Source organism: Roseobacter sp. FCG-D35, assembly GCF_033436665.1.
Taxonomy (GTDB): Bacteria; Pseudomonadota; Alphaproteobacteria; order Rhodobacterales; family Rhodobacteraceae; genus JAWQFO01.
The window spans coordinates 1-52195 of sequence record NZ_JAWQFO010000013.1 but is presented as its reverse complement, the minus strand read 5'-3'; the positions used below and the strand labels follow the sequence as shown (position 1 = coordinate 52195).

Annotated in this window: 70 protein-coding genes, 1 tRNA gene and 1 pseudogene (1 of these 72 cut by a window edge); 17 read left to right on the top strand and 55 right to left on the bottom strand. The window is 65.0% G+C overall.

Translation table 11 applies throughout. The features are described 5' to 3' along the window. A protein-coding gene (locus tag R5H30_RS21065) for a tetratricopeptide repeat protein (RefSeq protein WP_318330726.1) crosses the window boundary here: on the top strand, positions 1–561 show its 3' portion. Its footprint begins 237 nt before the window's first position; only the last 561 of its 798 coding nucleotides appear in the window; its start codon lies off the left edge, out of view; it ends in the stop codon at positions 559–561. Here the strand turns inward: R5H30_RS21065 and R5H30_RS21060 are convergent. From R5H30_RS21060 to gspG, 7 genes are read right to left on the bottom strand one after another with little or no spacing between them, the layout of a single operon-like run. After that, positions 558–1061 (bottom strand): type II secretion system protein M, encoded by a 504-nt coding sequence (locus R5H30_RS21060; RefSeq protein WP_318330725.1) that lies wholly within the window; start codon positions 1059–1061, stop codon positions 558–560. The genes R5H30_RS21065 and R5H30_RS21060 overlap by 4 nt on opposite strands. Further along, the gene (locus R5H30_RS21055) at positions 1058–2203 is read right to left on the bottom strand and encodes a type II secretion system protein L (RefSeq protein WP_318330724.1); all 1146 of its coding nucleotides are present in this window, start codon (positions 2201–2203) and stop codon (positions 1058–1060) included. The genes R5H30_RS21060 and R5H30_RS21055 overlap by 4 nt, the downstream gene beginning before the upstream one ends. Further along, positions 2200–3108 (bottom strand): type II secretion system minor pseudopilin GspK, encoded by a 909-nt coding sequence (gspK, locus tag R5H30_RS21050; protein ID WP_318330723.1) that lies wholly within the window; start codon positions 3106–3108, stop codon positions 2200–2202. The genes R5H30_RS21055 and gspK overlap by 4 nt, the downstream gene beginning before the upstream one ends. A 26-nt stretch (positions 3109–3134) precedes the next feature. Next, positions 3135–3716, bottom strand: a complete 582-nt coding sequence (locus tag R5H30_RS21045) for a type II secretion system protein GspJ (RefSeq protein ID WP_318330722.1) — start codon at positions 3714–3716, stop codon at positions 3135–3137. Further along, the gene (locus R5H30_RS21040) at positions 3713–4081 is read right to left on the bottom strand and encodes a type II secretion system protein (RefSeq protein WP_318330721.1); all 369 of its coding nucleotides are present in this window, start codon (positions 4079–4081) and stop codon (positions 3713–3715) included. Before R5H30_RS21040 ends, R5H30_RS21045 begins: the two co-directional genes overlap by 4 nt. Beyond that, positions 4066–4506 carry a prepilin-type N-terminal cleavage/methylation domain-containing protein gene (locus tag R5H30_RS21035; RefSeq protein WP_318330720.1) on the bottom strand — a complete coding sequence of 147 codons (441 nt, stop codon included), beginning with the start codon at positions 4504–4506 and terminating at the stop codon, positions 4066–4068. Before R5H30_RS21035 ends, R5H30_RS21040 begins: the two co-directional genes overlap by 16 nt. Continuing rightward, a complete protein-coding gene (gene gspG / locus R5H30_RS21030) occupies positions 4491–4946 on the bottom strand; it encodes a type II secretion system major pseudopilin GspG (protein ID WP_318330719.1) in 456 nt (151 codons plus the stop codon). Before gspG ends, R5H30_RS21035 begins: the two co-directional genes overlap by 16 nt. Before the next feature lie 120 nt (positions 4947–5066). Here gspG and R5H30_RS21025 point away from each other — a divergent pair, with 120 nt between their 5' ends. Continuing rightward, positions 5067–5795 (top strand): prepilin peptidase, encoded by a 729-nt coding sequence (locus R5H30_RS21025; protein WP_318330718.1) that lies wholly within the window; start codon positions 5067–5069, stop codon positions 5793–5795. 1 nt (position 5796) lies between these two features. Here the strand turns inward: R5H30_RS21025 and R5H30_RS21020 are convergent, their stop codons facing one another. The 3 genes and pseudogenes from R5H30_RS21020 to R5H30_RS21010 form a co-directional block, all read right to left on the bottom strand. Next, a complete protein-coding gene (locus R5H30_RS21020; protein ID WP_318330717.1) occupies positions 5797–6423 on the bottom strand; it encodes a type II secretion system protein N in 627 nt (208 codons plus the stop codon). Between the two features lie 249 nt (positions 6424–6672). Further along, positions 6673–7502 (bottom strand): annotated as a pseudogene (locus R5H30_RS21015) (IS5 family transposase); the annotation flags it as partial. 9 nt (positions 7503–7511) lie between these two features. After that, a complete protein-coding gene (locus R5H30_RS21010) occupies positions 7512–7676 on the bottom strand; it encodes a hypothetical protein (protein ID WP_318330716.1) in 165 nt (54 codons plus the stop codon). A gap of 20 nt (positions 7677–7696) precedes the next feature. On the opposite strand from R5H30_RS21010, the gene R5H30_RS21005 reads away from it, so the two are divergent. Then, on the top strand, positions 7697–8032 hold the full coding sequence (locus R5H30_RS21005) for a hypothetical protein (RefSeq protein WP_318330715.1): 336 nt from the start codon (positions 7697–7699) through the stop codon (positions 8030–8032). A gap of 75 nt (positions 8033–8107) precedes the next feature. On the opposite strand, the gene R5H30_RS21000 is transcribed toward R5H30_RS21005, so the two are convergent. From R5H30_RS21000 to R5H30_RS20985, 4 genes are all read right to left on the bottom strand, one after another. Beyond that, a tRNA-Arg gene (locus R5H30_RS21000) sits at positions 8108–8184 on the bottom strand. Between the two features lie 68 nt (positions 8185–8252). After that, positions 8253–9653 (bottom strand): sensor histidine kinase, encoded by a 1401-nt coding sequence (locus R5H30_RS20995; RefSeq protein ID WP_318330714.1) that lies wholly within the window; start codon positions 9651–9653, stop codon positions 8253–8255. A gap of 15 nt (positions 9654–9668) precedes the next feature. Beyond that, on the bottom strand, positions 9669–11090 hold the full coding sequence (locus R5H30_RS20990; RefSeq protein WP_318330713.1) for a dihydrolipoyl dehydrogenase family protein: 1422 nt from the start codon (positions 11088–11090) through the stop codon (positions 9669–9671). Continuing rightward, positions 11087–11836 (bottom strand): TVP38/TMEM64 family protein, encoded by a 750-nt coding sequence (locus tag R5H30_RS20985; protein ID WP_318330712.1) that lies wholly within the window; start codon positions 11834–11836, stop codon positions 11087–11089. The genes R5H30_RS20990 and R5H30_RS20985 overlap by 4 nt, the downstream gene beginning before the upstream one ends. 317 nt (positions 11837–12153) lie before the next feature. Between R5H30_RS20985 and rpmH the strand changes: the two genes are divergently transcribed. The 11 genes from rpmH (at position 12154) to R5H30_RS20930 (ending at position 21487) form a co-directional block, all read left to right on the top strand. Next, positions 12154–12288, top strand: a complete 135-nt coding sequence (rpmH, locus tag R5H30_RS20980) for a 50S ribosomal protein L34 (protein WP_318330711.1) — start codon at positions 12154–12156, stop codon at positions 12286–12288. Between the two features lie 23 nt (positions 12289–12311). Continuing rightward, positions 12312–12737 carry a ribonuclease P protein component gene (gene rnpA / locus R5H30_RS20975; RefSeq protein ID WP_318330709.1) on the top strand — a complete coding sequence of 142 codons (426 nt, stop codon included), beginning with the start codon at positions 12312–12314 and terminating at the stop codon, positions 12735–12737. Further along, positions 12734–12964, top strand: a complete 231-nt coding sequence (gene yidD, locus R5H30_RS20970) for a membrane protein insertion efficiency factor YidD (RefSeq protein WP_318330708.1) — start codon at positions 12734–12736, stop codon at positions 12962–12964. Before rnpA ends, yidD begins: the two co-directional genes overlap by 4 nt. 61 nt (positions 12965–13025) lie before the next feature. Continuing rightward, positions 13026–13874, top strand: a complete 849-nt coding sequence (gene ttcA, locus R5H30_RS20965) for a tRNA 2-thiocytidine(32) synthetase TtcA (protein ID WP_318330707.1) — start codon at positions 13026–13028, stop codon at positions 13872–13874. A gap of 103 nt (positions 13875–13977) precedes the next feature. Further along, the gene (locus R5H30_RS20960) at positions 13978–15525 is read left to right on the top strand and encodes a putative bifunctional diguanylate cyclase/phosphodiesterase (RefSeq protein WP_318330706.1); all 1548 of its coding nucleotides are present in this window, start codon (positions 13978–13980) and stop codon (positions 15523–15525) included. A 576-nt stretch (positions 15526–16101) separates the two neighbouring features. Beyond that, entirely contained in the window at positions 16102–17922 is a 1821-nt protein-coding gene (gene yidC / locus R5H30_RS20955) for a membrane protein insertase YidC (RefSeq protein ID WP_318330705.1), read from the top strand. Next, on the top strand, positions 17919–18659 hold the full coding sequence (locus R5H30_RS20950; protein WP_318330704.1) for an MOSC domain-containing protein: 741 nt from the start codon (positions 17919–17921) through the stop codon (positions 18657–18659). Before yidC ends, R5H30_RS20950 begins: the two co-directional genes overlap by 4 nt. Then, the gene (gene yihA / locus R5H30_RS20945; RefSeq protein WP_318330703.1) at positions 18659–19309 is read left to right on the top strand and encodes a ribosome biogenesis GTP-binding protein YihA/YsxC; all 651 of its coding nucleotides are present in this window, start codon (positions 18659–18661) and stop codon (positions 19307–19309) included. The genes R5H30_RS20950 and yihA overlap by 1 nt, the downstream gene beginning before the upstream one ends. A gap of 69 nt (positions 19310–19378) precedes the next feature. After that, a complete protein-coding gene (gene argB, locus R5H30_RS20940) occupies positions 19379–20242 on the top strand; it encodes an acetylglutamate kinase (RefSeq protein ID WP_318330702.1) in 864 nt (287 codons plus the stop codon). A 48-nt stretch (positions 20243–20290) separates the two neighbouring features. Beyond that, entirely contained in the window at positions 20291–20977 is a 687-nt protein-coding gene (locus R5H30_RS20935) for a ferredoxin (protein WP_318330701.1), read from the top strand. 3 nt (positions 20978–20980) lie between these two features. Continuing rightward, positions 20981–21487 carry a SixA phosphatase family protein gene (locus R5H30_RS20930; RefSeq protein WP_318330700.1) on the top strand — a complete coding sequence of 169 codons (507 nt, stop codon included), beginning with the start codon at positions 20981–20983 and terminating at the stop codon, positions 21485–21487. A gap of 29 nt (positions 21488–21516) precedes the next feature. Here the strand turns inward: R5H30_RS20930 and R5H30_RS20925 are convergent, their stop codons facing one another. The 15 genes from R5H30_RS20925 to rpsM form a co-directional block, all read right to left on the bottom strand. Further along, positions 21517–22284, bottom strand: coding sequence for an amino acid ABC transporter ATP-binding protein (locus tag R5H30_RS20925; protein ID WP_318330699.1), 768 nt, complete (start codon positions 22282–22284; stop codon positions 21517–21519). Positions 22285–22302: 18 nt separating this feature from the next. After that, complete coding sequence (locus R5H30_RS20920) at positions 22303–23598, bottom strand: amino acid ABC transporter permease (protein WP_318330698.1); 1296 nt, start codon at positions 23596–23598, stop codon at positions 22303–22305. Between the two features lies 1 nt (position 23599). Further along, positions 23600–24814: an amino acid ABC transporter permease gene (locus R5H30_RS20915; RefSeq protein WP_318330697.1), complete on the bottom strand. Its 1215-nt coding sequence runs from the start codon at positions 24812–24814 to the stop codon at positions 23600–23602. Between the two features lie 130 nt (positions 24815–24944). Next, positions 24945–25961, bottom strand: coding sequence for an amino acid ABC transporter substrate-binding protein (locus R5H30_RS20910; RefSeq protein ID WP_318330696.1), 1017 nt, complete (start codon positions 25959–25961; stop codon positions 24945–24947). Between the two features lie 196 nt (positions 25962–26157). Next, the gene (locus R5H30_RS20905) at positions 26158–26871 is read right to left on the bottom strand and encodes an ATP12 family chaperone protein (protein WP_318330695.1); all 714 of its coding nucleotides are present in this window, start codon (positions 26869–26871) and stop codon (positions 26158–26160) included. Then, a complete protein-coding gene (locus tag R5H30_RS20900) occupies positions 26868–27545 on the bottom strand; it encodes an HAD-IA family hydrolase (protein ID WP_318330692.1) in 678 nt (225 codons plus the stop codon). Before R5H30_RS20900 ends, R5H30_RS20905 begins: the two co-directional genes overlap by 4 nt. Further along, on the bottom strand, positions 27542–28588 hold the full coding sequence (locus R5H30_RS20895) for an RluA family pseudouridine synthase (RefSeq protein ID WP_318330691.1): 1047 nt from the start codon (positions 28586–28588) through the stop codon (positions 27542–27544). The genes R5H30_RS20900 and R5H30_RS20895 overlap by 4 nt, the downstream gene beginning before the upstream one ends. After that, positions 28585–28965 carry a fluoride efflux transporter CrcB gene (gene crcB, locus R5H30_RS20890; RefSeq protein ID WP_318330690.1) on the bottom strand — a complete coding sequence of 127 codons (381 nt, stop codon included), beginning with the start codon at positions 28963–28965 and terminating at the stop codon, positions 28585–28587. Before crcB ends, R5H30_RS20895 begins: the two co-directional genes overlap by 4 nt. Before the next feature lie 31 nt (positions 28966–28996). Beyond that, positions 28997–30310: a replication-associated recombination protein A gene (locus R5H30_RS20885; protein WP_318330689.1), complete on the bottom strand. Its 1314-nt coding sequence runs from the start codon at positions 30308–30310 to the stop codon at positions 28997–28999. A 3-nt stretch (positions 30311–30313) separates the two neighbouring features. Next, complete coding sequence (locus R5H30_RS20880; protein ID WP_318330688.1) at positions 30314–31690, bottom strand: trypsin-like peptidase domain-containing protein; 1377 nt, start codon at positions 31688–31690, stop codon at positions 30314–30316. A 75-nt stretch (positions 31691–31765) separates the two neighbouring features. Further along, a complete protein-coding gene (locus R5H30_RS20875; RefSeq protein WP_318330687.1) occupies positions 31766–32602 on the bottom strand; it encodes a DUF4114 domain-containing protein in 837 nt (278 codons plus the stop codon). Between the two features lie 276 nt (positions 32603–32878). After that, positions 32879–33301 carry a 50S ribosomal protein L17 gene (rplQ, locus tag R5H30_RS20870; protein ID WP_318330686.1) on the bottom strand — a complete coding sequence of 141 codons (423 nt, stop codon included), beginning with the start codon at positions 33299–33301 and terminating at the stop codon, positions 32879–32881. A gap of 120 nt (positions 33302–33421) precedes the next feature. Further along, the gene (locus R5H30_RS20865; RefSeq protein WP_318330685.1) at positions 33422–34438 is read right to left on the bottom strand and encodes a DNA-directed RNA polymerase subunit alpha; all 1017 of its coding nucleotides are present in this window, start codon (positions 34436–34438) and stop codon (positions 33422–33424) included. 115 nt (positions 34439–34553) lie between these two features. Then, positions 34554–34943 carry a 30S ribosomal protein S11 gene (rpsK, locus tag R5H30_RS20860; RefSeq protein ID WP_227271748.1) on the bottom strand — a complete coding sequence of 130 codons (390 nt, stop codon included), beginning with the start codon at positions 34941–34943 and terminating at the stop codon, positions 34554–34556. Between the two features lie 12 nt (positions 34944–34955). Continuing rightward, positions 34956–35324, bottom strand: coding sequence for a 30S ribosomal protein S13 (gene rpsM / locus R5H30_RS20855; RefSeq protein ID WP_318330684.1), 369 nt, complete (start codon positions 35322–35324; stop codon positions 34956–34958). Between the two features lie 435 nt (positions 35325–35759). Between rpsM and R5H30_RS20850 the strand changes: the two genes are divergently transcribed. Beyond that, positions 35760–36434: a DUF2461 domain-containing protein gene (locus R5H30_RS20850; RefSeq protein WP_318330682.1), complete on the top strand. Its 675-nt coding sequence runs from the start codon at positions 35760–35762 to the stop codon at positions 36432–36434. Here R5H30_RS20850 and R5H30_RS20845 read toward each other — a convergent pair. The 3 genes from R5H30_RS20845 to rplO form a co-directional block, all read right to left on the bottom strand. Next, positions 36431–37075: an adenylate kinase gene (locus R5H30_RS20845; RefSeq protein WP_318330681.1), complete on the bottom strand. Its 645-nt coding sequence runs from the start codon at positions 37073–37075 to the stop codon at positions 36431–36433. The genes R5H30_RS20850 and R5H30_RS20845 overlap by 4 nt on opposite strands. Next, positions 37072–38436 (bottom strand): preprotein translocase subunit SecY, encoded by a 1365-nt coding sequence (gene secY, locus R5H30_RS20840; protein ID WP_318330680.1) that lies wholly within the window; start codon positions 38434–38436, stop codon positions 37072–37074. The genes R5H30_RS20845 and secY overlap by 4 nt, the downstream gene beginning before the upstream one ends. A gap of 118 nt (positions 38437–38554) precedes the next feature. After that, positions 38555–39037: a 50S ribosomal protein L15 gene (gene rplO / locus R5H30_RS20835; RefSeq protein WP_318330678.1), complete on the bottom strand. Its 483-nt coding sequence runs from the start codon at positions 39035–39037 to the stop codon at positions 38555–38557. 290 nt (positions 39038–39327) lie between these two features. Here rplO and R5H30_RS20830 point away from each other — a divergent pair, with 290 nt between their 5' ends. Then, entirely contained in the window at positions 39328–39717 is a 390-nt protein-coding gene (locus R5H30_RS20830) for a hypothetical protein (protein WP_318330677.1), read from the top strand. Positions 39718–39773: 56 nt separating this feature from the next. Here the strand turns inward: R5H30_RS20830 and R5H30_RS20825 are convergent, their stop codons facing one another. The 12 genes from R5H30_RS20825 to rpmC form a co-directional block, all read right to left on the bottom strand. Then, complete coding sequence (locus R5H30_RS20825; protein WP_318330676.1) at positions 39774–40211, bottom strand: GFA family protein; 438 nt, start codon at positions 40209–40211, stop codon at positions 39774–39776. 196 nt (positions 40212–40407) lie between these two features. Continuing rightward, positions 40408–40596 (bottom strand): 50S ribosomal protein L30, encoded by a 189-nt coding sequence (gene rpmD, locus R5H30_RS20820; protein WP_318330675.1) that lies wholly within the window; start codon positions 40594–40596, stop codon positions 40408–40410. Positions 40597–40601: 5 nt separating this feature from the next. Further along, positions 40602–41180 (bottom strand): 30S ribosomal protein S5, encoded by a 579-nt coding sequence (gene rpsE / locus R5H30_RS20815; RefSeq protein WP_318330674.1) that lies wholly within the window; start codon positions 41178–41180, stop codon positions 40602–40604. 143 nt (positions 41181–41323) lie between these two features. Next, positions 41324–41683, bottom strand: coding sequence for a 50S ribosomal protein L18 (rplR, locus tag R5H30_RS20810; protein WP_318330673.1), 360 nt, complete (start codon positions 41681–41683; stop codon positions 41324–41326). A gap of 11 nt (positions 41684–41694) precedes the next feature. Next, on the bottom strand, positions 41695–42228 hold the full coding sequence (gene rplF, locus R5H30_RS20805; RefSeq protein WP_318330672.1) for a 50S ribosomal protein L6: 534 nt from the start codon (positions 42226–42228) through the stop codon (positions 41695–41697). 10 nt (positions 42229–42238) lie between these two features. Continuing rightward, positions 42239–42631, bottom strand: coding sequence for a 30S ribosomal protein S8 (gene rpsH / locus R5H30_RS20800; protein WP_318330670.1), 393 nt, complete (start codon positions 42629–42631; stop codon positions 42239–42241). A 13-nt stretch (positions 42632–42644) separates the two neighbouring features. Beyond that, positions 42645–42950 (bottom strand): 30S ribosomal protein S14, encoded by a 306-nt coding sequence (rpsN, locus tag R5H30_RS20795; RefSeq protein WP_318330668.1) that lies wholly within the window; start codon positions 42948–42950, stop codon positions 42645–42647. An 18-nt stretch (positions 42951–42968) separates the two neighbouring features. Next, on the bottom strand, positions 42969–43532 hold the full coding sequence (gene rplE, locus R5H30_RS20790) for a 50S ribosomal protein L5 (protein WP_318330666.1): 564 nt from the start codon (positions 43530–43532) through the stop codon (positions 42969–42971). After that, complete coding sequence (gene rplX, locus R5H30_RS20785) at positions 43525–43836, bottom strand: 50S ribosomal protein L24 (RefSeq protein ID WP_318330664.1); 312 nt, start codon at positions 43834–43836, stop codon at positions 43525–43527. The genes rplE and rplX overlap by 8 nt, the downstream gene beginning before the upstream one ends. 2 nt (positions 43837–43838) lie before the next feature. Further along, a complete protein-coding gene (gene rplN, locus R5H30_RS20780) occupies positions 43839–44207 on the bottom strand; it encodes a 50S ribosomal protein L14 (RefSeq protein ID WP_011567679.1) in 369 nt (122 codons plus the stop codon). Positions 44208–44275: 68 nt separating this feature from the next. Continuing rightward, positions 44276–44515, bottom strand: a complete 240-nt coding sequence (rpsQ, locus tag R5H30_RS20775) for a 30S ribosomal protein S17 (RefSeq protein ID WP_318330662.1) — start codon at positions 44513–44515, stop codon at positions 44276–44278. A gap of 15 nt (positions 44516–44530) precedes the next feature. Continuing rightward, positions 44531–44734 carry a 50S ribosomal protein L29 gene (rpmC, locus tag R5H30_RS20770; protein WP_318330661.1) on the bottom strand — a complete coding sequence of 68 codons (204 nt, stop codon included), beginning with the start codon at positions 44732–44734 and terminating at the stop codon, positions 44531–44533. 280 nt (positions 44735–45014) lie between these two features. On the opposite strand from rpmC, the gene R5H30_RS20765 reads away from it, so the two are divergent. After that, positions 45015–45590 (top strand): thermonuclease family protein, encoded by a 576-nt coding sequence (locus tag R5H30_RS20765; protein ID WP_318330737.1) that lies wholly within the window; start codon positions 45015–45017, stop codon positions 45588–45590. Between the two features lie 15 nt (positions 45591–45605). Here R5H30_RS20765 and R5H30_RS20760 read toward each other — a convergent pair whose 3' ends face one another. The 11 genes from R5H30_RS20760 to rpsJ all read right to left on the bottom strand — a co-directional run bounded on the left by R5H30_RS20760 (position 45606) and on the right by rpsJ (position 51984). After that, complete coding sequence (locus tag R5H30_RS20760; RefSeq protein WP_318330660.1) at positions 45606–46109, bottom strand: superoxide dismutase family protein; 504 nt, start codon at positions 46107–46109, stop codon at positions 45606–45608. Between the two features lie 197 nt (positions 46110–46306). Then, on the bottom strand, positions 46307–46720 hold the full coding sequence (gene rplP, locus R5H30_RS20755; RefSeq protein WP_318330659.1) for a 50S ribosomal protein L16: 414 nt from the start codon (positions 46718–46720) through the stop codon (positions 46307–46309). Positions 46721–46733: 13 nt separating this feature from the next. Beyond that, a complete protein-coding gene (gene rpsC, locus R5H30_RS20750) occupies positions 46734–47441 on the bottom strand; it encodes a 30S ribosomal protein S3 (RefSeq protein ID WP_318330658.1) in 708 nt (235 codons plus the stop codon). Continuing rightward, positions 47441–47833, bottom strand: coding sequence for a 50S ribosomal protein L22 (rplV, locus tag R5H30_RS20745; RefSeq protein WP_318330657.1), 393 nt, complete (start codon positions 47831–47833; stop codon positions 47441–47443). Before rplV ends, rpsC begins: the two co-directional genes overlap by 1 nt. Before the next feature lie 3 nt (positions 47834–47836). After that, positions 47837–48115, bottom strand: coding sequence for a 30S ribosomal protein S19 (gene rpsS / locus R5H30_RS20740; RefSeq protein ID WP_085818455.1), 279 nt, complete (start codon positions 48113–48115; stop codon positions 47837–47839). 3 nt (positions 48116–48118) lie between these two features. Further along, positions 48119–48961 carry a 50S ribosomal protein L2 gene (gene rplB, locus R5H30_RS20735; RefSeq protein WP_318330655.1) on the bottom strand — a complete coding sequence of 281 codons (843 nt, stop codon included), beginning with the start codon at positions 48959–48961 and terminating at the stop codon, positions 48119–48121. 263 nt (positions 48962–49224) lie between these two features. Next, a complete protein-coding gene (locus R5H30_RS20730) occupies positions 49225–49626 on the bottom strand; it encodes a hypothetical protein (protein ID WP_318330654.1) in 402 nt (133 codons plus the stop codon). Between the two features lie 237 nt (positions 49627–49863). Then, complete coding sequence (locus tag R5H30_RS20725; protein ID WP_318330653.1) at positions 49864–50160, bottom strand: 50S ribosomal protein L23; 297 nt, start codon at positions 50158–50160, stop codon at positions 49864–49866. Continuing rightward, positions 50157–50774 carry a 50S ribosomal protein L4 gene (gene rplD, locus R5H30_RS20720; RefSeq protein WP_318330652.1) on the bottom strand — a complete coding sequence of 206 codons (618 nt, stop codon included), beginning with the start codon at positions 50772–50774 and terminating at the stop codon, positions 50157–50159. The genes R5H30_RS20725 and rplD overlap by 4 nt, the downstream gene beginning before the upstream one ends. Continuing rightward, positions 50771–51643, bottom strand: coding sequence for a 50S ribosomal protein L3 (rplC, locus tag R5H30_RS20715; protein ID WP_318330651.1), 873 nt, complete (start codon positions 51641–51643; stop codon positions 50771–50773). The genes rplD and rplC overlap by 4 nt, the downstream gene beginning before the upstream one ends. Positions 51644–51663: 20 nt before the next feature. After that, complete coding sequence (gene rpsJ / locus R5H30_RS20710; RefSeq protein WP_318330650.1) at positions 51664–51984, bottom strand: 30S ribosomal protein S10; 321 nt, start codon at positions 51982–51984, stop codon at positions 51664–51666. Positions 51985–52195 lie beyond the last annotated feature (211 nt).

The window sequence follows — 52195 nt, the reverse complement described above, 5'->3', positions numbered from 1 at the left end:
AAAAAAGAAAGAGCATCGAGGACAGGCATGACACCTAAATTTCGACTTTCGTTTGCCGTTGCGGCAATGGTATCCGGCATGACGCTCGCATCGTGCAGCGGCGTGGGAGGCAGTGGCGGTAGCGACCGCGGCTTTCAGGCGAGTTACTTCTCGGCACGATCGGCACTCGAGGCCGGCAACTACGACAGCGCCGTCACGCGCTACGACCGCATGCTGACCGAGGCTGGACCTCTGGAGTCCCGGCTGCGGCTCGAGATGGCGCACGCGCTACTGCGCTCGGACCGTTACGCCGAAGCCTCCGAACAGGCACGACAGGTCGCGTCGTCCCACGAGGACAATCGCCGGGCTGCGGCGCTTTCGGTCGTCGGAACCGCCGAACATCGTCTTGCACAGGAAGCAATGTCGCGGAACGATTTCGGCCCAGCGACAGTCGCCCATCTGCAACGTGCGCAAGCCGCGTTCGCGGAGTTACTGAAAACCGCGCCCGACCTCGATCCGCTGGGCAGCATGGCCGAACGCAAGGCTATGGTAGATGCCTCGCTGAAGAGGCTTGGCGCCTAGGGCGAAGCGACCGGCGAAAGCTCAAGCGACACTGCAACCAAGCCGGCCGACTGACCGGCAGAGATTCGCAGGCCCGCGATCTCGTAACCGAGCGAAGGTCTTAGTAGTTCCATGAAGCGCGCGGCGTCCTGAAACAGCACGTCCTCGAGCCGAAGCACGACCCGGTTCCCTTCTGCGTTCTCAAGCGTGACCACCTGCCGACGCAGACCGGCCTCGGTTAATGACGCCTCGAGGCCAGACAGCCCCGCCGGTGCAACGGACAGGGCGCCGCTCGTCTCTGCGACCCCGGATTGCGCCAGCCATTCGTAGTGGCGCGCCGATACCCAGGCCTGTTCGGCCTGCACCTCCGACAGCATCGAAGTTGCACGATCCCGCGCCTCCTGCAACGGGACCGCCACAAGAAACCAGAGCGCCAGCGCGATGGCCGGCACCATGAGGCCCAGCAGCATCCTCTCGCGGGCGCTCAGGTTTTCGAGATGTTTAAGCACGTCTTTGCTCATCGCGCTTGCCTCGGGTCGGCGGAGACATCGATAACCGCATCGACCCCGCCAGCTTCCAGCGCACGCAGAGTACCGGCGCGCGCGTCGAGTTCCAGGTCCCGCAGTTCCGCGACCAGCATGTCGGCAGCAGCAAAATTCGGCGCGACGACGGCAACGGAAAAACCATGCTCGGGCGCGAAGTCGATGCGACGCACATCGACGCCCTGACCGAACAGTGCGACCGTGATGCGGCTCAGAGTATCAATCGTCTCCGCGGCCCGATCGTGCCCTTCCGGCGATTGTGACACCTCAAGAGCGCGTGTCACCTGCTGTCGGATGTCGAGCACCGGGCCCGACGGCACAAGCCCTTCGCGCAGCAAATTGACCGTTTCAGCTTGCGTCCGGGCTGCAGCGCCCGCCAGTTTCCGGGTCTCGATCACGACACCTGCCGCCCACAGCGCGAAGGCCAGTGCGGCGATGACTGCTGCAGCCGCCCACCACGCGGCACTGCCCGACCCGCTGCCAGACGCCATTTCCGTGTCTCCGCGCAGATCGAACTCCAGCTCGCCGTTTGCAAAGCGCGCCGCCGCGTCCGCCGGTTCCACCTCGGGCTCGACACCGGCCGCTCTGAGGATACCGTGAACATCGCGGACCACGCCGGGGTCGACGGCGGCCCGCGTTACACCAGCGTCGACCAGAACCCTTTCAAGAAGCTCAAGGCCGACGGCAATCGGCGCGCTGAAACCGTCCCATAGACCGAGGCGCACCAGCAGCCTATCCTCCGCCTGCACAATCCGAACTTGGTTCTCGGCGCCCGACAGCGTCAGAAAGTCGGGCAGGATCGCCTGACACTCCGCGGCCCGCGCAATCTCGGTGTCCCGCCAGTCGCGCCGTCTAGCCACGTCGCACACGATCGCATGCGTCCATTGCCTGTCCTGGCCAAGAGGCAGTACGTGCAGGGTATCGTCCCGTACACCGATGCGGTCGGAAAGCTGCTGCCGGACGATTCGCATCCGCGCGCTCCCCGTAACGCCGGCCGGCAAGTCGAACCGATAAACCGGCGCAAGGTGACCGGGCAGCGCCGCGACGAACGAGGTCGCGCCCGCCGGCGGCATGCCATCGATAGGAACGACGACGGCCTCCCTGCTCCTGCCCGCGCTCATCCGGTGGTCTCAGCCCGGCTGGAGAACACGGTGACTCGCCGGGTTTCAGGATCACGATGCAGGATCGTGCGTGCGCGGTGCGACAGGCCGTCGTACCGCGTGTGCGTCTCGACCTCGAACCATTCGGACTGCACGCCGAGCAGGTGAAGAGCAAGTTCCGTCGCTGCTAGCGGACCTGCGAGACCTTCCACGGCCGATCGGAACTCCGAGACGTCCTCAAACGGACGGGAGCTGCGCAGCGCCACTAGCGCTTCAATCACCTCAAGCTCAAGTCCCGTTACGGCGGCGAGGACATCCCGCACTGCAGTGTTTACATTGACTGGCCGCGACCTCGGAAGAACCGAAAGATCCGCACGGAAATTCCCCGTATCCGGCCCGGTCAGTCCATTGATTTCGGTGAACTGGCCGGAACTCGTCATGTCACCTGGCTGGAAGTTCTCTGCCGCCGCTGGATCAAGGATCGCTCTGGTCGATGGTTGCTCCGCGGCGAAGCGATCGACAACTCGCTGCACGAGATCCGGCGCGACGGCGCGCGACCGGGCAAGCCTCTCAAGCGCCGCCGTCGGCGCATCGCTAGAGCCGCCGAGCAGGAGGTTCAGGTTGAACCGGGCTTCGAGATCTCGAACTGTGATCGCGACAGTTCCACCCGCAACTTCCGCCGGGTAGCTCTCGAGCGCCCAGCCTTCGCTGCGGTGATCGACAGCGGGACCGTCGAGATCGTCCACCAGAAGCTTGATGGACAGCAATCGCCCGGCATGGGACATCGTATCCGCCCTGTCGCGAGCGTGTTGCAGGGCGAGGTGCTCGACGTCTTCCACTGCATGGATCATCAGTTCCGCTGCGACCGTCGAAAGCGCCATCACGATCACCAGAACGTTTACTAACACGAAACCGCGATCTCGCATGGAGCCACCGTATTTCCGCCCTCCCGTCATCGCGCCGCGAGCACCCTGATCTCGCCGAGCGGTCTTGCGCCGAAGGTGATTTCAACGGCAAGCGGCAGTTCCCAAGGTTCAGGCGCGCGCCAGTTTCCGGGCGGGAGCCATCCGTCTTCAGCCGTTCGGACCCGCACACTCCAGCCTTCCAGCCTGTCGAGCATGGCAGCGGTCTGCGCGCGCCCCTCGTCGAGGGCTGCGTCCGTGCTGCGTGACAGCGTCCCGGTCACTACATCGAACTGCCACGTGACGATGCGAAGCGAAGGTGATTGTCGCGCTTCTCCGCCGTCGTCCGACAGGATGGAAAACCGGAGCGTCCGGCCACCGTCCTCGACCCGAAAACGAGCATCTTGTCCCCCGACATCCGCCACGGGTGCGCTGTGCTCGATGTCGCGCCGGAAGACAGCCGAGACCGCTGCAAGCTCTTCCGCGCGGTCGCCCGCGCCGACGATCCGGGTACGGTTGTCGAGGGCTCCGGCAAGCAACTGCAGCGACATCACAGACAAAAGAGAAAACACCGCCATGACGGCGGTCAGTTCCAGCAGGGTCGCGCCGCGGTCTTCGGGTACCGCCGTCATCGCAGTGACCTCGCTGCGCGGTAGGTTGTCAGGACTGAACCCCCGCCGCCGTTGACCGGCCGCGCATCTATCGTGACCTCTTCGAAGCCCCCCGAGGTCTGTGCGACCTCTGTCCGTAGCTGCCAGTCGCGACCGGCAAATCGAACGCGGTCGGGAAGTCCGGTATCGCCAAGCTGAAGAGCAACCGCATGGTTTCGCGCCACCATCCCCGCAAGCACACGGTCCTGATTGGCGGCACTTGTCGTGGCAGCCTCGCCGAAGACCCGAAACAGGCCGACTGTCGCAATCGACAACACCAGGATCGCAATGAGAACCTCGACCAGCGACAGGCCATCGTCTCCGAAGGGCTTCACCGTAATGCGCATCGAGGCAACCCGCCGTCTGCCGCCCGGCACAGTACCGCGCCTGAGCCATCCTTGAAACTGACATCGAAAGCGTCGATCCGACCATCATCGTGAAAGCGAACGGAACGCGCCGTAGACTCTGCCCGGGCGTCGGAGATCGAACGGGATCCGATCTCGCTCCAGTCTCCCGACGCGTTCGCACGAAGTCGGGTCCAACCGTTGCGACGGATCTCGAGCGCGTGATCAATCCCGGACAGCATCGCCAGACGCCGTATGTTTACCGCTTCGGTCCGGAAGACTTCTGCCGCACGCGCGGCCCCTGAGCCCCCGCCTGAAAAGATCAATGACGCGCCGATCGCCAGGATGGAGGTGACGGCCACGACCGCGAGCAATTCAATCAGGCTGAAGCCCGAGGTTGATGCCTTGGCCCTCAGTCCGATGTCCACGATCCGATGTCCGTGTTCATGCCGTCGCCCCCCGTCGCACCGTCGGCACCGTAGCTGAATACGTCGAACTCGCCGTGTACGCCGGGCGACAGGTACTGGTAGTCGCCACCCCATGGATCCTTTGGCAGCCGGTCGATGTAACCGCCGTCGGTGAAATTCGCCGGAACAGGGTCGCGCGTCGGCTTTTCGACAAGCGCCGAAAGCCCCTGCTCAGTCGTCGGGTAACGGAAATTGTCGAGCTTGTAGAGTTGCAGCGCGTTCTCCAGCACCGCAATGTCGGCTTGCGCGCGCGCGACACGAGCCTGGTCCGGCCTGTCGATCACCCGCGGAACGATCACGAGGGCAAGGATCGACATGATCACGACGACCACCATCAGTTCCAGCAGGGAGAACCCGCTATCCCGCGCTTCTTCCCGTTCGGATACTGTCGCCTTCGCCACTTGCGCCTCGCCTCACACCCTGTTGGAACGCACCATAGCCATCCGCCCAACACCCAGCAAGGCAAGCTGGAACCGTCTCGGCAAGCCTGCCGTTGCGGCAAGCCGGACCGTGGCGAACGCATGAACGGCGAGGCCGCCTTCTCCCTATGGTTGCTACTGCTTGGGCCGGTCGCGGGATCCTACGTGACGGCACTTGCGGACAGGATTTGCGACGGCCGCTCGGTGATGGCGCCCCGGTCGCATTGCGATGCCTGCGGGCAAACGCTCGGCGCGCGCGACCTTGTGCCGCTGCTGTCCTACGCCTGTCTGCGCGGCCGTTGCAGGTTCTGCGGCCATCGCATCCCGCCGCACCTCTTTTTCGGCGAAGTTGCAGGGCTTGCGGCTTCCGGACTTGCACTGGCCTTCTCGCATTCGATCACCGAACGCGGCGTTGCGGCACTGTTCCTGTTCCTGCTTATCGGGCTATTTCAGGCGGACAGGTCATGTTACCGCCTGCCGGATACCTTCACAGTGCCACTCTTTGTGGTCGGTGTCGGTCTAGGCGCCCTTTATCTGCCGCTTTGGCAGGTCCTGCTGGCTGCAGTGACAGGGCCGGTGGCGCTCTGGCTCGTCGCCCGTATTTACGAGCAAGCGCGGGGCCGACCCGGTCTGGGATTTGGCGATGTCAAGATTATGGGCGGGCTTTCCGCGGCTGTCGGCCTGTCCGGCATACCGTGGATCACGCTTGTCGCCGCTTCGGCGGCCTTGCTGGTGGCCCTTGTGACCGACCGACGGTTCCGGGCCGGTCGACGTCAGCCCTTCGGCTGTTATTTGGCAGTGGCCGGCGCGCTGGTCTGGCTGGCACGCTAGGTCATTCCGCTCGCGGCACCCATCCTCGAGCCTGGCGTTCCTCTTCCGCCCGGCTCAGAACGGCAAGGATCTCGTCCGGACTCATGTTCTGATAGACGATTTCCTGCGTCTTCGGACGCGGCGCGGTTCGCGGATTAGACCGCGCCTGCGGCTTTGCCTCGAAGGCCGCGATGTCGACGCGGTCAGTCTCGCTGAAAGTTATGTTGAGGGTCTCTCCTGCCAGCACGACATCAACCCCTTCGGCATAAATCTTTGCGATCCGCGCCGCACCGTCGACCTTATCGCCCTCGCGCACGAGCAGGTCGCCGCCCTCCCCCGACAAGATCGCCCAGCGCATCAGGTCTGAGGCGACGACGCCCTTAAGCCGGTAGTCGAACCGCGGCTTTTCGGGCATCGGGCGTTGCGCGTCGACGACCGGTTTAGGGCTTGTCGGGACGCCGAATACCGGAAGGAAAGGCTGGCCGGAACCAGCCTGACGCCGGTCGCCGCCTTCAACCCGTCGTTCAAGAACGGTGTCGGTGCTGTCCCGACCCGCGACAGCGTTCGAGACATCTGGCGCACGGATCGCTTGGACAAGGTGCATGGCGGCCAATGCGCAGGCAACACATGCCACAAGAATTGTGGTCATAGGGAGTAGGCGCTTCATTCCGCTACATTACCCTTGAACGGAGGGCTTGCCCATGGCGTGTCGCATTACGCCTCGCAACGGACGTGCAGCAGTGAAAGAGGAACCCAATTAAGCATTAAGTTCAATTTCAGCTTCCGCCAATAGCTCCAACAAACCTCGGATTTTCGGAGAATGGCCAGTTCCCAACCTTCGCGAGGCTCTGTTGCACAAATCGGCTGAACACGGAGGTTCCCCTTTCCCCGGACGTACTTATCCCACAGCTTCCGTAACGGGTATGCCGAGCGCGGTGTAGCCGTTCAGGACGGCGATGCGGACCTGGAGTTCAGCGACCTGACGGTCGAAGTCCCGCGCCATAAGCCGCTGCCCCAGCAACTTCACACAATGCATCCAATCGTCGGGAAAACGGTCCCCCGGATCGTTTTCTGACCCTCCTCATATCTCGACGCCGCTTCGGCGGCGGTATCCGCTCCATCGTCGCCAGAGCGCGCGGCCCAGGTATTTCGCCGCCCGCCGGGCCTCGTTTCGCGCCACGGCTCCGGCGGTGATGGTCTTCCAGGGCTTCGCGTTCTTGCGGGGCGGGATGACGGCATGGGCGCCGCGGTCGGCAATGGCGTCGTGGCATTTGCGTGTGTCGTAGGCACCGTCGGCGGTGACGCTGCGGATCCGCTCGTCCGCCGGGATCTGACCGAGCAGGTCGGGTAGCACAGGGGCATCACCGATGTGGCTCCCTGTGATCTCCACGGCCCGAACCTCCAGCGTTTCCTCATCAATCCCCAGATGGATCTTGCGCCAGACCCGCCGTTTCGGGCCGCCATGCTTGCGGGCGTGCCACTCGCCTTCGCCCTCGACCTTGATGCCAGTGCTGTCGATCAGCAGGTGCAGCGGCCCCTTGGACCTGCGATACGGTATGTTCACAGCCAGGGTCTTCTGGCGGCGGGACAGGGGGCTGAAGTCAGGCACCGTCCAGTTCAGGCCGAGCCGCAGCAGACTTCGATGAAGCCGGTTGTCTGCCGGAGCGCCATGCCGAACAGCACCTTCATCGAAAGGCACGTCTGAATGGCGGCATCGCTGTAGCTCTCCGCCCAACTTTACCCACCCCTTCCCAACCCCAGAATAATCTCCCGCTGCGCATCCGCCGACACGGGCATGTAGCTCGACACCGTCGTGGCCACGTTGGAATGCCCGAGGTTCTGCGACCAGGCTTTGAAGGTCTCGCGCGTCGGGCAAAGCTTGTCGCCGTGCAGCGTCAGCACAGATCCTCAAGACATATGCAGTGGATCTGCATCACACCTTCGAGGTAGATGTCGTCAATGGAATTGACGTGAATGCACCCGCCAGCGAAGCGGGCCACGTACCACTCAATGTCATGGTCGACTCGTTCTACGCGAACGTAGTGCTGCCGATCGGGGTGGTTGCTGACGGCCTGGTAGAGCTCGACAAAAGCCTCATCCTTCAACCTATGGATGAAGCCCTCGTCTGTACCTGCTATCAAGCCAAGCATTTGGATTCTCTCGCATCTGTCGCTGGCGACGCGGATGCGGGCCATGCAGAGCAAGGGTGCGGCAAGCGAATCCCGAAAGTAAGTAGGCATCTGGTTACTGCGCAATGATGCAAGTAGCACGCAAGTAGAGCGAAGCCGCTGTTTCGCTACTATGCTGTAACCTACTGATATCTTTGGGCTAAGTGGCGGACCGAGGAGGATTCGAACCCCCGACCCCTTGATTCGTAGTCAAGTACTCTATCCAGCTGAGCTATCGGTCCACGCGGCGGGGTTTAGTGGTCCCCGCAGGCTTATGCAAGCCGATTCTGCAGGATTTCCGCGGCGTCGTTCATTGCGCGGCCGTGCGCTCGAATCCCTGGCCCTTGGGCAGGCGGATCACGAAACGCGTTCCGTCAGGACCGGTTTCGCCCAGCTCCAGCGTGCCACCGTGGCCGCGCACCAGTTCCGAGGAGATCGCGAGGCCGAGACCGGCGCCGCCCTTGCGGATGCCGCCCTGGAAGGCGGTGAAGAGGTGCGCCTTGGCCTTCGGCGGAAGTCCCGGGCCGGTGTCGGAGACCTCGATGCGCCAGTTGTGATCGTCCTCGTCGGCGGCGATGTGGATCTGTCCGGATGCGCCGCTGGCGACGATCGCCTGCCGCGCATTGCGCACCAGGTTCGACAACACGCGGTAGAGCTGCTCGGCGTCGGCCCGCAGGACCAGGTCGCGCGGCACGCTGCGCTCGAAGCTCAGGTCATCCGGGCTGGCGGCGAGCCTTTCGCCGGCCACGACATCCTCGACGATGTCGACCAGGCGCACGTGGCCCAGCGTCGGACCGGGCTCCTCGGCCTTGCCGAAGGCGAGCGTGCTCTCGCACAGGTGCACCGCGCGGGTGATCGAGCCGACGAGCTTTGGCGCCATGCGCTTGACCAACGGGTCCTCGGAGGCCTCTAGGCGGTCGGCGAACAGCTGCGCCGAGGTGAGGATGTTGCGTAGATCGTGGCTGATCTTGCTGACCGCGCCGCCGAGCTGGGCGAGGCGTTCCTTCTGGCGCAGGGCCTGGGTGAGATCGGTCTGCATCGTGTTCAGCGCTTCCTCGGCGTCGCGCAACTCGGTCACCCGGGCCGTCGGCACGATGATCCGGCGCGCGTCTTCCGGCGCCTCGGAGTAATTGCGCATGTGCGCCACGACGCGCTTGATCGGCTTGAGCAGGAAGGCGCGCATGGCCAGGAACAGCAGGAAAGCGGTAAAGACCGAGATCACCGCCGACAGGATCAGGATGCGGATGCCGTAGTCGATCATGGCCGCGCGCATCGGCGCGGTCTCCATGGTGATCTCGATCAGCAGCCCGGCGTCGCGGACCGGCGCACCGAGGACGCGCACGATCTCGTTCTCCGGCCGCCAGAGCTGCGACAGCGCATCGCGGATCAGGACGGGCGGCGTGTTCTCGCGCATGTCGAAGGTTCGCGCCACGGGCGACGGCAGCTCGGAGGCCAGCACGAGCTGTCGCGCCTCGTCGCGACGCAGCACGACGTTGTAGACGCCGGCGTTTTCCAGCAACTCCTCCTCGAGCGCGTTGTCGATCATGTCGTCGGCCAGAAGCACGAGCGAGGCGATCTGCGCCCGCTCCAGCCGGTTCATAAGGTAATCCTCGCGGAACCGCGCGATCGAGGGCACGAAAATCAGCACCTCGGCCAGCATGACGAAGACCGTGGTCAGAAGAGCAAGGCGTCCGGAAAGGGAGTGCAGCATGGACCTCTCAGATCTTCACGGGATCCTGCGTTGGACGAACCCGACGACCCGCTTGATCAGAGGATTATCAAACAAGCGCGGGCTGAAATAGGCCCCCGCGACACGTTTGTTGATTTCGCCGTAGGTCGGGTAAGGGGCGACCATGCCGGCAACCTGGCTCATCTTGAGCCGGTTGGCGAGCGCCAGCGCCCAGAGCGAGATCTGCTCGCCCGCCCCGTGCCCGACGATGGTGGCCCCGACCGGGCGGCCCGAGACCACCATGACCTTGATGTGGCCGCGGGTGTGATGCTCGGCGATGGCGCGGTCGTTCTCGTCGTAGGCGAATGTCGCAATCTCGACCCGGCCGCCATATTCGGCCCGCGCCTGCGCCTCGGTCAGCCCGACCTGCGCCAGCTCCGGATCTGTATATGTGCACCAGGGGATATGTGCGGTCTTCGCCTTGGCCGGCAGAGCGAAGAGCAGTGACCTGATGATGACCGACGCGTGGTAGCCCGCGACATGGGTGAATTGCAGCCCGCCGGCAGCGTCGCCGATGGCGTAGACGCGACGGTTCGAGGTGCGCAGCGTGTCGTCGACCTCGATTCTGCCACGATCCGACGTCGCGATGCTTGCCTTTTCGAGGTCCAGCCGGTCGGTGTTGATCTTTCGCCCGACCGCGACCAGCAGATGAGATCCCGAGAACCGGCGCCCGTCCTCGGCGGTGACCTCGATGGCGCCGGATTTGCCGGAGACCTCGGCGACCTTGGCGCCTTCCTCGATCGCGACCCCTTCGGCGCGCAGCGTCTCGAGCACGACGGAGGCCATCTCCGGATCGTCCTTGCCAAGCGACGTCTCTCCTTCGATCACCGTCACCCGGCAGCCGAGCCGCACATGCGCCTGGGCCATTTCCATTCCGATCGGCCCGCCACCGACGATCAGCAGGTGCTCGGGCTTCTCGCGCTGATCGAAAAGCGTTTCATTGGTCAGGTAGGGTACGGTGTCGAGACCGGGGATCGGCGGCACCAGCGGAGAGGAGCCTGTGGCGATGACGATACGACGCGCCTTGATGACGGTTTCCCCGGCCTGAACTTCCTCGGGCGAGATGAAACGCCCGTATTCGCGGATCACGGTGACGCCCAGCCCTTCGAACCGCTCCTGGCTGTCGACGGGTGCGATTTCCGCGATCACGCCTGCAACGTGCTCCATGACCTTGGCGTAATCTGCCTCGCCCGGAGCATTCGCGACACCAAATCGCTCTGCATGGCGTTGGCCGTGCGCGGCCTTGGCGGCGGCCAGCAAGGCCTTGGAGGGGACGCAGCCGTAGTTCAGGCAATCGCCGCCCATCTCGTGACCTTCCAGCAGGACGACGCGCGCGCCCATCTGCACCGCGCCGGCGGCAACGGAAAGCCCGGCGGAGCCCGCCCCGATGACGAGGATATCGGTCTCGATCCGGCTCATGCGCCTGGCCCTTTGCGACCGGTGACCACCTTGATCGCGACCGGCAACAGTGCCAATGCCGCCAGCGCCAGGAGCGGCAGCAGGATGCGCGGCTCGAAGACGATGCCGAGGTCAGGCGTGCCGCCCTGCTCGAAGACGCTGCCGAGCCCGGCCCCGACCGAGGCATAGACCAGCGCGCCCGGAATGATGCCGAGGAAGGTCGAGAGCGCGAACCGGTAAAGCGGAACGCCCAGAAACGCTGGGATCAGGTTGGCGACGAAAAACGGGACGATGGGGACGAGCCGGATGAAAAAGAGCATCGACCACTGGTTCTCGTCGAGTCCGCGCTTGACCTTGCGCACCGCCCCTTCCGAGGCATCCATGCGCGCACGCAACCGATCGCCCAGCCCGTGCCGCGCCGCTAGGAAGATCACGCAGGCGCCCAAAGTGGCGCCGATGACACTGAAGAGCGCCCCGGCCAGCGTGCCGAACAGAAAGCCGCCGGTCAGGGTCGCTACCGTGGCGCCGGGCAACGAGAACCCGACGATGATCACGTAAGCCGCCACGAAAGCGAGCACGGTCAGCACGAAGTTGTCGTCGCGGTAGGCCAGCAGCGCCTCGCGGTTCTCGCGCAGCGTCTCGAAGCTCAGCGTGTCGCGCAGCAGGAAGAAGCCGAAAATCGCCGCGACGAGGATCGCGATCAGCGGCAGGTTCCGAAGCAGCGCCGATGCCCCGCGCGACTTGCTGGTGTGCGTCGTCTCTGCCATGTGTCCATGCTTTCCTTGCAGCGCCCGCGAGGCGTTGGTTGCGATATTCCGCCTAGATGACGCGCTTGTCGCGTCGGCGATAGCCACATCACGCGTCGTTGATCGCGGGTGAAACTCTGTTTCGACTCCGAAAACCTGCCCGCCGGCCCGGCGCGCGGCACACCGTGCGCGACGCGGGGTCATTCGTTGCGAAAAGCGCCGAAAGCACATCCGAAGGGTTTGACTTGACCGGCGCTCCGCTTTAGAGGACGGGCTTCGAATGACATGAGGCCGCCTGTGATTCCGCGCGGGTCTCGCCAAGAATCGGAGACGGAGCGATGAAACGCACCTATCAACCCTCGAACCTCGTGCGCAAACGGCGCCACGGCTTCCGTGCGCGCATGGCGACGAAGGCCGGCCGCAAGGTGATCAACGCGCGTCGGGCGCAGGGCCGCAAGAAACTCAGCGCCTGAACCTGACCTGACGGTCTGACGACATGACACCGCCGGAGACGCCCGCGACAGCCCCAGACGCTGCCGGGGATGCGACTCCGGCGGTTTCTTCGCGTTTGGCGACCCTCAACCGTCGTGCCGATTTCCTGCGCGCCGCGCGTGCGGCGCGGGTGGCACGACCGGGCTTCATCCTGCAAATGCACAACCGCGCCGATGGAGAGGCCGAGGGGATCCGCGTCGGCTTTACCTGTTCAAAGAAGGTCGGCAATGCCGTCGCACGCAACCGGGCCAAGCGCCGGCTGCGCGAGATCGCCCGGATCGTGTTGCCGCGCGCCGGTCGCGACGGCTGCGATTACGTGCTGATCGGTCGGCAGGGCGCCACCGCGACGCTGCCTTTTGGGCAGCTGGTCCGGGATCTCGAAGGCGCGGTGGCCAAGGTACACGCGCCGCGCCCGGACCCCTCCCGATGAGCCCGCTCGCCCGCCTGGTGTCCCTGCCCGTGCATGGCTACCGCCTGCTTCTCAGCCCCTGGGTCGGGCACAACTGCCGCTTTCAGCCCACCTGCAGCGCTTACGCGCTCGACGCGCTGGAGCGCCACGGGGCCCTGCGCGGCGGCTGGCTTGCGCTGCGCCGCATCGGGCGCTGCAATCCGTGGGGCGGCTCGGGATACGATCCGGTGCCCGAGCGGCGCGACTAGGCGCGCCCTTCCGCCGCTGCCGGCAAGACGTTATAGCGGGCCAAGCCACCGAGGAGCCGACATGCTCGACGACGCCGACGACATCCACCCGCTGTTCCAAGGCGCCCCGCGCACGACCGAGTTCCGCAAGCTGCGCAAGCGCATCGTTCGCAACGTGCGCGAAGCTGTCGAGCAGTACGGGATGGTCGCCGCGCCCGACGGCACCCGGCCGCGCTGGCTGGTGTGCCTCTCAGGCGGCAAGGACAGCTACACGCTGCTTGCCGTGCTGCACGAATTGCAATGGCGCGGTCTGCTGCCGGTGGACCTGCTGGCCTGCAACCTCGACCAGGGCCAGCCCGGTTTCCCGGCGACGGTGCTGCCGGCCTTTCTCGAACGGATGGGCGTGCCGCATCGCATCGAGTACCAGGACACCTACTCGGTCGTGGTCGACAAGATCCCGGCCGGGCGCACCTTCTGTGCGCTCTGCTCACGGCTGCGTCGCGGACACCTCTACCGAGTCGCGCGTGAAGAAGGCTGTTCGGCTGTCGTTCTCGGCCATCACCGCGACGACATACTCGAAACCTTCTTCATGAACCTCTTCCACGGCGGACGGCTGGCCACGATGCCGCCGAAGCTGGTCAACGAGGAGGGCGATCTTTTCGTCTACCGCCCCCTCGCCCATGTCGCCGAGGTCGATTGCGAGAAGTTCGCGGCAGCGATGGACTATCCGATCATCCCCTGCGACCTCTGCGGCAGCCAGGACGGGCTGCAACGCCAGCAGGTCAAGGCGATCCTCGACGGCTGGGAACGCAACAGCCCGGGACGCCGGCAGGTGATGTTCCGGGCGCTGATGAACGCCCGCCCGTCCCACCTGCTCGATCCGGCGCTTTTCGACTTCCAGGGCTTGTCGCTGAAAACCGAAAAAATTTAGCGAAATCCGACCCTAAAATCGCCCGCGCGTTAACTGCGGTCTCATGCGGCGTGCCTAGATTGCCGGCATCTCCAAGTCGGATCGATCCGTAAAGGGTACTGGCATGACGCAAAATACCGCCCGCGGCTGGAAAACCCTGCGCGGAAGGCTGGCGGATTTTCTCGTAAAACCCGCGGTTCTCGCCTGCCTGCCCATGGTGTCGCTGGCCGGGTACTGGGCCTGGGGCGAGGTTGCGCTATCTGCCCTCGCCGCTGTCCTGCCGCTGGTCTATCTCGTCGTCTGCACGTCTGAAGCGGTTGCCGCCGCGGCGCCGGACCGCGATCCGCTGACCGGGCTGATGCCGCGCGTCGACTTCGAGGAACGTGTCGGCATCGTGCAGCGCGCCACCAAAGCGAGGGGCCAGCTTTCAGCGGTTTTCCTCGTCGAGGTCGACGACTACGCCGCCCTGCGCGACCGGTACGGGCAGGCAGCCGCGGACATGATCGTCAAGCGTTCCGGCGAACGTATCGGCACGGTGCTGCGCGACGACGATTTCGCGGCGCGTATCGGCGACTGCCGCTTCGCCGGTTGCCTCGTGCCGCGGCGCCAGCTCGACCTCGAGACCTGCATCCAGATCGCGGGGCGGCTCCAGACCGCGCTGGAGGAACCGATCCCGCTCGACGGCGCAGCCGTCTACGTGACCTCCTGCGTCGGCTTCTGCCAGCATGCGCAGCTGCGTGACGGGGCCGATCTCGGCTGGCTCGACGCTGCCGGGATCGCGCTGCGCGACGCCCAGCACAACGGCCCGGGGTCTATCCGCGCCTTCACCGCCGAGATGCGGCGGCGCACGATCCATCATGCCGAACTGCGAGAAGATGTCGCCGCGGCTCTCGAGCAGGGACGCATAAAACCCTGGTTCCAGCCGCAGATATCCACCGACACCGGACAGGTGACGGGGTTCGAGGCGCTCGCGCGCTGGCATCATCCGGACCGCGGCCCGATCCCGCCAGCCGATTTCATGCCCGCGATCGAACAGGCCGGCCTGATGGAACGCCTCGCAGAGGTGATGATCTACCACTCCTTCACAGCACTGAAGGCCTGGGACGGGGCCGGTTTCGACGTGCCGCAGATCGGCGTGAACTTCGCCGGTCCCGACCTCGCCAACCCGCGCCTCGTGGACAAGATCCGCTGGGAGCTCGACCGCTTCGACATCGAACCGTCACGGTTCGCGGTAGAGGTTCTTGAAACGGTGGTGGCGCGCGCGCCCGACGACGTGGTGACGCGCAACCTTCGCGGGCTCAGCGACCTCGGCTGCCGCATCGACCTCGACGATTTCGGGACCGGTCACGCCTCGCTCGGCGCGATCCGCCGCTTCTCGATCGGCCGGATCAAGATCGACCGCTCCTTCGTGCTGAAATCGGATCGCGATCCGGAGCAGCAGAAAATGCTCGGCGCGATCCTCACCATGGCCGAAAGGCTCGGCGTCGAAACCCTGGCCGAAGGTGTGGAGTCGGTTGGCGAACACGCCTACCTGTCGCAGCTCGGATGCGACCACGTCCAGGGGTTCGGGATCGGAAAACCGATGCCGTTCGACAAGACGCTGGACTGGATCGCCGCGCACAATGCCCGACTCGAGCAAACGCCCCGGCTGCTCGGCAACAGCGGTCTCTAGCAACGCGTCGGCGCGATCTGGTTCCAGTCTGCGCAAGGGCGGTGCGCCACACCGCCCGACATCGCGTCAAGAGCCGGAAACCCTTCCTCCGGCCCGCGACGTCGCGAGCTGTGTACGACGGCTTTAATGGGTTCTCGAACTTAGCCAGGGTGAGAAAGTCCGCTCCGACTTGGTTCTGCGTGACCATACCGCCAGACTTTGTCACACGCCTGCAATTCCGCCGGATTGTCGTCTGGATACACCCGCTGCGCAGGCGGCGTCATACACCCAGAACGCCACATCTGAACCTCAGCCTGGCGCAGGCGGTACCAGGCGAAACCCCACGCCTCAGCGTCAGTGCACTGCACACGCGCGATCGGGCAGATCCTTCGCACTCCGGTCGGACTCATCCGTGCCACCCCGAATCGGCACGCGGGCCGTCCGGAGATACCAGGCGCGCAGGCCGCCCTGCTTCGCCCGAACGAGGTCAAATGACGCGCCGAAGCAGCTTCACCCGACCGGGAATCCGCTTGACCTTTCGGGCCGCACTCTGTTGAACCCACGCTGATACTCCAAAAGCATCAGGTGGCAGTCCCGATGGACGATCAGAACAAGAACCTCATTCTTGCAACCGCGCTCAGTTTCATCGTGATCCTGGTCTGGTTCGTGCTGTTCCCGCCGCCAGAGCCGCAGGTACAGCCCGAAGGCACGCGCACCGAGCAGGGCGAAGTCACCTCGGCCACCCCCGGCACCGCGGACCCCGTCGCGGGCGCGCCCACGAGCATCGCCACCAACGAGGAAACCCGCGCCGCCGCCATCGAGGACTCGCCGCGCGTCCCGATCGCCACCGATCGGCTGACCGGCTCGATCTCACTGATCGGAGGGCGCATCGACGATCTCAGCCTCAAGGACTTCCGCGTCAGCATCGAGCCGGGCGCGGAAATCGTCACCATGCTCTCGCCCGCCGGCAGCACCGACGCCTACTACGCGCTTTACGGCTGGGCCGCCGGCGCCGGCCTCGACCCCGAGGCGGTTCCCGGCCCCAACACCGAGTGGACGCTGGCCGAAGGCGAGTCCCTGAGCACCGAGACCCCCGTAACCCTGCAATGGGAGAATGGCGCCGGGCTGACCTTCGAACGCCGCATCGCGGTCGATGCCGACTATATGTTCACCGTCACCCAGACCGTGACCAACGCCAGCGGCGAGACCGTCAGCGTCGCGCCCTACGGCATCATCGCGCGCCACGGCGAACCCTCGGACAGCAAGAACTTCTTCATCCTGCACGAGGGCGTCGTCGCAATGGCCGACGGCGAGCTCTCCGAGATCGACTGGGACGACATCCCCGAGTTCGAGATCGAGGCCCGCGAAGGCGTACCGGCACAGCGCATCGAGAACGCCACCAACGGCTGGATCGGCTTCACCGACCATTACTGGATGGCGACCCTGATCCCCGACCAGGCAAGCCCGACGCGCCTGACGACAAAATACCTGCCGCGCAGCGACATCTACCAGACCGAAACGGTCCTGCCGACGCAGAGCGTCGCGCCCGAGGCTTCGGTCTCGGTGACCACGCGGCTGTTCGCGGGCGCCAAGGAGTGGGAGAAGATCCGCGCCTACCAGGAGGACGGCGTCGATCGTTTCGTCGACAGCATCGACTGGGGCTGGTTCTTCTTTCTGACCAAGCCGATCTTCTGGCTGTTGCACGAACTGAACCTGCTGATCGGCAACATGGGCATCGCGATCATCGTGCTGACCCTGATCATCAAGGCGATCCTGTTCCCGCTGGCCTACAAGTCCTACGTCTCGATGGCCAAGATGAAGGAGCTTCAGCCGCAGATGGAGAAGCTCAAGGAGCAGGCCGGCGACGACCGGCAGAAGCTCCAGCAGGGCATGATGGAGCTTTACAAGCGCGAAAAGGTCAATCCGGCGGCCGGCTGCCTGCCGATCCTGTTGCAGATCCCGATCTTCTTCTCGCTCTACAAGGTGATCTTCGTCACCTTCGAGCTGCGACAAGCGCCGTTCTTCGGACCATTCCGGGACCTCTCGGCGCCCGATCCGACATCGATCTTCAATTTCTTCGGCGTGCTGCCTTGGGGCTCGCCCGAGCCCGGCACGATCATGGCGCTGATCTTCATCGGCATCCTGCCGCTGCTACTGGGCATCTCGATGTGGCTGCAGCAGAAGCTCAACCCGGCACCCACGGACCCGACCCAGCAGATGGTCTTTGCCTGGATGCCTTGGGTGTTCATGTTCATGCTCGGCGGATTTGCCAGCGGGCTGGTGGTCTACTGGATCGCCAACAACACGATCACCTTCATCCAGCAGTACACGATCATGCGCAGTCACGGGCACAAGCCGGACGTCTTCGGCAACATCCGCAAGGGTCTGAGCCGCAAGGCCAAGACGGAGACCAAATGACCGCGGTCACCCACCTCTGGCGGCACCCGCTCAAGAGCCATGGGCGCGAGGCGGTGACGCAGGTGGTGCTGCGCGCAGGTGAGGCGATGCCCTGGGACCGGGTGTGGGCCGTGGCGCATGAGGCGTCTCGGGCCGACGCTGGAACGTGGTCGCCCTGCGCCAATTTCAGCCGCGTCGCCAAGGCGCCGTCGCTGATGGCGATTACCGCGCGGCTCGACGAGACGACCGAGCGTATCACGCTGTCGCACCCGCGCCTGCCGGATCTGGCCTTCAATCCCGATACCGAGGCGGACGCCTTCATCCAGTGGGTCAGTCCGATCGTGCCGCAGGACCGGGCGATGCCTCAGCGCATCCTGCGTCTCGACGGGCGCGGCTACACCGACAGCGACTTTGCCTCGATTACGCTCTGCAACATCGCCTCGCACCGGGCCGTCGAGGCGCACATGGACCGGCAGCTATCGATCCATCGCTGGCGCGGGAACATCTGGTTCGAACACCTAGAGCCCTGGGCCGAGTTCAACTGGATCGGGCGCGAGATCACCATCGGAGGCGCACGCCTGCGGGTGCGTGAACGCACCGACCGCTGCATGGCGACCGCCGCCAACCCCGACACCGGCCAGCGCGACGCCGATACGCTGAAGGCGCTGGATCACTGGGGTCACCGCGATTTCTCGGTGCGCGCCGAGGTCATCGAAGGCGGCCCGGTCTCCGTCGGCGATGCGGTGGAGGTCCACTGATGCAGATCCGGTTCCCGGTCGCCGAAGACCCGGAAGACGAAACGCTCGAACGCGGGCGTCGCCTGTTCGCCGGCGAAACGGACTTCGTGAAGGGCGTCGTGGCCATGTCGGGGTTGCCGGAGGCGGACCGGATGGAGGTCTGCTTTGCCGGGCGCTCGAACGTGGGAAAATCCACGCTGATCAACGCGCTGACCGGGCAGAAGGCGCTTGCGCGCGCCTCCAATACGCCGGGGCGCACGCAAGAGATCAACTTCTTCACCGCCGGCGACACCCATTACCTCGTCGACCTGCCCGGCTACGGCTATGCCAACGCGCCGGTTGCGATCGTGGAAAAGTGGCAACGCCTGCTCAAGCAGTATCTCTCGGGCCGCCAGACCCTGCGCCGCGCCTTCGTGCTGATCGACGCGCGTCACGGCGTCAAGAAGGTCGACGACGAGATCATGAGCCTGCTCGATAGCTCTGCCGTCACGTTCCAGACGGTCCTGACCAAGGCCGACAAGGTCAAGGAGAAGGAGCGCGAGACGGTGCTCGACCAGGTGCGGGGCGCACTCGCCAAGCACCCTGCGGCCTTTCCCGAACTGGTCGTGACCTCGAGCGAAAAGGGCTGGGCTATTCCGACCCTGCGCTCCATTATCGCCACACTCGAATAGGCCCGCGCCGCGCCGCCCTTGCGTCCCGGGTTTCGGTTTTCCATAACCCCTTTCACGTCAGGGATCAGGATGAAGACGCAGAAGATGGACCGCGACTGGATCGGCACCGCCCGCACGCTCAACCAGGCCCTGCCCTACATGCAGCGCTATGCCGGGGCCACAGTGGTCATCAAGCTTGGCGGGCACGCAATGGGCAGCGAAGAGGCGATGGACGAATTCGCCCGCGATGTCGTGCTGATGCGCATGGTCGGCGTGAATCCGGTGGTTGTGCATGGCGGCGGACCGATGATCAACGCTCTGCTCGACCGTCTTGCGATCAAGTCCGAATTCCGTAAAGGCAAGCGGGTGACGGATGCGCAGACCATCGAGGTCGTCGAGATGGTGCTGAGCGGGCTCGTCAACAAGCGCATCGTCGAGGCGATCAACTCGCAGGGCGGACGGGCCGTGGGCTTGTCGGGAAAGGACGCGAACCTGATCACCTGCACGCCCGAAGATGCCGAGCTCGGCCTCGTCGGCAGACCCTCGACCGTCGACCCGACGCTTCTGCGCGATCTCGGGCAAAAGGAATACATCCCCGTTATCGCTCCGCTCGGCGTCGGCGAGGACGGGCAGACCTACAACATCAACGGCGACACCGCCGCCGGGGCCATCGCCGCGGCGCTGAAGGCGGACCGGCTGCTGCTGCTGACCGACGTCTCAGGCGTCAAGAACGCGGCCGGCGAGGTGGTGACGCAGCTCACCGCAAGCCAGATCCGCGAGATGACCGCCGACGGCACGATCGCCGGCGGGATGATCCCCAAGACCGAGACCGTGCTGGCTGCCGTCGAAGGCGGGGTGCGCGCGGCGGTGATCCTCGATGGTCGCGCCCCGAACGCCTGCCTGCTGGAGCTGTTCACCGAACACGGCGCGGGCAGCATCGTCCGCGCTGGCTGAAGCCGCACGCGGCGTTGCGCGCGCCGGCAGACCGGCTAGGCTCGCGCCATGCCCGGACCCGCCGATTCCGCCAACGCATTGCCCTCCTCGCTTGCCGCTCTTGACGGTCAGGCGCGCGATCGGGCGCTGACGGTTCTCGGCGCTTTCCACCCGAAACCGTCAGACGCAGCGCCCGGCGGATGCCGGACGCTGGTGCTGCTCGGCCCGGACGAGCCGCGGTTCTGGCCGGTCTTCACCGCCTCGGCGGAGTGGTCCGACGGCGCGCCCGACCCGCTGGACCGCTGGTCGCGCCGCGTCATCGGTGAATGGGCGGATGAGATCGCCGCCGAGCCGCTCTTTCCCTTCGGCGACCCGCCGCATCATCCGTTCATGCGATGGGCCAGGCGATCCGGGCGGCTGGCCGCCTCGCCGATCGGGCTGCTGGTGCACGATCACGCCGGGCTCTTCGTGTCGTTTCGCGGCGCGCTCGCCTTGCGCCAGCGGCTCGACCTGCCGCCGCCCGCGCCGCCGCCATGTGACACCTGCGTCGACCAGCCCTGCCGCAGCGCCTGCCCCGTCGATGCCTTCGGCGGGCTGACCTACGACACGGCGGCCTGCAAAGCGTTTCTCGACACGCCGCCGGGCGCCGACTGCATGGAGCGCGGCTGCCGGGCGCGGCGCGCCTGCCCGGTCTCGGACGTTTTCGGCCGCCTGCCGGAGCAGTCGGCCTACCACATGAGAGCCTTTCGGAGATAGCCCATGCCCAGAATGATCCTGATGCGACATGCGAAATCGTCCTGGGGCGGCCCGGCGCTCGACGATTTCGACCGCCCGCTCAACAAGCGCGGCCGGGCCTCGGCCCGCGCAATGGGTGACTGGCTGCGTGGCAATAGCTACCTGCCCGACGCCGTGCTCTGCTCGGCCGCCACGCGCACCCGCGAGACGCTCGCGGGTCTCGGCCTGTCATCGGACGTCGACGTCCAGTTTTCGCGCGACCTCTACCATGCACAGCCGCAGGCGATCCTGCGGCATCTCAACAAGGCAACGGCGGAGTGTATTCTGCTGATTGGGCACAACCCCGGAATCGCCGACGCCGCGCACCAACTGCTACGAACCCCGCCAAAGCATCCGAGGTTCGACGACTACCCGACCTGCGCAACGCTGGTCGCGGATTTCGACGTCACATCCTGGGCCGATGTCAGTTGGAGCCGGGGCGCAGCCGTCGATTTCGCCATTCCGCGCGAGGTCATCGGCGAAGAGGACTAGGGCGGGGTCGCACCCCCGCCCGGAACCCCTCAGTGACCGAGGATCTGGCTGAGGAACAGCTGGGTCCGCGGCGACTGCGGGTTGTTGAAGAACTCCTCGGGCTCGTTCTGCTCGACGATCTGGCCTTCGTCCATGAAGATCACCCGGTCGGCCACCTGCCGCGCGAAACCCATCTCGTGGGTCACGCAGAGCATGGTCATGCCTTCCTTGGCCAGTTCGACCATGGTGTCGAGCACTTCCTTGATCATCTCGGGGTCGAGCGCCGAGGTCGGTTCGTCGAAGAGCATGATCCGCGGCTTCATGCACAGCGAACGCGCGATCGCCACACGCTGCTGCTGGCCACCCGAAAGCTGGCCGGGGTACTTGTTGGCCTGGTCGGGAATCTTGACCTTGCGCAGGAAGTGCATTGCCGTTTCCTCGGCTTCCTTCTTCGGGGTCTTGCGGACCCAGATCGGCGCGAGCGTGCAATTCTCGAGGATCGTCAGGTGCGGGAAGAGGTTGAAGTGCTGGAAACACATTCCGACTTCCGACCGGATCTTGTCGATGTTCTTGAGATCCGAGGACAGCACGGTTCCGTCCACCTCGATCCGCCCCTGCTGGTGTTCTTCCAGCGCGTTGATGCAGCGGATCAGCGTCGACTTGCCCGAGCCCGAGGGCCCCGCGATGACGATGCGCTCGCCCTGGTAGACCGTGAGGTCGATGTCGCGCAGCACGTGGAAGGTGCCGTACCACTTGTTCATGTTGGTGATCTGGACGGCCACCTTGTCGGAGATCATGGATTTTGCTTGTTCAGCCATATCGGTCAGCCTTCTGGATCAATGGTGGTCGGTCTGGAGCTGCCGCTCGAGCCATTGCGAATATTGCGAGATGCCGTAGCAGACGACGAAGAACAGCAAGGCCGCAAAGCCCCAGAGTTCCCAGTAGACGCCGTTCCATTCGGTCGAGGCGAGGATCGGTCCGCGGATCATGCCGACGAGGTCGAACATCGAGATGATCGAGACCAGCGTCGTGTCCTTGAAGAGCCCCACGGCCACGTTGACGATGCCCGGGATCGAGATCTTCAACGCCTGCGGCAGGATGATCAGCCGCATCGCCTGCGCATAGTCGAGCCCGAGACTGTCGGCGGCCTCGTACTGGCCCTTGGGCAACGCGGCGAGCCCGCCCCGGATCACCTCGGCGATGTAGGCCGAGGCGAACATGGTGATCATTATGATCACCCGCAGGATCAGGTCGAAGTTCGTGCCCGGCGGCAGGAAGTAGGCCAGAACCACGTTCGCCACGAACAGCAGCGTGATCAGCGGCACGCCGCGGATGAACTCGATGAAGACGACGCAGATCATCTTGATGATCGGCAGGCGGCTCTGGCGGCCGAGGGCGAGCAGGATGCCCAGCGGCAGCGACAGCGAGACGCAGACCACGCCGAGGATCATGTTAAGCATGAAGCCGCCCATGTCGCGCGACGGCACCGCCTCGAGCGCGAGGAAGTTCGGCATTGCGGCCGTGAGAAACCCGCCGAGCCACCAGACCACCGCGGCCGCGACGATGCCGCCGAAGAACCCGGCGACGAAGCTGCGCGCCACGAGCCGGCTGTAGACGACATAGCCCGCGGCGACGCCGGCCAGCGCCACCACCGGGATCAGGAAGGTGCCGCCCCAGATCAGCCAGAAGGCGATGAAGGGATAAAGCCCGGTGACCACCAGAAGCTGGCGCGGCAGGTGCGAGAACAGCACCGGCGCGGCCGCCACGAACAGCAGGATGAAGGCCAGGGTCGGACGCCAGTAGCCCTCCTGCGGGTAGGCGATGCCGAACAGCAGCTGGTTCCAGCGTTCGCGCAGCACCGAGAAGCACCCGCCGGCGGCCCCGTCGAGAACCTCGCGGCACTCGCGGATGTTGGACGTGTTCCAAACCCCGCCCAGCAGCCAGGGCAGGAAGCCCGAAAGCAGCGACCAGATGAAGTAGAGCGCCAGCAGCGTGAGGATGGTGTAGGGGATCGAGGAGAACAGGTTCTCCTTGAGCCACTTCAGCGCCCCGGTTTCCGCCGCGGGCGGATCGGCCGGCGGCAACATGGTGTCGCGCACGAAGCCGACGGTCTGTGCGTGCGTGTCGGACATCTCAGCGCTCCTTCAGGGAGACGGATTTGTTGTAGACGTTCATCACCGCCGAGATCAGCAGCGAGATCGTCAGGTAGAAGAGCATCAGCAACAGCACGCATTCGATCGCCCGGCCCGTCTGGTTCAGGGTGATCCCACCCAGCGTCGCGGTCACGTCCGCGTAACCCACGGCGATGGCCAGCGAGGAATTCTTGGTGATGTTGAGATACTGCGAGATCAGCGGCGGGATGATGACCCGCAGCGCCTGCGGCAGCACAACGAGGTTCATGACCCGGCGTGGACGCAGGCCGAGCGAGGCTGCGGCCTCGGTCTGGCCCTTCGAGATCGCCTGGATCCCGGCGCGGACGTTTTCGGCGATGAAGGCGCCGGTGTAGATCGACAGCGCCAGCCACAACGCGATCAGCGGCGCGCCGATCTGGATGCCGCCCTGAAAGTTGAAGCCCTGCAACGCCGGCAGGTCGAGCGAGATCGGGCTGCCGAGCACGAAGAACACCAATAGTGTCGGCACAAAGAATAGCGCGACGGTGGGCCAGGTGACCGGCAGGACCTTGCCGTGGGCATAAAGCTGTTTCACGGCATGGCGACGCCACATGAAGATGGCCGCGAGCGACGCGAGGAAGGTCACGACCACGGCCAGACCGCCGGGTCCGAAGACCGGGGCCGGGATGTAGATGCCGCGGTTGGTGAAGGCGAAGGCGCCGAACAGCATGCTCGACGTGGGCTCTTCGCCCCGGAACGCACTCGGCGCGGGCAGAACGGCGGTCAGAACCGTGTAGATGATCAGGATCCAGATCAGCACCGGCACGTTGCGGAAGGCTTCGACGTAGACGGCCATGAGCTTGGCCACGAGCCAGTTCTTCGATAGCCTCAGGACACCGGCGATCACGCCGATGATCGTGGCCGTGATGCAGGCCAGGAAAGCGACAAGAATGGTATTGATGATGCCGACGACGGCCGCGCGCAGGTGCGAAGAGCGCGAGTCGTATTCCAGCAGCGACTGGTTGATGTCGTAGCCCGAGGCCTGCTGCAGGAATCCGAACGAGATGTTCAGCCCGGCGGCCTCGAGGTTCGCCATCAGGTTCGCCACCAGATAGGACATCAGGGCGATCAGCAGGATCAGGGCGATGAACTGGAACGTGTAGGATCTGTATCGAGTGTCGTTGACGAGCATCGACAGTCGGAACGAGCCCTCTTGAGGGTCGGTCGTGGACGTCATCTGTTATTCCCCGTGGCTCCGGCCGGTTGGTTTTTCTTCGGTCGCTTGGCGCGCCGTGCTGGCCGGGTTTTCGTCAGGTCTAGATAGTGAAAGGGCGCAGGATGATCCTGCGCCCTTTCGTTTCGGCATCTTACCGGAAGGGCGGCGAGTAGATCAGGCCGCCGTTGGTCCACTGTGCGTTCAGCCCGCGCGCGAGACCGATCGGGGTGGATTCACCGATGTTTTTCTCGAACACTTCGCCGTAGTTGCCGACGGCCGCGATGGCGCGCTTGGCCCATTCGGCGTCGAGGCCCAGCATCGCGCCGAGATCGTCCTCGGTGCCGAGCAGACGGGCCACTTCGGGATTGTTGGTGGTGGTGCCGATTTCGCCCACGTTGGCCGAAGTCACGCCCAGCTCTTCAGCGGTGACCAGTGCGTTGAGGGTCCAGCGCACCACGTCGCCCCATTCGTCGTCGCCGTGGCGGACAAGCGGGCCGAGCGGCTCTTTCGAGATGATCTCGGGCAGCAGAACGTGATCTGCGGGCGCCTCGAAGGCAGCGCGGGTCGCCGCGAGGCCGGAGGCGTCTGTGGTGTACACGTCACAGGCACCGGCGAGGTACTGCTGCTGGGCTTCGGCGTTGGTTTCGATCGGAACCGGCTCGTAGCTGATGTTGTTCACGCGGAAGAACTCGGCGAGGTTCAGCTCGGTCGTGGTGCCGGTCTGCACGCAGACGGTCGCGCCGTCGAGTTCCTTGGCCGAGGACACGCCCAGAGCCTTCGGAACCATGAAGCCCTGGCCGTCGTAGTAGTTCACGCCGACGAAGGTGAACTTGAGGTCCACGTCGCGCGAGAAGGTCCAGGTGGTGTTGCGTGCGAGCATGTCGATCTCGCCCGACGCCAGCGCGGTAAAGCGCGTCTTGCCCGTGGTCGGCACGAACTCGACCGCGGTCGCGTCGCCCAGAACGGCGGCGGCCACTGCGCGGCAGACCGCCACGTCAAAGCCGTTCCATTCACCGTTCGCGTCGGGGGCGGCGAAGCCCACGAGGCCGGTGGTGACGCCGCAGTTAAGCTTGCCACGAGCCTTGATGTCGTCAAGCGTGGCCGCTCCGGCTGCGCCTGCCACCAGACCGGCAGCGGTCAGCGCACCAAAGATTACGGATTTTTTCATTTTTACCTCTTCCTGATTTTCCGCCACATTTTGGGACGGTTGTTCCGGCGTTTGACCCGCCGGAGGGCGATACGGAAGGCTTTTCCCTTCCAATGGGCGGCATTCTGGCGGCATCCATCGCCAAACGTCAAGGCCGCGATCACCAAAAACGATCGACGCTGCGAGGTCACCCAAGGTTAGCTGCTCTGCGAGGCAATCAGCCCGTGCGGCAGAGATCAAAAACCCGCTTGGCATGCAGGAATGCCTGGCGCTTGACCTCGGCCATGCGTGCGGCTTCGTCGTCGTGACCCCATTGCTCGGTCTGCCAGATTTCGTCGAGCCGCGAGGTCTCCCAGAGAGTCTCGACCGGGGCTGCATCGCGGGTCGCCGCCAGCCCGAGAATCAGCGACCCCGACAGGCTGACGAGATCGTGGAACGCGGCAAGCTCGAAGGCATTCATCGCGCGCACCTGCGCACGCAGTCGCGCCAGCGCGTCCGGGTCCTGCGGCGCGTGCATGACGCCGGTCCGAGGCATCAGCCGGGCGTCGAAGGTCTCTGCCGCCCAGTCCAGCATCGGGTCCCATTGCTCGGACTGACGCCAGACCAGCGCGTCCGGTCCCTCGGCGCGGTAGCACAGAAGGTCACTGTCGCCGTAATCGGCCAGCATGTCGACCACCGCCTCCTGCTGGATCGCGACCTTGTCGAGCGCGGCGTTGGCCGTGCGCGTGAACGGCATCGACAACGGATCTATGGTCTTTTCCTGCGCATCCCACTCGGTGGCGATGCATTCGGCAAAGGCACGGGTCGGCACCTCGAGCAGACGTTTGGCCGGCGTGCGCACGGGCCGTCCGTCGAGCGCGATGCCGAAGCCCCGCGCGGTCTCGGTGACCTCCGCCGTCTCCCAGAACCGTTTTGCCGCCCAGCCGCTCATGCCGCCGGCGTCCCTGCCAGCGCATCGGCCAGTTCGTCGAACCCGTGCACGATACGTTCGGCCCGATGCAGCGCCGCCACCGGGTGATAGCCCCAGCTCACGCCGATTCCGCGTACGCCCGCGGCGGCGGCCATGTCCATGTCATAGCTCGTGTCGCCGATCATCACGGTCTCCTTCGGTCCGACGCCGGCCTCGGTCATCGCCTGCAGGATCATCGACGGGTGCGGCTTGGACGGATGGAAATCCGCGACCTGCTGGGTGACGAAAAGCCGGTGCAGCCCGTGCGCCTCGATCAACTTGTCGAGGCCGCGTCGCGACTTGCCGGTGGCGATGCCCAGAAGCGTGTTCTCATCGGCACTTAGCGCTTCGAGCGCTTCGCGCGCACCGGGAAAGAGCGGCGAAGAGTGCGCGGCCCCAGCCCGGCTGCGCAGGTCCATGTAGGCGTCCTTGTAGGCCTGAACCAAACGCGCGCGCGTCGCCTCGGGCGCTTCCGGTGCCAGCCGCGCCATCGCCACGTCGAGCGAGAGGCCGACAATGCCCAACATCGTCGCGCGGTCCGGCGCGGGCCGTCCAACTGCTCCAAAAGCGTGCGTCAGGGCCGCGACGATATCCCCCTGGCTGTCGACAAGCGTGCCGTCGACATCGAAGATCACGAGGCGAAGCGAAGTACTCATGTCCAGCCCTCCTCGAACGGGTCGGGGGGCACATCCGAGGCCTGCCACTGAAAGGTATCCCAGGTGCGCTGCATGTGCTCGGGCAGCGGGGCCGTCAGCTGCAGCGTCGCCTTGGTCACCGGGTGCTCGAGTCTCAGCGAGCGCGCATGAAGATGCAGCTTCTTGGAGATGTCACCGCCCAGTTGCGCACCCCAGCCGTCTCCGAGGTTGTCCTGCCCCGATCCGCCGTACTTGCCGTCCCCGACGATCGGGTGGCCGATCTCGGCCATGTGGGCGCGCAGCTGGTGGGTGCGGCCCGTCACCGGGATCAGCGCCATCCAGCAGCAGCGCTTGGCGGCCTGCGCCAGCGTGGCGTAGTCGGTCACCGCGCGCTTGGCGCCGGGCGTGGTCTCGACCTCGCGCGGATGCACGCAGATCATCTTCTCTCCCTCGCCACGCGCGCCATGTCCGGGCGCCTTGACCAATCCGAAGCGGATGGTGCCGTTGCGCGGATGCGGCGCACCGGCCACGGCGGCCCAGTAGATCTTGCGCGTCTCGCGGTGTCGGAAGGCGGCGGTCAATGCCGCAGCTACGGCGCGCGTGCGCGCCATCAGCAGCACGCCCGAGGTGTCCTTGTCGAGCCGATGCACGAGCCGCGGCTTCTCTTTGAGATCGAACATCAGCGCCTCGGCCAGACCGTCGACATGGCGCGACTGGCCCGACCCGCCCTGTACCGGCAGTCCCGGCGGCTTGTTCAGCGCGAGCACATGATCGTCGCGGTAGATCACGCAGGACCGGATCAGCTTGGCATCGGCCTCGCTGATCTTGTCGCGGGTCTCGGGCGGCGGGGCCTCGCTGTCGGGCAACGGCGGAATACGGACCTGCTGGCCCTCGACCAGCCGCGTCGCCGGCTTCACCCGACCACCGTCGACCCGCAGTTCGCCCTTGCGGCACATCTTTTCGATCCGGCCCTGGCTGATCTGCGGAAACTGCCGCCGAAACCAGCGGTCGAGCCGCTGGTCGCCATCGCCCGCCTCCACGGTGATAGTCTGAACTCGGCTCATGCCAGCGCCTCGCGGGTCAGCCACAGTCCCAGCGCCAGGCCAAGGACGGACAGGGCGACCGAAAGCAGAACGTAAAGGCCGGCATAGCCCACCTGCCCGCGCTCGATCAGGGTCATGGTTTCCAAGGAAAAGGCCGAGAAAGTGGTGAAGCCGCCCAGAAGGCCGGTCATAACCAGCGGGCTGAGGTGCGTCAGCCCGCGTTCGGCCGCGAGCGTCACGAAAGCGCCCATCAGGAACGACCCGATCACGTTCACCCCAATGATGGCGAGCGGAAAATCGGTCGGGCCGGCCGCGCGCAGCACGGCCACGCCGAAAAGGTAGCGCAGGGACGCGCCAGCCGCTCCGCCAAGGGCCACGAGGGAAAGGGTCGAAATCATCCCCGGTCTGTCACGCCTCGCAGCCCGGATGTCAAGTTTCGCGCTTGGCCCTGAGCCGCGCAAAGTAGTCGAGCCGCTTTTTCAGGTCGCGCTCGAACCCGCGTTCGACCGGCTTGTAGAACTCGCGCCGCGTCATGGCCTCGGGAAAGTAGTTCTGGCCCGAGAACGCGTCCTCAGCATCATGGTCATAGGCGTATCCCGCGCCGTAGCCCTGGTCCTTCATCAACCCGGTCGGCGCATTCAGGATATGCTTCGGCGGCGGCTCCGAGCCGGTCTTCTTCGCATCCGCCCGCGCCGCCTTGTAGGCGACGTAGGCCGCGTTCGACTTGGGCGCCAGCGCGAGGTAGGCCACCGCCTGCGCCAACGCCAATTCGCCCTCGGGCGAGCCGAGGCGTTCGTAGGTCTCCCACCCCTGCAGGCAGATCGCCTGCGCCTGCGGGTCGGCAAGGCCGATGTCCTCGACCGCCATCCGGGTGATGCGCCGCGCGAGGTAGCGCGGGTCCTCGCCGCCCTCGAGCATGCGCGCGAACCAGTAGAGCGCGGCATCCGGGTCCGAGCCGCGCACCGACTTGTGCAGGGCCGAGATCAGGTTGTAATGCGCGTCCCCGCTCTTGTCGTATTGCGCCGCGCGCCGGCTCAGCCGAGCCGAGAGCGCTGCTGGATCGAGCTTGCCCTCGGGTGTCCAGGCCGCGACCTGTTCGACGAGGTTCAAAAGCGCCCGCCCGTCGCCATCGGCCATCTCGAGAAGCACCTCGCGCGCCGGGCCGTCGAGCGGAAGCTGTTTGCCCAGTTCCGCCTCGGCACGCTGCGCCAGCCGCTCGAGATCCGAAAGCGGAAGGCGCTCCAGCACCAGCACCTGCGCGCGCGACAGCACGGCGGCGTTGAGCTCGAACGACGGGTTCTCGGTCGTGGCCCCGACCAAGAGGATCGTGCCGTCCTCCATGTGCGGCAGGAACCCGTCCTGCTGGGCCTTGTTGAAACGGTGGATTTCGTCGACGAAGAGCAGTGTCCCCTGCCCGTTCTGCCGCCGGATTTTCGCCGCCTCGAAGACCTTGCGCAGCTCGGGCACGCCGGTGAAGATCGCGCTGATCTGCACGAACTGCAGGTCCGTCTCGTGGGCCAACAGTCGCGCGATCGTGGTCTTTCCGACGCCCGGCGGCCCCCAGAAGATCAGCGAGCCGAGACTGCCGGAGGCCAGCATCGTTGTCAGCGGACCGTCGGGGCCCAGCACCTTTTCCTGTCCGATGACCTCGGCCAGCGTCTGCGGGCGCAGGCGGTCGGCGAGCGGGCGGTGCGCGCTCGCTTCCTTCGTGCCTTGCGGTTCCGTGTCGAAGAGATCGGCCACGGATCAGACCCGGAACCGCAGGGCGAGCCGCCGCGCGCCGCGCTGCACTGTCACGTCATAGCCGCGCAGGCGCAGGTCGAAGGCGTCGCGCACCTCGGCCGGACGGGTCACCGACGCTCCGTTTATCGCGAGGATCACATCGCCGTCCCGGAATCCGACGCGCGGCGCGACATCCCCGGCGTCGAGCACGAGCACACCCTCGGCATCGAACGGCAGGTTGTTGGCCGCCGTCACCGCCGGGTTGATGCGCGAGAGCGTGAGGCCGGGCAGGATGCTGCGGCGGCCCAACTGCATCTCCTCGCGGGGCGGATCGTCGGGGGCCGCGATCAGCAGGACCTCGACGTCCTCGAAAGCCCCGTCGCGGAACCGGGTGATCCGCGCGGCCTTTCCCAGCCCGATCACCGACATCCGGTAGACCATCTCGGAGGCGGTGTTGACGGGCTGGCCGTTGACGGCAGTGATCACGTCGCCCACGTCGACACCCGCTGCGGCAAAGGGGCTCGCGTCGTGGCGGTCCGACACGATCAGCCCGCCGGGCGGATCGAGGCCGATGGAAAGCGCAAGATCGCTGTCGACGGGCTGGCCGCGCATGCCGGCCCAGGGGCGTTCGAAATACCCCTTGCCCGCGCGGGCCTGCGCCACGAAGGCGCCGACAAGATCGGCGGGAATGGCGAAGCCGATGCCGTTCGAGCCGCCCGAGCGCGACAGGATCGACGTGTTGATCCCGATCAGCCGGCCTTCGGTGTCGATCAGCGCACCACCGGAGTTGCCAGGATTGATCGGCGCATCGGTCTGGATGTAGTAGCCGCGCCCGGACCCGCCGCCGCCGCCCGAGCGCGCCAGACCCGAAACGATGCCCGAACTGACGGTCTGCCCGACGCCGAAGGGATTGCCGATCGCGAGCACCAGTTCCCCCACCTCGACGGTGTCGCTGTCGCGCAGCGGCAGGTGCGGCAGGTCCTCGGCGTCGATCTTGAGGATCGCAAGATCGCTGTCCTCGTCGGCGAGCAGGACCCGCGCGGTGTATTCGCGCCGGTCCGACAGCGCGACGCGGATGTCGGTGGCCATGCCGACGACGTGGTGGTTCGAGACGATGATCCCGTCGGAGGACAGGATCACGCCGGAACCGAGCGAATTCTGCACCCGTGGCTTCACCGCCTCGGGATCGCCGAAGAAGCGGCGGAAGAACGGATCGCGTTGCAGCGGCGTGCGCTGCGGTTCGGCCATGATGCGCGCGTAAATGTTCACCACGGCGGGCGTCGCCTGCTTCACCAGCGGCACGAAGCTCAGCTGCATCTCGGCGCGCGACTGGGGAATTTTCACCTGCTCGGCGCAAAGCGGCGTGGCGAGACAGAGGGTCAGCAGGATGGTTCGCAGCAAGGCTCCACTCCGGTCGTTCCGAGACTCCGGATATGGTCGCAGCCGGCCGCAAACGCAAGCGTTGCAGGCGGGCGGCTAGCCGCGCGCGGACCGTCTGCGGATCGCGGCAAGCAGGCCTATCGCAGCGACCAGGCTGGCCGCAGGCAGCGGCAGGGGCACACCGGGAATCTGCTGCGCTTCGAAGGCGCGCGTGTTGGCTTCGCCAAAATCGACGGCGAGGATCACGTCGTTGTAGTCCTGGTCGCTCCCGCCCCAGAGATCCTCGAACCCCATCAGCACGAAACCTTTTGCCGAAGGTGCCGAGGACAACAGGCCGACGACATGCTGGTCCAGGCCGTCCACGTTGCGCGACGGATCGGTGCTGAAGAGGCTGCTGCCGCCGTTCGCGCCGTTCGCGAGCAGTTGCAGCGTCAGCCTGTCGCCGGGGTTCAACTGGTGATCGAGGTCGACGAAATCGCCGGCCAGCAGCGGCGTCGAGGCCGATCGTCCGCCGTTCTCGCGATACCCGCCCCACCAGCTGGCAGCCGAGCTGGCGTCCGGAAAAATGATGCTTTCATCCTCAACCGTGCCGTCCGCACGGATCACCTGCGCGAGCAGCGAGTTGTGAAACCCTGCCCCCTCCCAGACGAAATAGATGCGCGGGACCACGACATCCGAGACCACCATGCGTGAGGTATCGAGTGCGAGCGCCCCGAGGTCGTCGACCACCTGGTTTTCGCCAAGATCCTGACGGGCCGCATCGAACATGGTCGGCAGGACCTCCTGCTGGAACGTCGCGGCCCGATCGTCGGACCCCGCCAGTTGGACCGGCCCGGCGATTTCCGATCCCTGCGGGCGCGCCGTCGACTGGAAGGGCGATATCGTGGCGGCGGCGGCGGCTCCGGCGCTGATGACGATCGGAAGAACGGCCATAAGGAAGGATCTGGCGGCGGTGCGACTGCCTGACAGCTTGGACATGAGAGACCTCGAAACAGAATAATCGTTGCAATGCTGTCTATTCGCTTCGCAGCCGGGATGCGGCAGCGCATCCGGCGACTTCCAATGTCTAACGGATAGCGCGCTGTCCGATCGGACAGGCGGGTCTTTGAATGACACGCCCAAAAGGCAAAAAGCCCCCGGAACCACGCGGGTTTCGGGGGCCAGGAAACGCCCCGGACCTCGACGGGTCCGGGGTCAGTTTCTGGTTGTTCAGTCCTCGACGGAAACCTCTTCGGCCGCCACGCGCGCCTTGTCGGCAGCACCCTTGGCGTCGCGGTCGCGGTCGACGAATTCGATGATCGCCATCGGCGCCATGTCGCCGTAGCGGAAGCCGGCTTTCAGGACGCGGACGTAGCCGCCGCTGCGGTCCTTGTAGCGCGGGCCGAGAACCTCGAAGAGCTTGGCGACATAGGCGTCCTGCTTGAGCTTGGAGGCGGCCTGGCGGCGGGCGTGCAGGTCGCCGCGCTTGGCCAGCGTGATCAGCTTCTCGACGATCGGGCGCAGTTCCTTGGCCTTCGGCAGGGTCGTCTTGATCTGCTCATGTTCGATGAGCGAGCCGGCCATGTTCGCCCAGAGCGCCTTGCGGTGCTCGTGCGTGCGGTTGAGGCGGCGGTATCCACGTGCGTGACGCATGATTTCAGTTCCTTCTCTTATGCTTTGTACGGCCCCGGATGCGTAAAGGGGGCTCTGTTGGGGCGGGATTGCCCGGGGTGGTGAAGCCGCGCCGATGCAGGACCGGCGCGGCGGGGTTCGTCAGAACGCGTCTTCGAACTTCTTGGCGAGATCCTCGATGTTGTCGGGCGGCCAGTCCTCGACGTCCATGCCGAGGTGCAGGCCCATGCCGGACAGCACTTCCTTGATCTCGTTGAGCGACTTGCGGCCGAAGTTCGGCGTGCGCAGCATCTCTGCCTCGGTCTTCTGGATCAGGTCGCCGATGTAGACGATGTTGTCGTTCTTGAGGCAGTTGGCCGAACGCACGGAAAGTTCCAGCTCGTCAACCTTCTTGAGCAGCAGCGGGTTGAACTCCAGCCCGTCGTCGTCGCTGTCCGTGCGGGCCGATTCCGGCTCGTCGAAGTTGACGAAGATGCCCAGCTGGTCCTGCAGGATGCGCGCGGCGAAGGCCACGGCATCGTCGGGGCTGATCGAGCCGTCGGTTTCGACCTTCATGGTCAGCTTGTCGTAGTCGAGCACCTGGCCCTCGCGGGTCGGCTGCACGTCGTAGGACACTTTCTTGACCGGCGAGTAGATCGCGTCGATCGGGATCAGTCCGATGGGCGCATCCTCGGGCTTGTTCTTGTCAGCCGAGACATAGCCCTTGCCGGTGTTGACGGTCAGTTCCATGTAGACGTCGGCACCATCGTCGAGGTGGCAGATCACGTGATCGCGGTTCAGAACCTCGATGCCGTTCGATTCCGAGATGTCGCCCGCCGTGACGACGCCCGGACCCTTGGCGGAGATCGACAGGCGCTTGGGCCCCTCGACTTCCATGCGCAGCGAAACCCCCTTGAGGTTCAGGATGATGTCTGTCACGTCTTCGCGGACACCGGCCACCGAGGAGAACTCGTGCAGGACGTTGTCGATCTGCACCGAGGTGATGGCGGCGCCCTGGAGGGAGCTCATCAGCACGCGGCGCAGAGCATTGCCAAGCGTGAGACCGAAGCCGCGCTCGAGCGGTTCGGCGGTGACGGTAGCCTGGCGTGCGGGATCGTTGCCGGGCTTGACGTCGAGTTGCTGGGGCTTGATCAACTCAGCCCAATTCTTGTGGATCATGCGGTCCCTCCATTCCTGTCTGCTCCCCATGTCCCTAAGGAACAGACGCTCGAGGTTTCAAAAAGCGGATGGGGGCCGCGCGTGATGTCGCGCAGCCCCGAAGGTCGGACGGTCGTCAGACGCGGCGGCGCTTCGGCGGGCGGCAGCCGTTGTGCGCCATCGGCGTCACGTCGCGGATCGAGGTGATGTTAAAGCCTGCGGCGGCCAGGGCGCGCAGCGCGCTCTCGCGGCCGGAACCGGGGCCCTGCACTTCTACCTCGAGCGTCTTGACACCGTGTTCCTGCGCCTTGCGGCCGGCGTCCTCGGCAGCCATCTGGGCGGCGTAGGGCGTCGACTTGCGCGATCCCTTGAAGCCCATGGTGCCGGCCGAGGACCAGCTGATGGCGTTGCCCTGAACGTCGGAGATCAGGATCTTTGTGTTGTTGAAGCTCGAGTTCACATGCGCCACGCCTGCGGCGATATTCTTGCTGACCTTGCGCTTGGTGCGGGTCTTGTCGCGTGCCATTGATCTGCCCCCTTACTTCTTCTTGCCTGCAATGGCCTTTGCCGGGCCTTTGCGGGTGCGTGCGTTGGTATGGGTGCGCTGGCCGCGGACCGGCAGGTTGCGGCGGTGGCGCAGGCCACGGTAGCAGCCGAGATCCATCAGGCGCTTGATGTTCATCTGCACGTCGCGGCGCAGGTCGCCCTCGACGGAGTAGTTGGCGTCGATGTGCTCGCGGATCGCGAGAACCTCGGCGTCCGACAGTTCGTTGACGCGACGGGACTGGTCGACGCCGACGGCTTCGCAGATGTTGCGCGCCGAGGCATTGCCGATTCCGGTGATGTAGGTGAGGGCGATGGGAACCCGCTTTGCAGTCGGGATGTTTACGCCGGCGATACGTGCCACGTGTCGTGTTCCTCTTCGTTGCGGGTCCGTAGTTCCAGACCCTTTTTTCACAACGTGAAGCCCGAGGCATGTCTTGCCGTCGGGCACCAGCTGATCAGGTGATCTCGCGGCTGGCCGGGGCTGTCCGCGAATTGATTCTCTGTCGAGATAGGGCTGGTTATGGGCTTTTACCGGGAGCGTCAACCCGTGTCGTGAGCGCGGGCGCTGCCGCGACGCGCACCCTGTCCCGCGGCCCGTGTCGAAGGGGTGAATTGGGGATCGCGCAAGGCGTTTTCAAGGCCTCCACTTGCGGCAGCCGGGGATCGGGGGCGCTGCCCCCGTCGCGGCGCCGCCGCGACTCCCCCGGGATATTTGCCAACCAGAGAAAGGCCGCGTGGCGCTTGCCCGAAACGTCGACCCGTGGGAGGCTGCGGGATCGACAGAAGGACGCGGGCCGTGGCGCAATTTTCCGAGACGAGTTTCGAGATACTGGGCGCGCTGGCGCAGAACAATTCGAAAGAGTGGTATGACGCGAACCGCGCGCGCTTGCAGGAGGACGCACGGGCGCCCTTCGCGGATCTTCTGGAACGGGTCACGCTGCGGCTGGAGGGCAGCCGATATCCGCTGATCGGAAGTGCCAAGACCATGTTCCGTCAGAACCGCGACATCCGGTTCTCGAAGGACAAGACGCCCTACAAGACAACCGTGTCGGGCATGCTGACGCGCAGCGGCACGAAATTCGACACCGGCGGGCTGGTCTATGCGCAGATCGACGTCGAAGGCGGGATGATCGCAGCGGGTTTTTACAAGCTTGCCGGGCCGGAACTGGGCGCAATGCGGGAGGCGATCCTGCGCGATGCGGAGCGGTTCGCGCGGATCCGGTCCGACCTGGAGGCCCGGGGACTGGCGCTGGGGACCGAAGACCGCCTGAAGTCGATGCCGCGCGGGTATGCCGACAAGGCGGATCACCCGCAGGCCGATGCGCTCCGACTCAAGAGTTTCATCCTGCGAGAGGATGTTCCGAAACCGGCCTGGATCAGCGGCGAGATCGTTGAGCGCCTGGCGGCTTTCGTCGAGACGGTCGGGCCCCTGCTCGACTTCGGTCGCGATGCGATCGCCGCTAAACCTTAGGCGTCGAGCACCCCGGCGATGTCAGCCTGAACTTGCTCGATCGAGCCCAGACCGTCGACCCGGTTCAGCATGCCCTTCGCGTAATAGTACCCGAGTAGCGGCGAGGTCTGCTTGTAGTACTCCATCAGGCGCGTCTTGAGGCTGTCGGGATTGTCGTCGGCCCTGCGCTTGAACTCGGTTCCGCCGCAGTTGGTGCATTTGCCATCCGCGGGGATCGGCTTGGTCTCGTCGTTGTAAACCTCGCCGCAGTTGCCGCAGGTCGAGCGCGCCGAGATGCGGGCCACCAGCACGCTGTCGTCGACGCGCATCTCGATGACCTTGTCCAGCGTCTGACCCTCGGCCTCGAGCAGGTCCGCCAGCGCGTCGGCCTGCGCCAGGGTGCGCGGGAAGCCGTCGAAGATGAAGCCGTCGGTCGACACGGTCGCGATCTTCTCGCGGATGAGGCCGATCACGATCTCGTCGGTGACCAGTGCGCCACGGGCCATCACGTCGGCCACGACCTTGCCCATCTCCGTGCCGGAGTCCTTGGCTTCGCGCAGCATGTCGCCAGTGCTGAGCTGCACCATGTTGCGGGTCTCCACGAGGTGGCGGGCCTGCGTGCCCTTGCCGGCCCCCGGAGGCCCCAGAAGTATGATATTCATCGACGCACCGGGCTCCGTTTTCTTCTGGTCTTGCCGCTCTTGCCGCGCAGCTGCGACTTTTCGAGCAGGCCTTCATACTGGTGCGCGAGAAGATGGCTCTGCACCTGCTGGATGGTGTCCATGGTCACCGAGACCACGATCAGGACCGAAGTGCCGCCGAAGTAGAAGGGCACGGCGAACTGGCCACGCAGGATCTCGGGCAGCAGGCAGACGGCGGCGAGATAGGCCGAGCCCAGAACGAGCACGCGGTTGACCACGTATTCGAGGTATTCCGAGGTCTTCTTGCCGGGGCGGATGCCCGGGATGAAGCCGTTCTGGTTCTTGAGATTGTCGGCAACGTCGTCGGGCTTGAAGGAGACGTTGAACGTGTAGAAGTAGGCGAAGAACACAATCATCAGCACGAAGAAGCCGAGATAGAGCGGCTGGCCGGGCCCGAAGTTGGCCAGCATCCAGGACATGATCGGGTTCGTGGAATTGCCCGAGAAGGTCGAGATCGTCACCGGCAGAAGCAGCAGCGAAGAGGCGAAGATCGCCGGGATCACGCCCGCCGGGTTCACCTTGACCGGCAGGTGGCTCGAGCCGCCGTCATAGACCTTCATGCCGACCTGGCGGCGCGGGTACTGGATGTGGATCTTGCGCAGCGCACGTTCCATGAAGACCACGAACATGATCGTGGCGATCACCATGACAATCACGGCGATGATCACTGCCGGGCTGATCGCGCCAGAACGGCCGGAGGCGAAGAACTGCGCCAGCGCGGCTGGAACCTCGGCGATGATGCCCACGAAGATGATCAGCGAGATGCCGTTGCCGATGCCGCGCGCGGTGATCTGCTCGCCCAGCCACATCAGGAACATGGTGCCGCCGACCAGCGTGATGACGCAGGAGGCGCGGAAGAAAAGACCGGGATCGGTCACGATTTCGCCCGCCTCGAGGCTGACGGCGAGCCCGTAGGCCTGCAGCGTCGCCAGGAACACCGTGCCGTAGCGTGTGTACTGGTTGATCTTCTTGCGGCCCTGCTCGCCCTCTTTCTTGAGCTGTTCGAGCTGCGGCACCATCGAGGCGAGAAGCTGCACGATGATGGAGGCCGAGATGTAGGGCATGATGCCGAGGGCGAAGATGCCCATGCGGCCCAGCGCCCCGCCGGTGAACATGGAGACCATGCCGCCGATCCCCTGCCCAGCCTGCGCCATGAATTCGCGCAGCGCGACACCGTCGATGCCAGGCACCGGGATGAAGGTGCCGAGGCGGTAGACGATCAGCAGTCCGAGGGTGAAGAGGATCCGGTTTCGCAGGTCGGTCGCCTTGCCGAGACTTGCCCAGCTGGTGTTGGCGGCCATGTTTTCAACGGCAGATACCATGAGGTCTCTTTTCTGTTACGACAACGCCGCCCGGGCCGTTTTCCGGCGGGCGGCGTGTAGGAAAACGCGTGGTCTATGTAAGCGGCGCGGACGCCGCTCACAAGACCGTTTCGCGGGCTCACGCCTCGGCTTCGACCTCGGCCGGTGCCGTGACCTTGAGCGAGCCGCCTGCTTTCTCGACCGCCGCCACGGCGGATTTCGAGGCGCCGGTGACTTCGAGGGTCAGCTTGGAGGTGACGTCACCTTTGGCCAGAACGCGCACGCCGTCGAGTTTGCGGCGCACGAGGCCGCTTTCGACCAGCAGGTCCTCGGTGATCGTGGACTTCGCGTCGAGCTTGCCGGCATCGACGAACTTCTGGATCAGGCCGAGGTTGATGACGGTGTAGCTCTTGCGGTTCGGCTTGGTGAAGCCGCGCTTGGGCAGACGCTGATAAAGCGGCATCTGGCCGCCCTCGTAGCCGTTAATGGCCACGCCCGAACGGGATTTCTGACCCTTGATACCACGGCCACCCATCTTGCCGGTGCCCGAGCCGGGGCCACGGCCCACGCGCTTGCGTTTCTTGGTTGCGCCTTCGTTATCGCGCAGTTCATGCAGTTTCATGTCGCTTCTCCTTTGCCGGATGCGGCCCCCAGCGACGGGAGCGGCCGAACGCGGCGTTTCGATTCCCGTGGACCGCGCAGGTCCACCGGGGGCGTATAGACGAGGGGGAAGTGCGGTGCAAGGCACCTTCTGGATGCCGCCCCGGCTGTGGCGCGCGCGTCGGTCAACCTGCCTGATGGCCCGTCAATGACGGTGCCCGGCTCCTGCGGATTTGAATCCCGTCAGGATCTTCGCAAAGATGACGTCGGGACACGGTGGAGCGAGCGATGCGGGAAGATCGTCCAGACGCCTTGATCGGTTTGTTCGGTGTCGGGCTCGCCGTGGTGATCTATTCCGCGGGCGATCCGCGCATTCCCTGGCATCCGTGGGACTTCGTCGTGGGCGGTGCGCTGCTGCTGATGGTGATGTCGGTTCCGGTTCCTGCGCGGGCCATCCCGCTGCTCGCCTATTCGAGCATCTTCGCGATTTCGGCGATCACCGCCCTTGGCGTCTTCATCGAGATGTTCGCCGGAAACTCCGAGTGGCTCGGGACCGAGATCGCCAACTGGTGCCCGGCCGAGTTCGACTATGCCGACTGCGCGAACGTCACGCGATGGGATGTCTTCTATCCGTCGCTTTGGCTTGTGCTGACCGCGGGTATTGCCGTCGTGGCCCGACGGATTTCCAAGGCGCGTCGCTGACCTTGGTTTTCAGCGGCCGCACCCATCCGGATGCGGCCCGAGGTCGAAAGCCGGCGTCAGGCCGGCGACGGCATGGTGAAGTCCGGGCGGAAGCCGGCGTAGACCGGGCGTCCATCGTCGGGCTTGGGATAGCCTTTCGCATCATCGTAGAAGGCGTGATAGGTCGCCTCCGGAAACGCGTCGTCGTCGTAACCCATGATGTTCGGTACCGCGACACGGATACGGCCCTGCTTGTCGTCGAGCATGAGTGCCGCCCCGCAGTCCTGACAGGTGCAGAGTTCCAGCGGCCCCTCGGGGTTGTCGGCATTGAAGGGTTGCCGGCTCATCTTGTCCGGGTGGTCAACCTCGATCTGGTTGTGTTCGTAGAAGGCGACGTGCGTGGTCTGCTGTCCGGTCACGTTCTTGCAGACATTGCAGTGGCAGACGTGGTTGTCGATGGGCTCGCCGTGCGCGGTTACATGGACGTGATCGCAACCGCCTTGATAGTCGGTCATCTCAATCCCCCTCTCTTCGGTTTGCGCCGGTCGTGATTGGCCGGAACGCAGGCGCAGTCTACGCCTTTTCGCGGCGCGCGCGTATATACACCTTAGGCTCGCCGCCCGAAGGGCCCTGCGCAGGGGCCGGAAACGCAAAAAGCCCCGGGACATTCCCGGGGCTTTCGCGTGATGTTCGCGGATCGATGAAGAGCGCTCAGCCCTTCTCCTCGACGATCTCGACCAGATGCGGGATCGAGTTGATCATGCCGCGGACCGAGGGCGTATCCTCAAGCTCGCGGGTGCGGTGCATCTTGTTCAGGCCCAGGCCGATCAGCGTTGCGCGCTGCTTTTCCGGGCGGCGGATCGGCGATCCGACCTGCTTGACGACGATGGTCTTAGCCATTTCGATCAGGCCTCCTCAGCCACTTGAGTGGAGGTGTCCGCAGCATCCTCGCGCTTGGGCAGGATGTCGGCGACCTTCTTGCCGCGACGCTGTGCCACCGAACGCGGCGACTGCTCTTTCTTGAGACCGTCGAGCGTTGCGCGGATCATGTTGTAGGGGTTCGACGAGCCGATCGACTTCGACACCACGTCCTTAACGCCCAGCATCTCGAACACGGCACGCATCGGACCACCGGCGATGATCCCGGTCCCTTCCGGCGCGGTGCGCATCACGACGCGGCCTGCGCCCCAGCGACCGTTCATGTCGTGGTGAAGGGTGCGGCCTTCGCGCAGCGCCACGCGGAACATGTTGCGCTTGGCCTGCTCGGTCGCCTTGCGGATGGCCTCGGGGACCTCCTTGGCCTTGCCTTTGCCAAAGCCGACGCGGCCCTTCTGGTCGCCGACGACCACCAGTGCTGCGAAGCCGAAGCGCTTGCCGCCCTTCACGGTCTTGGACACACGGTTGATCGCGACGAGGCGATCTGCGAATTCCGGGTTCTCGTCACGGTCGCGACGGTTGCCCCGCTGGTTGGGTTCTCTGGCCATGTGGCCTCCTTGAAGTGCGGCGCGCGCGGCGCCTTGCGGTATCCGATCCCTGGTGAGCCTGCGGCTCCCGGATCATCGAGGCGGCCCGTCAGGACCCCCTGCGCTTGGTCATGCCACGCGGCCCCGAAAGGCCGCGCGGGTCGTCAGATGTTCAGCCCGCCTTCACGCGCGGCGTCGGCGAGAGCCTTCACCTTGCCGTGAAACAGGAAGCCGCCGCGGTCGAAGTAGGCGCTTTCCACGCCGGCCTTCTTCGCACGTTCGGCGATCGCCGTGCCGACCTTGGTGGCCGCTTCGACGTTGTTCTTGCCGACCACGCCCAGATCCTTCTCGAGCGAGGAGGCCGAGGCGAGCGTCACGCCGTTCACATCGTCGATCAGCTGCACGCTGATGTTCTTGTTCGAGCGGTGAACCGAGAGGCGTACGCGCCCTGCATTCACCTTGCGAAGCTTGTTCCGGACGCGCAGGCGGCGCTTCAGGAACAGTTGCCTTTTGCTGTTTGCCATTTTTTGCGTCCTTACTTCTTCTTGCCTTCCTTGCGGAAGATGTACTCGTCCTTGTAGCGGATGCCCTTGCCCTTGTAGGGTTCCGGCGCACGCCAGCCGCGGATGTTGGCCGCGACCTGACCGACGAGCTGCTCGTCGATGCCCTCGACGACGATCTCGGTCTGCTTGGGCGCGGTCACCGTGACGCCCTCGGGCGCCTGGAAGTCCACGTCATGCGAGTAGCCGAGGTTCAGCTTGAGCACGGTTCCCTGAACGGCGGCACGGTAGCCGACACCCTGGATTTCCAGCTCGCGCTTGAAGCCTTCGGTGACACCGTGGACGAGGTTCGCGACCATCGTGCGGCTCATGCCCCACTGCTGGCGCGCGCGCTTGGACGTGCCGCGCGGCGTCACGGTCACGGCGTTGTCCTCGACCTTGATCGTCACATCGTCGGTGGCCTTGAAGGAGCGGGTGCCCTTGGGGCCCTTCACTTCGATGGTCTGGCCGGACACGGTCGCGGAGACACCCGAAGGCAGCTCGACCGGTTTCTTGCCAATACGAGACATCGGGACCTCCTCAGAATACCGTGCAGAGCACTTCGCCGCCGACGTTGGCAGCGCGTGCATGTGCATCCGACATCACACCCTTGGGGGTGGAGACAATCGACACGCCCAGACCCTGACGGACCGAGGGAATGTCCTTGACGGCCATGTAGACGCGGCGGCCGGGCTTGGAAACCCGCTTGAGCTCGCGAATGACAGGTTCGCCTTCGTAGTACTTGAGCGAGATCTCGAGCGCCGGATGTCCGTCCGCGCCGGTGACCTTCTCGTAGCCGCGGATGTAGCCTTCGTCGGCCAGCACATCGAGAACCCATGCACGCAGCTTGGAGGCCGGCGTGATGACGGTGGATTTGCCACGCATCGACGAGTTCCGGATCCGGGTGAGCATATCTGCGATAGGATCGTTCATATCATGCCCCTCCTTACCAGCTCGACTTGACCATGCCGGGGATCTGGCCCTTGGAGCCGAGATCCCGCAGCGCGATCCGCGAGATTTTCAGTTTGCGATAGTACGCGTGCGGACGGCCCGTCAGCTGGCAGCGGTTGTGCAGGCGCACAGGCGAGCTGTTGCGTGGCAGTTCCGCCAGCTTGAGGGTCGCGCGGAAGCGCTCTTCCATCGGTTTGCTTTCGTCGTTCACGATCTCTTTGAGAGCGGCCCGCTTGGCGGCGTACTTTGCAACCAGGCGCTCGCGCTTCTTCTCGCGTTCGATCATAGATTTCTTGGCCATGTCTGATCCTTCCCGCGCTTACGAGTTGAAGGGCATGTTGAATTGCTTCAACAGCGCCTTGGCTTCTGCGTCGGTTTTCGCCGTGGTGGCGATCACGATATCCATTCCCCAGTTCTCGTCGATCTTGTCGAAGTTGATCTCGGGGAATACGAGGTGCTCCTTGAGGCCCATGGCATAGTTGCCACGGCCATCGAAGCTCTTGCCGGAAACGCCGCGGAAGTCGCGGACGCGCGGCAGCGCGATCGTGATCAGGCGGTCGAGGAATTCGTACATGCGGTCGCCACGCAGGGTCACCTTGGCACCCAGCGGCATTTCCTCACGCACGCGGAAGCCCGCGATCGACTTCTTGGCCACCGTCGTGACGGCCTTCTGGCCGGCGATCGCCGTCAGGTCTTCCTGCGCCGACTTGGCCTTCTTGCTGTCGCGAACGGCCTCGGCCCCGCAGCCGATGTTCAGGACGATCTTGTCCAGGCGCGGGATCTGCATGTCGTTCTTGTAGCCGAACTCTTCCTTCAGGGCGGCCCGGATGGTGTCCCGGTAGGCCGTCTTCAGGCGCGGTGTGTAGTTGGCGCTATCAAGCATCGATCACGTCCCCCGTGGTCTTGGCGAAGCGAACCTTCTTGTCGCCGTCCATCTTGAAGCCGACGCGGGTCGCCTTGCCGTTGGCGTCGACGATCGCGATGTTGCTCAGGTCGATCGGCATCGCCTTGGGGATGCGGCCGCCCTGGCTGTTCTGGCTCTGGCGGGTCGCGCGGATCGCCATGTTGATGCCGTCCACGACGGCCTTGCCGGCCTTCGGGTCGACCGAGGAAATGGTGCCGGTGCGGCCCTTGTCCTTGCCCGCCAGCACGATGACCTTGTCACCTTTGCGGAGTTTCGCAGCCATGATTACAGCACCTCCGGAGCGAGCGAGATGATCTTCATGAAGTTCTTCGCGCGCAGTTCACGCACCACCGGCCCGAAGATACGGGTGCCGATCGGCTCGTTGTTGTTGTTGAGGATGACGGCGGCGTTGCGATCGAAACGGATCGCAGTGCCGTCTTCGCGGCGGACCTCCTTGGCGGTGCGCACGACGACGGCCTTGCGGACGTCGCCCTTCTTCACGCGACCGCGCGGGATGGCTTCCTTGACCGAGACGACGATGATGTCGCCAACGGACGCATACTTGCGCTTGGAACCACCCAGAACCTTGATGCACTGAACACGGCGAGCGCCGGAATTGTCAGCGACATCCAGATTGGTCTGCATCTGGATCATTTGGTGTCTCCCGACCTTTGGGGGGCTGATGCGGCCTTGTCCCCAGGGTTTCGATTATCGGAAAGGGCTCAGGCCTCGGCGGCTTGCAGCACTTCCCAGCGTTTCGTCTTGGAGCGCGGAGCGCATTCGATGATGCGAACCACATCGCCCACGTTGCAGGCGTTGTTCTCGTCATGCGCGCGGTACTTCTTGGACCGACGCACGGTCTTTTTCAGAACGGGATGCGTGAAGCGGCGCTCCACCAGGACCGAAACGGTCTGGGCGTTGGCGTTCGAGGTCACGGTGCCTTGAAGGATACGCTTGGGCATAGCTCTCAGGCTCCCTTATTCTGTCGCCGCTTGCGCGGCTTTCTGGTTGAGCACGGTCTTCACCCGCGCGGTGTCGCGGCGGACGGTGCGGATGCGTGCGGAATTCTCGAGTTGCCCCGTGGCCTGCTGGAAGCGCAGGTTGAAGCTCTCTTTCTTCAGGCTGGCCAGCTCTTCGCGGAGCTGGTCCGGCGTCTTATCGTTGAGTTCCTTGGCGTTCATCGCCCTTATTCCTTTCAACATCACTGGCAGGCCCCGCTTGAGAGGGTCACCCTGATTCCAGTGGAGTCCATGATGAGCGGCCCCTATAGGCCCCTTGGCATGGGTTGGCAAGCCCCGAATGCCCGCAGCGCGGGCGCGACAGCGGCAGGTCGTTCGAACCGAGGCCCGCCGGAGTTATGACGCTGCGTCAAAGGTTACGCCATAAACGTGTAGAATTTAATTGCGATGCAATTTTAAGATGATTCCGCCGCCTGGCGGGTAGTTTGAGAAGGGCTTGCAGATGGAAGCATTGGCAGTTTTGGGCGCGTTGCTTTTCCTGATTTATCTGGCGTTTCGCGCGACCGCCGGGAACAGGGATCGGGGCCACACCGCACAGGACGAAACGCAGTTTCGGCCAAAACCTTCACCCCCGCCTGCGAGACCTGCCGCACCGACACCCGACCCCAAGCCGGACTGCCCGCCGCCACCGCCGATCCCACCCTCGCGCAGGATCGAAGGCCGTGCTTACGTGATCGACGGCGATACCATTCGCATTGATCGCATCAAGATCCGGTTGGCCGGGATCGACGCACCCGAACTGCACCAACCGTGGGGACAGAAATCGAAGTGGGCGATGGTGCGGATCTGCAAGGGTCAGACCATCCGGGCGGAACTGACCGGAGAGACCTCGTACGACCGGCTGGTGGGAACCTGCTACCTGCCGGACGGACGCGACATCGGTGCGGAATTGATCAAGCTTGGCCTCGCCCTCGATTGGGAGCTCTTCACGGGCGGCAAGTATCGCCATCTCGAGCCACCCGGCGTCCGCCGCAAGATCGTGTTTACCCGCCGGGTCGAACGCCCGAACCGCGTCTGACCGGGCGACGGCGCGTCAGCCGCCTGACGCTTCCAGCACGCCGCAGGCCAGCCGCGGACCGGCATCGCCGGACGGCTGGCTTTTGTAATCATCCGCACCTTCGTGAATAATCACCGCGGCTCCGTTCTCGTCGAGAAGGTGCTCCTCGACCGACAGCTCGGCCAGGAAAACCTCGCCTTTCCAGGTGCCGTCTGCGCCGACCACGAGGTTGGGCATATCGCCCGGGTGCGGACCGTCGGCGCTCAGGACGCCATGCGTCGCATCGCCCGCGATATGACCGCCGGCGGAACTGTGGTCACCGCCGCATTCGCCGGTTTCGTGCAGGTGGATCGCGACCGTGCCCTCAGGCAGGTTCTCGAGGTTCAGCGTGGCGATCGCAGTGCCCGAGGGAGTGGACGACACCTCCAGCGTGCCATGGCTCATTCCGTCATGGCCCGAGATCGTGGCACTGACGTCGGCGGCCTGTGTGGCAGTTCCGATCAGCAATGCGGCAAGTGCGGTTGTGGTGAGGAACTTCATGGCGGTCTCCCTGATTGGCAGTCCACCGAATATCTGTCACCGCACCCCGCGTTTTCAAGGTTCTTGCATGCGCCGACCGCAAAACGCGAAACCCCCGCCGGTCTCCCGGCGGGGGTTCTATTGTCTCGACCGGGTGCGGCCCGCAGATTTCTCCGAAATCCGCTACACCGCACTTGGCGATCTTGGCGCAGCCAAAATCACCAGTCTTCGCGGGCGACGATCCGGGTCTTGATCGGCAGCTTCATCGCGGCCAGGCGCAGGGCCTCGCGCGCGACGTCTTCGCTGACGCCGTCGAGTTCGAACATCACGCGGCCGGGCTTGATCCGGGCGGCCCAGAAGTCGACCGAACCTTTACCCTTACCCATCCGGACTTCGGTGGGCTTGGAGGTCACGGGGACGTCCGGGAAGATCCGGATCCAGACGCGGCCCTGGCGCTTCATGTGGCGCGTCATCGCGCGGCGTGCCGCCTCGATCTGACGGGCCGTGACACGCTCGGGCTGGGTCGCCTTGAGGCCGAAGGTGCCGAAGTTCAGGTCGGAGCCGCCCTTGGCTTCGCCCTTGATCCGGCCCTTGTGCTGCTTGCGGAATTTGGTGCGTTTGGGTTGAAGCATATCTCAGTCCTCCTCAGCGACGGCCACCGGCGCCACGCGGGGCCGGACCATCCTGAAGTTCCTGTGCCTTGCGGTCACGCGCGGAAGGATCGTGCTCCATGATCTCGCCTTTGAAGATCCAGACCTTGATCCCGATGATGCCGTAGGCGGTGGACGCCTCGACATGCGCGAAGTCGATGTCGGCACGCAAGGTGTGAAGCGGCACGCGGCCTTCGCGGTACCATTCGGTCCGGGCGATCTCGGCGCCGCCGAGGCGGCCCGCGACGTTGACCCGGATGCCCAGGGCCCCCATGCGCATGGCGTTCTGCACGGCGCGCTTCATCGCGCGGCGGAAGGACACCCGGCGCTCGAGCTGCTGCGCGATGCTTTCACCGACCAGCGTTGCGTCCAGTTCGGGCTTGCGGACCTCGACGATGTTGAGGTGCAGTTCCGACTTGGTCATCTTGGCGATTTTCTGGCGCAGACCTTCGATGTCCGCACCCTTTTTGCCGATGATGACGCCCGGACGCGCCGTGTGAATGGTCACGCGGCACTTCTTGTGCGGACGCTCGATGATCACGCGGGCGACGCCCGCCTGCTTGCACTCTTCCTTGATGAACTCGCGGATCGCGATGTCCTCGAGCAGCAGATCACCGTATTCCTTGGTGTCTGCGTACCAGCGGCTGTCCCAGGTGCGGTTCACCTGCAGGCGCATGCCGATCGGATTGACTTTGTTACCCATCAGGCTTGCTCCCCTGCGGTTTCCTCGACCTGACGCACCTTGATGGTGATCTCGGAGAAGGGTTTGATGATCTTGCCGAACCGGCCACGGGCACGCGGACGACCGCGCTTCATGGTCAGGTTCTTGCCGACATAGGCTTCGGCGACGATCAGCTCGTCCACGTCGAGGTTGTGGTTGTTCTCGGCGTTCGCGATGGCGGACTGAAGGCACTTCTTCACGTCCTGGGCGATCCGCTTTTTCGAGAAGGTCAGGTCCGTCAGGGCCTTGTCGACCTTCTTGCCGCGGATCAGCGCGGCGACGAGGTTCAGCTTCTGCGGGGACGTGCGAAGCATGCGCAGTTTCGCCATTGCTTCGTTGTCGGCCACGCGGCGGGGATTCTTGTCCTTGCTCATGGCTTACTTCCGCTTCGCTTTCTTGTCGGCGGCATGACCGTAGTAGGTCCGTGTCGGCGAGTACTCACCGAACTTCTGACCGATCATGTCTTCGCTGACGTTAACAGGAACGTGCTTGTGACCGTTGTAGACGCCGAACGTCAGGCCCACGAACTGGGGCAGGATCGTCGAGCGGCGCGACCAGATCTTGATCACTTCGTTGCGGCCCGATTCGCGGGACGCTTCGGCCTTCTTCAACACATAGGCGTCGACGAAAGGACCTTTCCAAACAGAGCGAGCCATCTATCAGCGCCCCTTCTTCCTGGCGTGCCGCGAGCGGAGGATCAGCTTGCTGGACGCTTTGTTCTTGTTACGGGTCTTGGCACCCTTGGTCGGCTTGCCCCACGGGGTGACCGGGTGACGACCACCAGAAGTCCGGCCTTCACCACCACCGTGCGGGTGGTCGATCGGGTTCATGACCACACCACGCACGGACGGGCGGATGCCCTTGTGACGCATGCGGCCGGCCTTGCCGTAGTTCTGGTTCGAGTTGTCGGGGTTCGAGACGGCGCCGACGGTGGCCATGCATTCCTGGCGCACCATGCGCAGCTCGCCCGAGCTGAGACGGATCTGGGCATAGCCCCCGTCGCGGCCCACAAACTGGGCGTAGGTGCCGGCCGCGCGTGCGATCTGGCCGCCCTTGCCGGGCTTCATCTCGATGTTGTGGACGATCGTGCCAATCGGCATGCCCGCGAAGGGCATCGCGTTGCCGGGCTTGATGTCGGCCTTGGCCGAAGCCACGACGCTGTCACCCACGGCGAGACGCTGGGGCGCGAGGATGTAGGCCTGCTCGCCGTCCTCATACTTGATGAGGGCGATGAACGCAGTCCGGTTCGGGTCATACTCGATACGTTCGACCGTGGCGGCCACATCGAGCTTGTTGCGCTTGAAATCGACGATCCGGTAGAGGCGCTTGGCCCCGCCGCCTGTGCGGCGCATCGTGATCCGTCCGGTGTTGTTCCGTCCGCCAGACTTGGTGAGACCCTCGGTGAGGGACTTGACCGGGCGGCCTTTCCAGAGCTCCGAACGGTCGATCAGCACCAGCCCACGCTGGCCCGGCGTCGTCGGTTTGTACGACTTGAGTGCCATGTTGTCTGTCTTCCGTTTGCTATGCAGCGGCAGTTTCGGAAAAAATCCGTAACCCCGCCTATGTGGTTATAGGCCCCCGTAGGTGCCCGGGTGGTTACCGGCGATCCGCGCAGAAACGCGCATGGCCGGCAAAAGCGAAGCCCCGGACGAATCCGGGGCCGCGCGGATGGGTTCATCTAGTGGAGTGCGAAGGCGAGGTCAAGCGCCTCCGGCACGGCCTTTGTCCCGGAGGCGGAAGAAAGCGCCGGACCCGTCGACACTGCTCAGGGCGACGCCGAGGTCACCTTGAAATACCCGTGTTCGAGACCGTGCCGGGCGCCGAGATCGGCGCAATAGGCCATCCAGTCCTGCTGGCCGACCATCGCGTCCACGCTGCCGATCCGTCCCGACCAGTCCGCGATCTTGGCGCTCAGCGCCGCCGGTTCCGGCATCTCGCCGCCCTCCTCCGAGGCGACGTCACCCGACACGCCGAACCAGGCGCCCGAGACGTGACGCATGTTGTTCCGATCGACGATGTTGGTTGCGTTCGCGGAGGCCGCGACGAGGATCGCAGCACAGTCCGCCAGCCCGTCCGACGGCAGCGCAGTGCCCTCTTCGTCACCGGGACGCGCCACTTCGTCCGAGTCGGCTTCGCCCTCTGCGAGCGCCGCCACGGGCAGAAGCATGGAAAGAGCCAGAATTGCGGGAAGATACTGCGCCATGAGACCTCGGGATTCGAACAACACCCGCGGGCATAGCGCGACAGTGCGGCGGTTTTGCGGCATTCGGGCAGCGTGGTTAAGCAATCGTGGAACACCCTCAACGGCTTGCAGCGGGGCCAGAAACGACAACAGCCCCGGCGCGGCGCCGGGGCTGTTGCAATTTCTGTCGGTCCGACCGCGCCTTGAAGGCACGGCGGCGGTTCACAGGCCGGTGGTCACGTCGATGGTGTTGCCTTCTTCGAGCGTGACATAGGCCTTCTTGACGTTCTTCCGCTTGCCGAGCTGGCCGCGGAACCGCTTGACCTTGCCCTTGGTGATCGAGGTGTTGACCGCCTTCACCTTGACGCCGAACAGCGCCTCGACGGCTTCCTTGATCTGCGGCTTGGCCGCGTCGATCGCCACTTCGAAGACAACGGCGTTCTGTTCGGACGCCATGGTTGCCTTCTCGGTGATGATCGGCTTGCGGATCACGTCGTAATGTTCTGCTTTCGCGCTCATTTCAGACGAGCCTCCAGTGCTTCGATCCCCGCCTTGGTGATCACCAGGGTGTCACGCTTGAGGATGTCGTAGACGTTCGCACCGACCGACGGCAGGATGTCGAGATCGGCGATGTTGCGCGCCGCTTGCGCGAACTTCTCGTCGACGGAGGTCCCGTCGATGATCAGCGCGCGCTTCCAGCCGAGATCCTTCACCTGCTTGGCCAGCGCCGAGGTCTTGCCCTCTGCCGCCGCCGCGTCGATGATGACCAGCTCGCCCGCCTTGGCCTTGGCCGACAGCGCGTGGCGCAGGCCGAGCTTGCGGAACTTCTTGGTCAGGTCGTGGCCGTGGCTGCGCGGGGTCGGACCCTTGTAGATACCACCCTTGCGGAAGATCGGTGCGTTGCGGTCACCGTGGCGTGCGCCGCCGGTGCCCTTCTGGCGATAGATCTTCTTGGTCGAGTAGCTGGTCTCGGACCGGGTCTTGACCTTGTGGGTGCCCTGCTGCGCGTTGTTGCGCTGCCAGCGGACGACGCGGTGCAGGATGTCGGTGCGCGGCTCGAGACCGAAGAGGGCCTCGTCCAGGTCGACCGAACCGGCCTTGCCGCCGTCGAGCTTGATGACGTCGAGTTTCATTCTTCGCCTTCCTTCTTCTCGGGCTCAGCCTCGGCTTCACCTTCCTTCTCCGCGGCAATCTCGGCCTCGGCGGCTTTCAGCGCCTCGGCTTCCTGGGCTGCCTGCTCCTCGGCGAGACGCTTGGCTTCCGCTTCAGCCTCGGCAGCGGCTGCTGCGGCGGCTTCCTCGGCGGCTTTCGCGGCTTCCTCGGCTGCGGACTTCAGGGCTGCCGGCAGGATCGCGTTCTCCGGGAACGGCTTCTTGACCGCATCCTTGACGGTGACCCAGCCACCCTTGGAGCCCGGAACCGCGCCCTTGACCATGATCAGGCCGCGCTCGCTGTCGGTCTTGACGACCTCGAGGTTCTGCGTGGTGACACGGGCGGCGCCCATGTGACCGGCCATCTTCTTGCCCTTGAAGACCTTGCCCGGATCCTGACACTGGCCCGTGGAGCCATGCGAACGGTGCGAGATCGACACGCCGTGAGAGGCTCGCAGACCGCCGAAGTTGTGCCGCTTCATGGCACCGGCGAAACCCTTACCGATCGAGGTGCCGGCGACGTCGACGTACTGGCCCGCGAAGTAATGGTCCGCGGTGATCTCTTCGCCGACGCCGATCAGGTTCTCGGGATCGACCCGGAACTCGGCGACCTTGCGCTTGGGTTCCACCTTGGCCGCGGCGAAGTGACCGCGCATGGCCTGGCTTGTCCGCTTGGCCTTAGCAACGCCCGCGCCGAGCTGAACGGCGGTGTAGCCGTCCTTGTCAGCGGTGCGCTGCGCCACAACCTGCAGCTTGTCGAGTTGAAGAACGGTGACGGGAATCTGCTTGCCGTCTTCCATGAACAGCCGGGTCATCCCGACCTTCTTTGCGATAACGCCTGAGCGCAACATATCGAATACCCTCCCGACGCTTAGGACTGCAGCTTGATCTCGACGTCCACGCCGGCCGCGAGGTCGAGCTTCATCAGCGCGTCCACGGTCTGCGGGGTCGGATCAACGATGTCGAGCAGACGCTTGTGCGTCCGGATCTCGAACTGGTCACGGGATTTCTTGTCGACGTGGGGACCACGCAGAACGGTGAATTTCTCGATCTTGTTCGGCAGCGGAATCGGTCCGCGCACCGAGGCGCCGGTCCGCTTGGCGGTGCTGACGATCTCCTGCGTGGACGCATCCAGCACGCGATAGTCGAACGCCTTCAGGCGGATACGGATGTTTTGGCTTTGAACGGCCATGTCTCTGTTCCCTTGCTCGGGTCTCTGAACGGAGAGGAAGAGCGGCGCCCATCGCAGCCCTTCGTCGCGTCGTATTCTGGCTCCGGGTTGGCCCGGAATGGGTTCGGGTGCCGGTCGCCCGGCACCCGCTATCGGTCAAGTGAGCCCGCGGGCTTACTTGGTGATCTTGGAGACGACGCCGGCGCCGACGGTGCGGCCGCCTTCGCGGATG

Excerpts from the sequence above, each read along its gene's own strand:
- R5H30_RS21060 (WP_318330725.1), bottom strand. The coding sequence starts at position 1,061 with ATGAGCAAAGACGTGCTTAAACATCTCGAAAACCTGAGCGCCCGCGAG.
- R5H30_RS21055 (WP_318330724.1), bottom strand. The coding sequence starts at position 2,203 with ATGAGCGCGGGCAGGAGCAGGGAGGCCGTCGTCGTTCCTATCGATGGC.
- gspK (WP_318330723.1), bottom strand. The coding sequence starts at position 3,108 with ATGCGAGATCGCGGTTTCGTGTTAGTAAACGTTCTGGTGATCGTGATG.
- R5H30_RS21045 (WP_318330722.1), bottom strand. The coding sequence starts at position 3,716 with ATGACGGCGGTACCCGAAGACCGCGGCGCGACCCTGCTGGAACTGACC.
- R5H30_RS21040 (WP_318330721.1), bottom strand. The coding sequence starts at position 4,081 with ATGCGCATTACGGTGAAGCCCTTCGGAGACGATGGCCTGTCGCTGGTC.
- R5H30_RS21025 (WP_318330718.1), top strand. The coding sequence starts at position 5,067 with ATGAACGGCGAGGCCGCCTTCTCCCTATGGTTGCTACTGCTTGGGCCG.
- R5H30_RS21020 (WP_318330717.1), bottom strand. The coding sequence starts at position 6,423 with ATGACCACAATTCTTGTGGCATGTGTTGCCTGCGCATTGGCCGCCATG.
- R5H30_RS20995 (WP_318330714.1), bottom strand. The coding sequence starts at position 9,653 with ATGCTGCACTCCCTTTCCGGACGCCTTGCTCTTCTGACCACGGTCTTC.
- R5H30_RS20990 (WP_318330713.1), bottom strand. The coding sequence starts at position 11,090 with ATGAGCCGGATCGAGACCGATATCCTCGTCATCGGGGCGGGCTCCGCC.
- R5H30_RS20985 (WP_318330712.1), bottom strand. The coding sequence starts at position 11,836 with ATGGCAGAGACGACGCACACCAGCAAGTCGCGCGGGGCATCGGCGCTG.
- rpmH (WP_318330711.1), top strand. The coding sequence starts at position 12,154 with ATGAAACGCACCTATCAACCCTCGAACCTCGTGCGCAAACGGCGCCAC.
- rnpA (WP_318330709.1), top strand. The coding sequence starts at position 12,312 with ATGACACCGCCGGAGACGCCCGCGACAGCCCCAGACGCTGCCGGGGAT.
- yidD (WP_318330708.1), top strand. The coding sequence starts at position 12,734 with ATGAGCCCGCTCGCCCGCCTGGTGTCCCTGCCCGTGCATGGCTACCGC.
- ttcA (WP_318330707.1), top strand. The coding sequence starts at position 13,026 with ATGCTCGACGACGCCGACGACATCCACCCGCTGTTCCAAGGCGCCCCG.
- R5H30_RS20960 (WP_318330706.1), top strand. The coding sequence starts at position 13,978 with ATGACGCAAAATACCGCCCGCGGCTGGAAAACCCTGCGCGGAAGGCTG.
- yidC (WP_318330705.1), top strand. The coding sequence starts at position 16,102 with ATGGACGATCAGAACAAGAACCTCATTCTTGCAACCGCGCTCAGTTTC.
- R5H30_RS20950 (WP_318330704.1), top strand. The coding sequence starts at position 17,919 with ATGACCGCGGTCACCCACCTCTGGCGGCACCCGCTCAAGAGCCATGGG.
- yihA (WP_318330703.1), top strand. The coding sequence starts at position 18,659 with ATGCAGATCCGGTTCCCGGTCGCCGAAGACCCGGAAGACGAAACGCTC.
- argB (WP_318330702.1), top strand. The coding sequence starts at position 19,379 with ATGAAGACGCAGAAGATGGACCGCGACTGGATCGGCACCGCCCGCACG.
- R5H30_RS20935 (WP_318330701.1), top strand. The coding sequence starts at position 20,291 with ATGCCCGGACCCGCCGATTCCGCCAACGCATTGCCCTCCTCGCTTGCC.
- R5H30_RS20930 (WP_318330700.1), top strand. The coding sequence starts at position 20,981 with ATGCCCAGAATGATCCTGATGCGACATGCGAAATCGTCCTGGGGCGGC.
- R5H30_RS20925 (WP_318330699.1), bottom strand. The coding sequence starts at position 22,284 with ATGGCTGAACAAGCAAAATCCATGATCTCCGACAAGGTGGCCGTCCAG.
- R5H30_RS20920 (WP_318330698.1), bottom strand. The coding sequence starts at position 23,598 with ATGTCCGACACGCACGCACAGACCGTCGGCTTCGTGCGCGACACCATG.
- R5H30_RS20915 (WP_318330697.1), bottom strand. The coding sequence starts at position 24,814 with ATGACGTCCACGACCGACCCTCAAGAGGGCTCGTTCCGACTGTCGATG.
- R5H30_RS20910 (WP_318330696.1), bottom strand. The coding sequence starts at position 25,961 with ATGAAAAAATCCGTAATCTTTGGTGCGCTGACCGCTGCCGGTCTGGTG.
- R5H30_RS20905 (WP_318330695.1), bottom strand. The coding sequence starts at position 26,871 with ATGAGCGGCTGGGCGGCAAAACGGTTCTGGGAGACGGCGGAGGTCACC.
- R5H30_RS20900 (WP_318330692.1), bottom strand. The coding sequence starts at position 27,545 with ATGAGTACTTCGCTTCGCCTCGTGATCTTCGATGTCGACGGCACGCTT.
- R5H30_RS20895 (WP_318330691.1), bottom strand. The coding sequence starts at position 28,588 with ATGAGCCGAGTTCAGACTATCACCGTGGAGGCGGGCGATGGCGACCAG.
- crcB (WP_318330690.1), bottom strand. The coding sequence starts at position 28,965 with ATGATTTCGACCCTTTCCCTCGTGGCCCTTGGCGGAGCGGCTGGCGCG.
- R5H30_RS20875 (WP_318330687.1), bottom strand. The coding sequence starts at position 32,602 with ATGGCCGTTCTTCCGATCGTCATCAGCGCCGGAGCCGCCGCCGCCGCC.
- rplQ (WP_318330686.1), bottom strand. The coding sequence starts at position 33,301 with ATGCGTCACGCACGTGGATACCGCCGCCTCAACCGCACGCACGAGCAC.
- R5H30_RS20865 (WP_318330685.1), bottom strand. The coding sequence starts at position 34,438 with ATGATCCACAAGAATTGGGCTGAGTTGATCAAGCCCCAGCAACTCGAC.
- rpsK (WP_227271748.1), bottom strand. The coding sequence starts at position 34,943 with ATGGCACGCGACAAGACCCGCACCAAGCGCAAGGTCAGCAAGAATATC.
- R5H30_RS20845 (WP_318330681.1), bottom strand. The coding sequence starts at position 37,075 with ATGAATATCATACTTCTGGGGCCTCCGGGGGCCGGCAAGGGCACGCAG.
- secY (WP_318330680.1), bottom strand. The coding sequence starts at position 38,436 with ATGGTATCTGCCGTTGAAAACATGGCCGCCAACACCAGCTGGGCAAGT.
- rplO (WP_318330678.1), bottom strand. The coding sequence starts at position 39,037 with ATGAAACTGCATGAACTGCGCGATAACGAAGGCGCAACCAAGAAACGC.
- R5H30_RS20825 (WP_318330676.1), bottom strand. The coding sequence starts at position 40,211 with ATGACCGACTATCAAGGCGGTTGCGATCACGTCCATGTAACCGCGCAC.
- rpmD (WP_318330675.1), bottom strand. The coding sequence starts at position 40,596 with ATGGCTAAGACCATCGTCGTCAAGCAGGTCGGATCGCCGATCCGCCGC.
- rpsE (WP_318330674.1), bottom strand. The coding sequence starts at position 41,180 with ATGGCCAGAGAACCCAACCAGCGGGGCAACCGTCGCGACCGTGACGAG.
- rplR (WP_318330673.1), bottom strand. The coding sequence starts at position 41,683 with ATGGCAAACAGCAAAAGGCAACTGTTCCTGAAGCGCCGCCTGCGCGTC.
- rplF (WP_318330672.1), bottom strand. The coding sequence starts at position 42,228 with ATGTCTCGTATTGGCAAGAAACCGGTCGAGCTGCCTTCGGGTGTCTCC.
- rpsH (WP_318330670.1), bottom strand. The coding sequence starts at position 42,631 with ATGAACGATCCTATCGCAGATATGCTCACCCGGATCCGGAACTCGTCG.
- rpsN (WP_318330668.1), bottom strand. The coding sequence starts at position 42,950 with ATGGCCAAGAAATCTATGATCGAACGCGAGAAGAAGCGCGAGCGCCTG.
- rplE (WP_318330666.1), bottom strand. The coding sequence starts at position 43,532 with ATGCTTGATAGCGCCAACTACACACCGCGCCTGAAGACGGCCTACCGG.
- rplX (WP_318330664.1), bottom strand. The coding sequence starts at position 43,836 with ATGGCTGCGAAACTCCGCAAAGGTGACAAGGTCATCGTGCTGGCGGGC.
- rplN (WP_011567679.1), bottom strand. The coding sequence starts at position 44,207 with ATGATCCAGATGCAGACCAATCTGGATGTCGCTGACAATTCCGGCGCT.
- rpsQ (WP_318330662.1), bottom strand. The coding sequence starts at position 44,515 with ATGCCCAAGCGTATCCTTCAAGGCACCGTGACCTCGAACGCCAACGCC.
- rpmC (WP_318330661.1), bottom strand. The coding sequence starts at position 44,734 with ATGAACGCCAAGGAACTCAACGATAAGACGCCGGACCAGCTCCGCGAA.
- R5H30_RS20765 (WP_318330737.1), top strand. The coding sequence starts at position 45,015 with ATGGAAGCATTGGCAGTTTTGGGCGCGTTGCTTTTCCTGATTTATCTG.
- R5H30_RS20760 (WP_318330660.1), bottom strand. The coding sequence starts at position 46,109 with ATGAAGTTCCTCACCACAACCGCACTTGCCGCATTGCTGATCGGAACT.
- rplP (WP_318330659.1), bottom strand. The coding sequence starts at position 46,720 with ATGCTTCAACCCAAACGCACCAAATTCCGCAAGCAGCACAAGGGCCGG.
- rpsC (WP_318330658.1), bottom strand. The coding sequence starts at position 47,441 with ATGGGTAACAAAGTCAATCCGATCGGCATGCGCCTGCAGGTGAACCGC.
- rplV (WP_318330657.1), bottom strand. The coding sequence starts at position 47,833 with ATGAGCAAGGACAAGAATCCCCGCCGCGTGGCCGACAACGAAGCAATG.
- rpsS (WP_085818455.1), bottom strand. The coding sequence starts at position 48,115 with ATGGCTCGCTCTGTTTGGAAAGGTCCTTTCGTCGACGCCTATGTGTTG.
- rplB (WP_318330655.1), bottom strand. The coding sequence starts at position 48,961 with ATGGCACTCAAGTCGTACAAACCGACGACGCCGGGCCAGCGTGGGCTG.
- R5H30_RS20730 (WP_318330654.1), bottom strand. The coding sequence starts at position 49,626 with ATGCTTCTGCCCGTGGCGGCGCTCGCAGAGGGCGAAGCCGACTCGGAC.
- R5H30_RS20725 (WP_318330653.1), bottom strand. The coding sequence starts at position 50,160 with ATGAGCGCGAAAGCAGAACATTACGACGTGATCCGCAAGCCGATCATC.
- rplD (WP_318330652.1), bottom strand. The coding sequence starts at position 50,774 with ATGAAACTCGACGTCATCAAGCTCGACGGCGGCAAGGCCGGTTCGGTC.
- rplC (WP_318330651.1), bottom strand. The coding sequence starts at position 51,643 with ATGTTGCGCTCAGGCGTTATCGCAAAGAAGGTCGGGATGACCCGGCTG.
- rpsJ (WP_318330650.1), bottom strand. The coding sequence starts at position 51,984 with ATGGCCGTTCAAAGCCAAAACATCCGTATCCGCCTGAAGGCGTTCGAC.